49 protein-coding genes (1 of these 49 cut by a window edge) are annotated in these 54,770 nt (G+C 71.8%); 26 read left to right on the top strand and 23 right to left on the bottom strand.

Annotation, left to right across the window (positions count from 1 at the left end; translation table 11 throughout):
- Window positions 1-1,313: MFS transporter (locus ASE56_RS04715; protein ID WP_056225598.1), on the top strand; the 1,313-nt coding region annotated here is incomplete at its 5' end.
- Between the two features lie 15 nt (window positions 1,314-1,328).
- Here ASE56_RS04715 and ASE56_RS04710 read toward each other — a convergent pair.
- From ASE56_RS04710 to ASE56_RS04700, 3 genes are all read right to left on the bottom strand, one after another.
- On the bottom strand, window positions 1,329-2,123 hold the full coding sequence (locus ASE56_RS04710; RefSeq protein ID WP_056225596.1) for an alpha/beta fold hydrolase: 795 nt from the start codon (window positions 2,121-2,123) through the stop codon (window positions 1,329-1,331).
- Between the two features lie 219 nt (window positions 2,124-2,342).
- On the bottom strand, window positions 2,343-3,719 hold the full coding sequence (locus ASE56_RS04705; protein WP_056225592.1) for an amidohydrolase family protein: 1,377 nt from the start codon (window positions 3,717-3,719) through the stop codon (window positions 2,343-2,345).
- Window positions 3,720-4,008: 289 nt separating this feature from the next.
- Window positions 4,009-4,986: an alpha/beta hydrolase gene (locus ASE56_RS04700; RefSeq protein WP_056225589.1), complete on the bottom strand. Its 978-nt coding sequence runs from the start codon at window positions 4,984-4,986 to the stop codon at window positions 4,009-4,011.
- 173 nt (window positions 4,987-5,159) lie between these two features.
- Between ASE56_RS04700 and ASE56_RS04695 the strand changes: the two genes are divergently transcribed.
- Window positions 5,160-5,867 (top strand): SDR family NAD(P)-dependent oxidoreductase, encoded by a 708-nt coding sequence (locus tag ASE56_RS04695; RefSeq protein WP_056225586.1) that lies wholly within the window; start codon window positions 5,160-5,162, stop codon window positions 5,865-5,867.
- A 146-nt stretch (window positions 5,868-6,013) separates the two neighbouring features.
- On the opposite strand, the gene ASE56_RS04690 is transcribed toward ASE56_RS04695, so the two are convergent.
- The gene (locus ASE56_RS04690; RefSeq protein WP_056225584.1) at window positions 6,014-7,036 is read right to left on the bottom strand and encodes a methylenetetrahydrofolate reductase C-terminal domain-containing protein; all 1,023 of its coding nucleotides are present in this window, start codon (window positions 7,034-7,036) and stop codon (window positions 6,014-6,016) included.
- Window positions 7,037-7,145: 109 nt separating this feature from the next.
- Between ASE56_RS04690 and ASE56_RS04685 the strand changes: the two genes are divergently transcribed.
- From ASE56_RS04685 to ASE56_RS04670, 4 genes are read left to right on the top strand one after another with little or no spacing between them, the layout of a single operon-like run.
- The gene (locus tag ASE56_RS04685; protein WP_056225581.1) at window positions 7,146-7,760 is read left to right on the top strand and encodes a pyridoxal 5'-phosphate synthase; all 615 of its coding nucleotides are present in this window, start codon (window positions 7,146-7,148) and stop codon (window positions 7,758-7,760) included.
- A 3-nt stretch (window positions 7,761-7,763) separates the two neighbouring features.
- Complete coding sequence (locus ASE56_RS04680) at window positions 7,764-8,597, top strand: FAD binding domain-containing protein (RefSeq protein ID WP_056225577.1); 834 nt, start codon at window positions 7,764-7,766, stop codon at window positions 8,595-8,597.
- Window positions 8,594-11,473 carry a molybdopterin-dependent oxidoreductase gene (locus ASE56_RS04675; protein WP_056225574.1) on the top strand — a complete coding sequence of 960 codons (2,880 nt, stop codon included), beginning with the start codon at window positions 8,594-8,596 and terminating at the stop codon, window positions 11,471-11,473. The genes ASE56_RS04680 and ASE56_RS04675 overlap by 4 nt, the downstream gene beginning before the upstream one ends.
- 10 nt (window positions 11,474-11,483) lie before the next feature.
- Window positions 11,484-11,840: a DUF6188 family protein gene (locus tag ASE56_RS04670; RefSeq protein ID WP_156371610.1), complete on the top strand. Its 357-nt coding sequence runs from the start codon at window positions 11,484-11,486 to the stop codon at window positions 11,838-11,840.
- A 225-nt stretch (window positions 11,841-12,065) separates the two neighbouring features.
- Here ASE56_RS04670 and ASE56_RS04665 read toward each other — a convergent pair whose 3' ends face one another.
- The 7 genes from ASE56_RS04665 to ASE56_RS04635 all read right to left on the bottom strand — a co-directional run bounded on the left by ASE56_RS04665 (window position 12,066) and on the right by ASE56_RS04635 (window position 21,651).
- Window positions 12,066-13,349 carry an allantoate amidohydrolase gene (locus ASE56_RS04665; RefSeq protein ID WP_056225567.1) on the bottom strand — a complete coding sequence of 428 codons (1,284 nt, stop codon included), beginning with the start codon at window positions 13,347-13,349 and terminating at the stop codon, window positions 12,066-12,068.
- 67 nt (window positions 13,350-13,416) lie between these two features.
- Window positions 13,417-14,649 carry an alanine--glyoxylate aminotransferase family protein gene (locus ASE56_RS04660; protein WP_056225564.1) on the bottom strand — a complete coding sequence of 411 codons (1,233 nt, stop codon included), beginning with the start codon at window positions 14,647-14,649 and terminating at the stop codon, window positions 13,417-13,419.
- Complete coding sequence (locus ASE56_RS04655; protein WP_082450312.1) at window positions 14,649-16,340, bottom strand: AtzH-like domain-containing protein; 1,692 nt, start codon at window positions 16,338-16,340, stop codon at window positions 14,649-14,651. Before ASE56_RS04655 ends, ASE56_RS04660 begins: the two co-directional genes overlap by 1 nt.
- Window positions 16,341-16,551: 211 nt before the next feature.
- Window positions 16,552-17,778 (bottom strand): acetamidase/formamidase family protein, encoded by a 1,227-nt coding sequence (locus ASE56_RS04650; RefSeq protein ID WP_082450311.1) that lies wholly within the window; start codon window positions 17,776-17,778, stop codon window positions 16,552-16,554.
- Between the two features lie 2 nt (window positions 17,779-17,780).
- Complete coding sequence (gene allB, locus ASE56_RS04645) at window positions 17,781-19,115, bottom strand: allantoinase AllB (RefSeq protein ID WP_056225554.1); 1,335 nt, start codon at window positions 19,113-19,115, stop codon at window positions 17,781-17,783.
- Between the two features lie 50 nt (window positions 19,116-19,165).
- Window positions 19,166-19,999: an aspartate/glutamate racemase family protein gene (locus ASE56_RS04640; protein ID WP_082450310.1), complete on the bottom strand. Its 834-nt coding sequence runs from the start codon at window positions 19,997-19,999 to the stop codon at window positions 19,166-19,168.
- Complete coding sequence (locus tag ASE56_RS04635; RefSeq protein WP_056225552.1) at window positions 19,996-21,651, bottom strand: NCS1 family nucleobase:cation symporter-1; 1,656 nt, start codon at window positions 21,649-21,651, stop codon at window positions 19,996-19,998. Before ASE56_RS04635 ends, ASE56_RS04640 begins: the two co-directional genes overlap by 4 nt.
- 159 nt (window positions 21,652-21,810) lie before the next feature.
- Here ASE56_RS04635 and ASE56_RS04630 point away from each other — a divergent pair, with 159 nt between their 5' ends.
- From ASE56_RS04630 to ASE56_RS04570, 13 genes are all read left to right on the top strand, one after another.
- Entirely contained in the window at window positions 21,811-22,422 is a 612-nt protein-coding gene (locus ASE56_RS04630; RefSeq protein WP_056225550.1) for a helix-turn-helix domain-containing protein, read from the top strand.
- 173 nt (window positions 22,423-22,595) lie between these two features.
- Window positions 22,596-23,123, top strand: coding sequence for a 2-oxo-4-hydroxy-4-carboxy-5-ureidoimidazoline decarboxylase (gene uraD / locus ASE56_RS04625; protein ID WP_056225545.1), 528 nt, complete (start codon window positions 22,596-22,598; stop codon window positions 23,121-23,123).
- Entirely contained in the window at window positions 23,120-23,440 is a 321-nt protein-coding gene (uraH, locus tag ASE56_RS04620; protein ID WP_056225542.1) for a hydroxyisourate hydrolase, read from the top strand. The genes uraD and uraH overlap by 4 nt, the downstream gene beginning before the upstream one ends.
- An 8-nt stretch (window positions 23,441-23,448) precedes the next feature.
- Complete coding sequence (hpxO, locus tag ASE56_RS04615; RefSeq protein ID WP_056225539.1) at window positions 23,449-24,633, top strand: FAD-dependent urate hydroxylase HpxO; 1,185 nt, start codon at window positions 23,449-23,451, stop codon at window positions 24,631-24,633.
- Between the two features lie 154 nt (window positions 24,634-24,787).
- Window positions 24,788-25,069, top strand: a complete 282-nt coding sequence (locus ASE56_RS04610) for a hypothetical protein (RefSeq protein ID WP_056225536.1) — start codon at window positions 24,788-24,790, stop codon at window positions 25,067-25,069.
- Window positions 25,066-26,193 (top strand): putative T7SS-secreted protein, encoded by a 1,128-nt coding sequence (locus ASE56_RS04605; RefSeq protein WP_056225534.1) that lies wholly within the window; start codon window positions 25,066-25,068, stop codon window positions 26,191-26,193. The genes ASE56_RS04610 and ASE56_RS04605 overlap by 4 nt, the downstream gene beginning before the upstream one ends.
- A 220-nt stretch (window positions 26,194-26,413) precedes the next feature.
- Window positions 26,414-26,797 carry a hypothetical protein gene (locus ASE56_RS04600; RefSeq protein WP_156371609.1) on the top strand — a complete coding sequence of 128 codons (384 nt, stop codon included), beginning with the start codon at window positions 26,414-26,416 and terminating at the stop codon, window positions 26,795-26,797.
- Window positions 26,794-27,078 (top strand): WXG100 family type VII secretion target, encoded by a 285-nt coding sequence (locus ASE56_RS04595; protein ID WP_056225529.1) that lies wholly within the window; start codon window positions 26,794-26,796, stop codon window positions 27,076-27,078. Before ASE56_RS04600 ends, ASE56_RS04595 begins: the two co-directional genes overlap by 4 nt.
- A gap of 165 nt (window positions 27,079-27,243) precedes the next feature.
- Window positions 27,244-27,594 carry a carboxymuconolactone decarboxylase family protein gene (locus ASE56_RS04590; RefSeq protein WP_056225526.1) on the top strand — a complete coding sequence of 117 codons (351 nt, stop codon included), beginning with the start codon at window positions 27,244-27,246 and terminating at the stop codon, window positions 27,592-27,594.
- 4 nt (window positions 27,595-27,598) lie between these two features.
- Entirely contained in the window at window positions 27,599-28,930 is a 1,332-nt protein-coding gene (locus ASE56_RS04585) for a M20/M25/M40 family metallo-hydrolase (protein WP_235556930.1), read from the top strand.
- A 200-nt stretch (window positions 28,931-29,130) separates the two neighbouring features.
- Window positions 29,131-30,174 (top strand): amino acid ABC transporter permease, encoded by a 1,044-nt coding sequence (locus ASE56_RS04580; protein ID WP_056225523.1) that lies wholly within the window; start codon window positions 29,131-29,133, stop codon window positions 30,172-30,174.
- On the top strand, window positions 30,171-30,953 hold the full coding sequence (locus ASE56_RS04575; protein ID WP_056225520.1) for an amino acid ABC transporter ATP-binding protein: 783 nt from the start codon (window positions 30,171-30,173) through the stop codon (window positions 30,951-30,953). Before ASE56_RS04580 ends, ASE56_RS04575 begins: the two co-directional genes overlap by 4 nt.
- A 157-nt stretch (window positions 30,954-31,110) precedes the next feature.
- On the top strand, window positions 31,111-32,091 hold the full coding sequence (locus ASE56_RS04570) for an ABC transporter substrate-binding protein (RefSeq protein ID WP_056225518.1): 981 nt from the start codon (window positions 31,111-31,113) through the stop codon (window positions 32,089-32,091).
- Window positions 32,092-32,299: 208 nt separating this feature from the next.
- On the opposite strand, the gene ASE56_RS04565 is transcribed toward ASE56_RS04570, so the two are convergent.
- Both ASE56_RS04565 and ASE56_RS04560 read right to left on the bottom strand, forming a co-directional pair.
- A complete protein-coding gene (locus tag ASE56_RS04565) occupies window positions 32,300-32,809 on the bottom strand; it encodes a GNAT family N-acetyltransferase (RefSeq protein WP_056225515.1) in 510 nt (169 codons plus the stop codon).
- Window positions 32,806-33,642 (bottom strand): DUF1684 domain-containing protein, encoded by an 837-nt coding sequence (locus ASE56_RS04560; protein ID WP_056225511.1) that lies wholly within the window; start codon window positions 33,640-33,642, stop codon window positions 32,806-32,808. The genes ASE56_RS04565 and ASE56_RS04560 overlap by 4 nt, the downstream gene beginning before the upstream one ends.
- A gap of 226 nt (window positions 33,643-33,868) precedes the next feature.
- Here ASE56_RS04560 and ASE56_RS04555 point away from each other — a divergent pair, with 226 nt between their 5' ends.
- The gene (locus ASE56_RS04555) at window positions 33,869-34,624 is read left to right on the top strand and encodes a hypothetical protein (protein ID WP_056225508.1); all 756 of its coding nucleotides are present in this window, start codon (window positions 33,869-33,871) and stop codon (window positions 34,622-34,624) included.
- 56 nt (window positions 34,625-34,680) lie between these two features.
- Here the strand turns inward: ASE56_RS04555 and ASE56_RS04550 are convergent, their stop codons facing one another.
- The 6 genes from ASE56_RS04550 to ASE56_RS04525 are packed head-to-tail and all read right to left on the bottom strand — an operon-like array spanning window position 34,681 to window position 42,523.
- A complete protein-coding gene (locus ASE56_RS04550; RefSeq protein WP_056225503.1) occupies window positions 34,681-35,877 on the bottom strand; it encodes a PLP-dependent aminotransferase family protein in 1,197 nt (398 codons plus the stop codon).
- Complete coding sequence (locus tag ASE56_RS04545) at window positions 35,874-37,526, bottom strand: ABC transporter ATP-binding protein (RefSeq protein WP_056225501.1); 1,653 nt, start codon at window positions 37,524-37,526, stop codon at window positions 35,874-35,876. The genes ASE56_RS04550 and ASE56_RS04545 overlap by 4 nt, the downstream gene beginning before the upstream one ends.
- Window positions 37,523-38,371 carry an ABC transporter permease gene (locus tag ASE56_RS04540; RefSeq protein ID WP_056225498.1) on the bottom strand — a complete coding sequence of 283 codons (849 nt, stop codon included), beginning with the start codon at window positions 38,369-38,371 and terminating at the stop codon, window positions 37,523-37,525. Before ASE56_RS04540 ends, ASE56_RS04545 begins: the two co-directional genes overlap by 4 nt.
- The gene (locus ASE56_RS04535) at window positions 38,368-39,384 is read right to left on the bottom strand and encodes an ABC transporter permease (RefSeq protein WP_056225495.1); all 1,017 of its coding nucleotides are present in this window, start codon (window positions 39,382-39,384) and stop codon (window positions 38,368-38,370) included. The genes ASE56_RS04540 and ASE56_RS04535 overlap by 4 nt, the downstream gene beginning before the upstream one ends.
- 43 nt (window positions 39,385-39,427) lie before the next feature.
- Window positions 39,428-41,080 carry an ABC transporter substrate-binding protein gene (locus ASE56_RS04530; protein WP_056225492.1) on the bottom strand — a complete coding sequence of 551 codons (1,653 nt, stop codon included), beginning with the start codon at window positions 41,078-41,080 and terminating at the stop codon, window positions 39,428-39,430.
- Window positions 41,081-41,107: 27 nt separating this feature from the next.
- Window positions 41,108-42,523, bottom strand: a complete 1,416-nt coding sequence (locus ASE56_RS04525; protein ID WP_056225489.1) for an FAD-binding oxidoreductase — start codon at window positions 42,521-42,523, stop codon at window positions 41,108-41,110.
- A gap of 273 nt (window positions 42,524-42,796) precedes the next feature.
- On the opposite strand from ASE56_RS04525, the gene ASE56_RS04520 reads away from it, so the two are divergent.
- The 4 genes from ASE56_RS04520 (at window position 42,797) to ASE56_RS04505 (ending at window position 47,985) form a co-directional block, all read left to right on the top strand.
- A complete protein-coding gene (locus tag ASE56_RS04520; RefSeq protein ID WP_056225487.1) occupies window positions 42,797-43,978 on the top strand; it encodes an LLM class flavin-dependent oxidoreductase in 1,182 nt (393 codons plus the stop codon).
- On the top strand, window positions 43,975-45,327 hold the full coding sequence (locus tag ASE56_RS04515; protein ID WP_056225484.1) for an NtaA/DmoA family FMN-dependent monooxygenase: 1,353 nt from the start codon (window positions 43,975-43,977) through the stop codon (window positions 45,325-45,327). The genes ASE56_RS04520 and ASE56_RS04515 overlap by 4 nt, the downstream gene beginning before the upstream one ends.
- Complete coding sequence (locus tag ASE56_RS04510; protein ID WP_056225482.1) at window positions 45,324-47,201, top strand: FAD/NAD(P)-binding domain-containing protein; 1,878 nt, start codon at window positions 45,324-45,326, stop codon at window positions 47,199-47,201. The genes ASE56_RS04515 and ASE56_RS04510 overlap by 4 nt, the downstream gene beginning before the upstream one ends.
- Before the next feature lie 67 nt (window positions 47,202-47,268).
- Window positions 47,269-47,985, top strand: a complete 717-nt coding sequence (locus ASE56_RS04505) for a GNAT family N-acetyltransferase (RefSeq protein ID WP_156371608.1) — start codon at window positions 47,269-47,271, stop codon at window positions 47,983-47,985.
- A 6-nt stretch (window positions 47,986-47,991) separates the two neighbouring features.
- Here the strand turns inward: ASE56_RS04505 and ASE56_RS04500 are convergent, their stop codons facing one another.
- A complete protein-coding gene (locus tag ASE56_RS04500) occupies window positions 47,992-48,849 on the bottom strand; it encodes a PhzF family phenazine biosynthesis protein (protein ID WP_056225476.1) in 858 nt (285 codons plus the stop codon).
- A gap of 165 nt (window positions 48,850-49,014) precedes the next feature.
- Complete coding sequence (locus ASE56_RS04495) at window positions 49,015-49,539, bottom strand: adenine phosphoribosyltransferase (protein WP_056225473.1); 525 nt, start codon at window positions 49,537-49,539, stop codon at window positions 49,015-49,017.
- 176 nt (window positions 49,540-49,715) lie between these two features.
- On the opposite strand from ASE56_RS04495, the gene ASE56_RS04490 reads away from it, so the two are divergent.
- Both ASE56_RS04490 and ASE56_RS04485 read left to right on the top strand, forming a co-directional pair.
- Window positions 49,716-51,395 (top strand): glycoside hydrolase family 13 protein, encoded by a 1,680-nt coding sequence (locus tag ASE56_RS04490; protein ID WP_056225470.1) that lies wholly within the window; start codon window positions 49,716-49,718, stop codon window positions 51,393-51,395.
- A 26-nt stretch (window positions 51,396-51,421) separates the two neighbouring features.
- Window positions 51,422-52,483 carry a LacI family DNA-binding transcriptional regulator gene (locus ASE56_RS04485; protein ID WP_082450308.1) on the top strand — a complete coding sequence of 354 codons (1,062 nt, stop codon included), beginning with the start codon at window positions 51,422-51,424 and terminating at the stop codon, window positions 52,481-52,483.
- On the opposite strand, the gene ASE56_RS04480 is transcribed toward ASE56_RS04485, so the two are convergent.
- Window positions 52,473-53,060 (bottom strand): hypothetical protein, encoded by a 588-nt coding sequence (locus ASE56_RS04480; RefSeq protein ID WP_056225467.1) that lies wholly within the window; start codon window positions 53,058-53,060, stop codon window positions 52,473-52,475. The genes ASE56_RS04485 and ASE56_RS04480 overlap by 11 nt on opposite strands.
- Window positions 53,061-53,233: 173 nt before the next feature.
- A protein-coding gene (locus ASE56_RS04475; RefSeq protein WP_156371607.1) for a DUF11 domain-containing protein crosses the window boundary here: on the bottom strand, window positions 53,234-54,770 show its 3' portion. Its footprint extends 548 nt past the window's final position; the window shows 1,537 of its 2,085 coding nt (coding positions 549-2,085); the start codon falls outside the window, past its right edge — the gene reads right to left on this strand; its stop codon occupies window positions 53,234-53,236.

Genomic DNA, 54,770 nt, shown 5'->3' with positions numbered 1-54,770 from the left:
TTTCGCGAGCCGTGCGGCTCGATCGGCCCGTTCTGCAGGAGTTGTGCCGCACGCCGGTCGGATCCGATTCCGGATGCCATGGTCTCGGCGGTGCGCGCGTGAGCGTCGCCGCCGAGACGGGCCAGGGCGTCCGCGCCTACGGCCAGGTGCTGCGTCTGCCCGGGGCCCGCAGCTTCGTCGCCGCCGGCATCCTCGCGCGCTTCCCCCGGGCGACGCTGTCGCTCGGCATCATCCTGCTCGTGTCGGCCGCGACCGGCAGCTTCGCCTCGGCCGGGCTCGTCGTCGCACCCCTCGTCGGGGGCATGGCGATCGCGGCGCCCCTGTGGTCGTCGCGCATGGACCGCCACGGCCAGGCCCGCGTGATCCCGGTGTCGCTCGCATGCCTCGTGCTCGCGGCATCCGGGCTGCTCGCCCTCGTGCTCACGGGTGCACCGTTCTGGACGTGGCTCGTGGCCGCGTTCGTCACGGGGGCGGCGACCCCCGACCTCACCTCCGCCGTCCGCGCGCGGTGGACCGTGCTGGCACCGCCGGCTCAGCGCACCCCCGCTCTGGCGCTCGAGACGATCGCCGACCAGATGGTGTTCATCTCGGGGCCGCCCGCCATCACCGCGGTGGCCGCCGCCCTCGACCCCGCGGTGGCGGTCCTCGGCTCGCTCGGGCTCGGAGTGATCGGCGGCGTGTGGCTCGCATCGCAGCGCGCGACGCAGCCCGCACCGACACCGCGCGGGCCGCGCCGAGGGCTCGTCCTGCCGCCCGCCGGGGTGATCCCCATCGCGGTGGCCTGCATCGCCTTCGGCGGAGTCTTCGGCGCCTTCGACGTGAGCCTCGTCGGCTGGGCCGAGCTGAGCGAGCGGCCGTGGCTCGCGGGCCCGGCGTTCAGTGCCTTGGCCGTGGCCATCGCGATCGGGTCGGTCGTCACCGGAGCACGGACGTGGAAACTCTCCCCCGCCGCGCGATACATCCTCTTCGCCGCGCTCGCCTGCGCGGTCGCCCTCGCCCTGCCGTTCGCGCAGGGATCCGCTCCCGCGCTGTTCGGGGTGATCCTCATCCTCGGGCTCGCGCTGTCGCCGGTGATGGTGTCGGGAATCCTCGTGGCATCCGCCCGCGCGCCCGAGGGCCGCGTGACCGAAACCCTCGCCTACCCGACCGCGGCGATGTCGCTCGGCGTGCCGATCGGAGGGGTGATCGCCGGAGCCGCCCTGGATTCGACGGGCCCCGCGGCCGCTCTCGTCACGATCGCCGTCTCGCTGGCGTGCGCGGCGGCGATCGCCGCGGTCGGCGAAGCGCTGCTGCGGATCGCGCAGCGTCGCTGACGTCTCGCGCGTCGGTCAACGGGAGAGCGCGGCACCCAGGTGGCGCAGCACCGAGACGTGGCCGTCGTCGGCGTGCAGGTCGAGCGTCGCGTGCGGGAGGGCGGCCTCGAGCATCCGAGCGTGAGCGGGAGGGATGACGCGATCGCGCTCGCCCTGGACGAGCAGAACGGATGCCGCGACCTCGGCGAGCGCGAACCCCCAGGGCCGGGTGAACGCGAGGTCGTCGTCGATGAGGCCCTCGGGTCCGTCGGCTCCGGCCGCGCCGGCGTCGGCTCCGAGAGACGCCCACTCGCCCTCGAGCGCCGCGAAGTCGGCATCCGTGAACTGCTCCGGATCGAACTCGTCGGTCTCGGCGAAGCGGCGACGTGCGGCTTCGCCGTCGACGGCCGATCGCAGCCCACCCGGCGCCTGCATGCCGGTAAACCACGCGTCATCGCCGGTGAACGGCGCGGGGCTCGCGAAGGTCACGACGCCCCGGACCAGCTTCGGCATCGCGGCCGCGCACGCTATTGCGTGAGGCCCGCCACCGGACGCGCCGACCGAGACGACGGATGCCACGCCGAGGGCGTCGAGCGCCGGAACGAGCCCCGCGGCGACGTCGGCGACGGTGCGACCCGGCTGTCGCGGTGACCCGGCGTAGGCGGGGCGGGCGACGGAGACGACGGCGAGACCGTGGGCGTCGGCCGCCCGCTGCACCGGCGGCAGGATCGCCCCGGTCTGGGGTGACCCGTGGTGCCACAACAGCACGTCGCGCCCCGCGATGTCGGCGACGGAGGTGTGGACGTCGAGCCCCGCGATGCGTCTGCGCATGCCCCCACGCTGTCACGGAGTCCCGTCGCACGCGAGGGCGGGCCGGGATAGCGGGCGCTCTCGAGTCCGTGAGCGTCCAAGAAACCCGGATGATCGCGGCATCCCGTCCGGGCGTTTCGGACACTCGAAAGGGTAGGGGCCAAGGCAGGTTGAGCGTCCGGAACACGCCACCCCGGCGCGCGGGACGCGGAGTGGACGCTCAGCAGGAAAGATGCGGGGTCAGAGGATGACGCCGAACTCCTCGGCCAGCGCCGGGAGCTCCTCGTGCAGCACGCGCGAGGCCTCGACCGCGAGCGGGTTGGTCGAGACGCCCCGGTCGTTGACGAGCTCTCCGCCGACGTAGACCTGCTGCAGGTTGCGCAGGCCGCAGGCGAGGACGTAGCTGCGCACGGGGTTCCACAGCGGTCCGATGTCGGGCGTGCGCGGGTCGACGACCACGAAGTCGGCGAACTTGCCCACCTCGAGGCTGCCGACGCGGTCGTCGACGCCCATGATCTCGGCCCCGCCGAGGGTGTGCAGGCGCAGCACGCGCTCGGGCATCATCGACAGCGGGTCGTGGGTGCGGGCGCGCTGCATGAACATGCCCATGCGCATGTTCTGCCACGGGTCGGCGACGTCGGTGCAGGCCTGGTCGTCGAGGCCCATGCCGACCTTCATGCCCTGCTCGAGCATCTCGGGTACGTGGGCGATGCCCGACGCCAGACGCCCGTTCGACGCGGGCTGCCACGACATGGATGCGCCGCCGGCGGCGGCATCCGCGATGATCTCGGGCGTCGTCTGAATGAAGTGGCCGAACATCATGCCCGGACGCAACGCTCCGGCGTTCTTGTACAGCTGGAACTTCGTCTGCTGGTGCTCGATCGCCTCGTACGTCTCGAGGAAGTGCGCCTGGTTGGTGACGCCGAAGCGGTCCATGACCGCGACCTCGATCTCGGCGGCATCCGGACGCGTCGACCACTGCACCTGGCCCATGATCGAGGCGCCGAGGGCGATGTCGGGATCCATCGCGAGCACGTGGTCGAGCGAGGCCTCGAAGCGCGCGAAGATCTCTTCGTCGGTGCCGACGGTGGCATCGAGGGCGATCGAGTCGACGAAGCGGAGCCCCGCGTCGTGGCATCCGTCGGCCTGCCGGGTGTGCCAGGCGTGGTCGCGGAGCTGGCCGCCACCGTCGGCGCGCTTGCCCTCGACCATCGGCTCCCAGGGCAGCAGCGGGTCGGTGAAGTTGTACGCCGTCGTCACGCCGTTGGCGAGGAAGTCGAGCGAGCCGTGCAGCGTCGCCCAGTAGATCTGGTCGGGCGAGGCGTTGTTGAGCACGCTGAACATCGATGTGCACCAGCCGTAGAGCGTCTGGTCGACGCCGAGTCCGCGCGAGCCGCTCGTGAAGAGGTGACTGTGGGAGGAGACGAATCCGGGGGCGACGAACTTGCCGTCGACGTCGAGGATCTCGTCAGCCGTCATCCCCGGAGCCGGGTCTCCCGCACCGATAGCCGCGATGCGACCGTCGCGGACGAGCATGTATCCGCGCTCGATGTAGCCGGGGTCGTCGGTGCCCGCGGGGACCGTGATGAGACGTGCGTTCGTGACCAGGAGCGACATGTTGATGACGGTAACAATGGCGTGTTTCCGCGGTGTTCCGGGCGTGGGGCGGGTTGTTTGCGGGGCGGCGGGGGCGTACCCATGTCCCGAAAATGGTCACCTGCACGGGTCGCAGGCCGCACAAAGTGGGACAAGATCCCGCCGAAAGTGGGACGAGGTCAGCTACCGCCCGCCACCACCACCGCCACCGCCCGCTACCCGGCCATGTCCCAAAAGTGGCTGCCTGGACGCCCCTCAGACCGCACGAAGTGGGACATGACCCCACCGAAAGGGGGACGAGGTCAGGCCCTCACGCGAACGCCGCGCGCACGGCCGGCGCGATCTGCGCGAACGCCGCGCGCACGGCCGGCGCGATCTGCGCGAGCACCTCGTCGCGCGCGGGCGTCGAGGGGAAGACCAGGAAGAGGTGCGGCACGCCCTCGCGCCGCACGAAGGTCGTCGGAACGTCCGAGGCCGTGAGGCGTTCGGCGTACTCCTCCGCTTCGTCCGACAGCGGATCCACCGCCGCGGCGACGATCACGGCGGGGGCCGACCCGGCCACCTCGGGGGCGCGCAGGGGCGCCGCCTCGACGGGCGCGGCGCCCGCGGCATCCGGAACGTAGAGCCCCCAGTACCACTCCATTCCGCGCGCGGTCAGCGGCAGATCGTCGGTGTGCGCGCGATAGCTGGGGCGTGACGGATCGGGGGCGTCGAGCACCGGGCAGAGCAGAACCTGACACCGGATGCCGGGAGCCCGGCCGTCCCGCGCGCGCAGCGCGAGCGCGGCGGCGAGGTTGCCGCCCGCGCTGTGCCCGGCGACACCGAGCAGCGACGGGTCGATGAGTCCGTCGGCACCCGACGCGGCGAAGCGCAGCGCGCGGTCGAGGTCGTCGAGACCCGCCGGGAAGGGGTGCTCGGGCGCGAGGCGGTAGTCGACGCTGAGCACCTGGGTACCGGTGGCGAGAGCGAGGGTACGGCACAGGGCGTCGTTGTTGTCGAGGTTCCCGGCGACCCACCCGCCGCCGTGGGCGAACACGAGGGTCCCCCGGTGCCCGGCGCGCGGGCGGTAGAGACGCAGGCCCCGGCCCGCGGCATCCAGGTCGATCGACTCGAGGATCTCGTCGTCGGGCATCCGCACCCACGAGGGGTTCGCGCGCAGCTCGGCGATCCGCGCGGTGTCGTCGCCCTCGGCATCCGTCGCCCCCGAGGGGATCGTGCCGGCCCGCGCCGCGAGTCTTTCGAGGTGCGCGCGCACGGCGGGGTCGGTGATGGCGGGGTGAACGGGCACGTCTCTCCTGAGGCTTCGGGCGGGCGATGAGCCGAGCGTACGACCCCGGATGCCGACGACCCGGCGCGACCGCAGAAGCGTTACGCCTCGGAAACACGGGCGTCTCCGGGGGGTGCACCCGCCGGGCGTACGGTGCCGCCGAGGGCGACCCGACGCCCCGCGGAAGGAGCCTCATGTCTCAGCGCGTGATCGTCACGGGCGGGTCCGGCGGCATCGGCGCCGCCATCGTCGAGCGGTTCGTCTCGGACGGCGCCCGGGTCGCGGTGCTCGATCGTCGTGCTCCCGCCGGGGATACGGCATCCCTCTTCTTCTCCGTCGACCTGCGCGACCCCCTCGACACGCGCCGCGCGGTCGGAGAGGCGATCGAGGCACTCGGGGGCGTCGACGTGCTCGTGAATTGCGCGGGGGTGTTCCAGCACGTGTCGCTGCTCGACATCTCGGTCGACGACTGGGATCTCGTGCTCGACATCAACGCGCGCGCGACGCTCGTGACGATGCAGGCTGTCGCCCCGGTCATGCTCGAGGCGCGCGCGGGCTCGATCGTCAACATCGCCAGCATGGCCGCCAAGCAGGGCGGTGGCGGCGAGGGGCACTACGCCGCGTCGAAGGCCGCTGTCGTCGCGCTCACGCGCGCGGGAGCGCAAGAGTGGGGATGCCACGGTGTCCGCGTCAACGCCGTGTGCCCCGGGTACGTGCTCACCGACATGGGCGCCGACACCCGATCCGAGGACGATGTGCGCACGTGGAGCGCGAAGTCGCCGCTCGGGCGACTGGGCGCGCCGGAGGACGTGGCGGGGGTGACACACTTCCTCGCGTCGCCCGCGGGCGGATACCTGACCGGTCAGGCGATCAACGTCACCGGCGGGATGATCATGCACTGAGGCGCGCACGGTGATCCGCCCAGGGTGCGCGAAACTCCTGAGAACCGTCGGCGGCGCCGGCTCGGCCCGCGGGGACTCGGCGTGCCGAGGCACCCGAGCGGCGAAATCTCAGGAGTTCGGCCCGCCCGAGGCCCACGACCGGGCCGTCACCGCAGCCGCCGCGCCACCTCGACGAGCGCCTCGGCGTACGAGTCCTCGGCGCCGTCGCGCCCGCCCGAGAGGTTGACGCCGACGACCCCGGGCAGCGCGAGCATCTCCTCGGCGAGAGCGACGGCGAGGGCGATCCCCTCGGCCCGTGGGTCTCGGGCGCCGCGCACGCGCTCGAGGAACCCCTCGGGCAGCACCAGCGCGGTGAACGACTCCAGCAGGTCGGCCGAGGCGTGGTCGACGACGACGGGGACGCACGGGATGAACCGGAGGCCGCCTCCCACGTCCTCGACGAAACGCCGGACGGGCTCCGCACCCCCGGCGTGGTTCACGAAGCAGACGTCGGCCCCGGCCCGCACCTTTTCGCGCAGGCGCGCGGCGCGGCGGTCGACCGGCGGCGCCGCGGGTGAGGCGGCGACCGAGACGACGTGGCCGGCGGCGCGGGCGAGAGCGGCGGCCTCGGTCGAGTCCAGGTCGAAGACGGGCGCGGCGTCGGGGCGGTGACCGGTGCGCGTGTGGTCACCGGTGACGCAGTGCACGCCCGCCACCCCCTCGACAGCGAGAGCGGCGAGCTCCCCCTCGATCGCGACACGGTTGCGGTCGCGCATGTTCAGGCCGGTCCACACGCGCAGCCCCCGCCGCTGCAGCAGGTGTGCGCGGTACGCGGGAGGGAACTGGACCCGCGCGCTTCCCGCGTCGCCGGCGAGGACGGCATCCACTTCTCCGGCGAGGATCTCCGCGCACGCGTCGATCGACGAGACGCTGAGGGCGCGTGCGGGCAGATCCGCCACCACCCAGGGCCGGGTGTCGAGGGCCGCGAGCGTCTGCGTGGCCGCGGCCGTCCGCGGCGACGGCGCCGGAACCACCGCACGGTCGACCCCCGTCCACGGCACGGTCGGTCGGTGCAGGAACGCGCAGCGGTGCGTCGCATCGATCTCGCACGACCCGTCGAAGCCGACCCCGCCGCAGGGCCCGTACTCCATCCCTTTGGGGCAGGCGTCGATCAGCGGCAGCGAGGTCATAGCCGGAGTGTAGGAAGCGCGTGTTTCGGCGAATGTTCATGGCGGCAACATCGCCGAAACGCGCCGTCCCTACGCTCGGCCCTACCCGCTGCAGCCCCCGGAGGTGGCCATGATCACGGCCGGCACCACGTTCGGTTCCGACGTCGCCGACATCGACGTGCTCGTCGACGACCCGCTTGCGCTGATGCAACGGTGGCTCCCTCCCCACGACGGCGAACTGCGGCCCCTCGCGGCCCTGTCGACCATCGGGCTGGACGGCATCCCCTCGCTCCGTCACGTGCTCATCAGCGACAGGGATGCCGCGGGCCTCACGTTCCACACCGATTCGACCAGCGCGAAGGTCGCCGAGATCGCCGCGAACCCGGTCGCCGCGATGGCGGTGGCGTGGCCCGAGATCGGTCGACAGCTCGTCGTGCGCGGGATCGTCGAGCGGGTCGGCGCGGCGGAGGCCGCCGCGGTGTACCGCCAGCGGTCCCGGTACCTGCAGATGCTCGCGTGGATCAACACGCACGAGAACGCCCACCTGCCCGTCGAGGCGCGGCACCATCTCTGGGCGGAGTTCGGCGACGCCCACCCCGAGCTGGAACCGCCGGAGCGGTGGGCGGGGTTCCGCCTGCGCCCCCTCACCCTGACGTTCTGGCGCGGCGACCCGATCGGGCAGAGCACGCGCCAGCACTACACGCTCGCCGACGGCCGCTGGTCGGGCCGGATCCTGGCGGGCTGAGTCGTGGACATCACCACCGTCACCTCGTACCGCGCCGCGCGGACGCGCTCCGACCTGGCGCTCGCGCCCGGTGAGGTCGTCATCGCCGGCGGCACCTGGATCATGAGCGAGCCGCAGCCCGGCACCACCGGCTTCGTCGACCTGACCACGCTCGGGTGGCCCGACCTCGAGATCACCGACGAGGGCCTGCGGATCGGCGCCACCTGCACGATCGCGCGCCTGCTCGCGTGGGTCGAGACCGAGGCTCCGCCCGCGTGGACCTCGCTCGCTCTCGCCCGCCCCTCGGCCGACGCCCTGCTCGCGTCGTTCAAGATCTGGAACACCGCCACCGTCGGCGGCAACGTCTGCCAGGCCTTCGCGGCCGGCGCGATGATCGCCCTGCTGTCGACCCTGGATGCCAGGGCCCTCGTGTGGACGCCCGATGGCGGCGAACGGCGCATCGCGGTCGCCGAGCTCGTCGTCGACAACGCCGCAACCTCCCTCGCGCCCGGCGAGGTCGTGCGCGCCCTCGACATTCCCGCGCGGGCCCTGGAGGCGCGGGTCGGGCTGCAGAAGATCGCCCTGGCCGAACTCGGCCGTTCCGGCGCCGTGGTCACGGCCCGGGTCGACCCCGACGGCACCGCGGTGTTCGTCGTGACGGCCGCGGTGCGTCGGCCCCGCGTGCTGCGCTTTCCGCACGTGCCGGGGGCGGGAGAGCTGCGGGATGCCGTGGCGGCCGCCAGCGACTTCTACACCGACCCGCTCGGAAGCGCCGACTGGCGTCGGGGTGTGAGTGTCGTGCTCGCGGAGCGCCTGCGGGCGCGCTTCGTCCGGGAACTGCAGGAAGGCGCGGCGTGAGGTTCGAGGTCAACGGAACCGCCGTCGAGGCCGACCCGCGCCCCGGTCAGAGTGCGCGCACGTTGCTGCGCGAGGCGGGCCACGTCGAGGTGAAGAAGGGGTGCGACGCGGGCGACTGCGGCGCGTGTTCGGTGCTGCTCGACGGCACGCCGACGCACTCGTGCATCATCCCCGCGATGCGCCTCGAGGGCCGCGCGATCACGACCGCCGCGGGTCTCGCCCCCGGCGACGACCTGCACCCCGTGCAGGAAGCCCTCGCGACCGGCTTCGGCTTCCAGTGCGGGTTCTGCACGCCCGGCATGAGCGTGACGGCCTCGACCCTGACCCCGGACGACCTGGGCGACCTCGACCGACGCATGAAGGGCAACCTCTGCCGGTGCACGGGGTACCGACCGATCCGCGAGGCGATCCGGGCGTCCGTGCGGGGGCCCGTGCGTGAGACCGGGTCGGCAGCGCCGGCCGCGGCCCCCGCCGGCTGCGGCGGTGCCTGCGCGGGGCACGACACACCTCCTGCAGATCCGTCCCTCACGGCTGCCTCGACGCCCGCGCCCGCCGATCTGCAGGAGGTGTGCACGCCGACCGGGGCAGCGGCATCCGTCACCGGCCGCGTCGGCACCTCGGTCATCCCCGAGGCGGCCCGCCGCATCGTCCAGGGGCGCGAACCGTTCACCTTCGACGAGCCCGTGCCCGGCGGCCCGCCGCTCGTGCTGCGCGTCGTGACCTCGCCGCACGCCCACGCCCGGGTGGTCTCGATCGACACGACGGCCGCGCGGGCAGTCCCGGGCGTCGTGGCCGTGTTCACCCACGACGACGTGCCCGACGTGCGCTATTCGACCGGCCGCCACGAGCACCGCACCGACGACCCCGACGACACGCGAATGCTGGACGACGTCGTGCGTCACGTCGGTCAGCGGGTCGCCGCGGTCGTCGCCGAGACGGCCGAGGCGGCGGATGCCGGATGCCGTGCCGTGCAGGTCGAGTACGACGTGCTGCCCGCGGTGTTCGATCCCGAACAGGCGCGCCGGCCCGGAGCCCCGCTGCTGCACCCCGATCGCACGCCCGACGAACGCGTGATGGACGCCGGCCGCAACGTCGTGGCGGGCTTCCACGTCGGCCACGGCGGCGATATCGACGCGGCCCTCGCCGCGAGCCACACCACGGTGACGGGCGAGTGGCGCTCGTCGCGCGTGACCCACGCGGCGCTCGAGACGCACGGCGCCGTCGGCTGGATCGACGACGGCGGTCGCCTCGTGATCCGCTCGTCGACGCAGGTGCCCTTCCTCGTGCGAAACGAACTCGCGCACGTGTTCGACCTGGAGCGCCATCGCGTGCGCGTGTACGCGGCCCGCGTGGGCGGCGGCTTCGGCGGCAAGCAGGAGCTCTTCACCGAAGACCTCACCGCGCTCGCGGTGCTGCGCCTCGGTCGTCCCGTCGCCTACGAGTTCTCGCGCACCGACCAGTTCGTCCGGGCGTCTCTGCGGCATCCGATGCGCGTCCGCACGACACTGGGGGCGGATGCCGACGGCACCCTCACCGCGATGAAGCTCGACGTGTTGAGCGACACCGGCGCCTACGGCAACCACGCGATCGGCGTGCTGTTCCACTCGTGCGCCGAGTCGACGACGCTGTACCGCGTGCCGACGAAGTGGATCGACGCCGAGGCGGTCTATACGAACAACCCGCCCTCGGGCGCGTTCCGCGGCTACGGGCTCGGGCAGGTCGTGTTCGCCGTCGAGTCGGCCATGGACGCCCTCGCGCAGGAGCTCGACATCGACCCCTTCGACCTGCGCCGCATCAACGCCGTGCGCGAGGGCGATTCCCTGCACCCCGACGACGGTGAGGAGCCCCACGAGGAAGACCTGATCTGGGGCAGTTACGGCCTCGACCAGTGCCTCGACCTCGCGCAGGACGCGCTGCGGCGCGGCAACGGGGTGACGGCGCCCGAGGGCTGGGTGGTCGGCGAAGGGATGGCCGCGGCCATGATCGCGACCATGGCCCCGCGCGGACACATCGCCCACACCAGCGCGACGCTGCGCCCCGACGGCACGTACCTGCTGCGCGTCGGCACCGCCGAGTTCGGCAACGGCACCGCGACCGTGCACCGCCAGATCGCGGCGACGGTCCTCGACGCCACCCCCGACCGTCTCGAGCTGTGGGCCGCCGACACCGACGCGGTGCGCCACGACACCGGTGCGTTCGCCTCCGCGGGGACGGTCGTCGCCGGTAAGGCGCTGTACGGCGCCTGCCTCTCGCTGAAGCGCCGCTTGATCGCCATCGCCGCCGATCTGTCGGGGGCGGATGCCGCGGGGGCCGAGGTCACGGCATCCGGAATCTCGTTCGCGGGCGAGACCGTGACGTGGGCGCGCATCGTCGAGGCCGGGGGCGCCGACGGCCTCACCGCCGACGGGGCGGAGTTCGGCAAGGTCCGCTCACTCGCGTTCAACGTGCACGCGGTGCGCGTGGCCGTCGACCCCGAGACGGGGACGGTGAAGGTGCTGCAGTCGATCCAGTCGGCGGATGCCGGAGTCGTGATCAACCCGGCGCAGTGCCGCGGCCAGATCGAGGGCGGCGCCGCGCAGGCGCTCGGCGGAGCGCTGTACGAAGAGGTGTACCTCGAGGATGGCGTCGTGCAGAACCCGGTGTTCCGCACGTACCGCGTGCCGCAGTTCGCCGACGTGCCCGACACCGAGGTGTACTTCGCCGCGACCGACGACACCCTCGGCCCGTTCGGCGCCAAGTCGATGAGCGAGTCGCCGTACAACCCGGTGGGCGCGGCGATCGGCAACGCCGTCTCGCGCGCCCTCGGCCGCCGCGGGTACGAGCTGCCGTTCTCGCGCGACCGCGTATGGAGGCTCGCCGGCGGGGGTGCCGCGTAGGCTGACCGCCGTGTACGGGATCACCGCGGGCGAGACGTTCGGCTTCTTCGAGGGACGGCGCCTGGATGCCGTGACCTACGGCCGCTACAAGGTGTCGCTGTTCTTCGACGAGGGCGTGGGTCTCGACGTCGAGCGGGTGCTCGCCGTGACCGTCACGGGAGGCGACGAGAGATCGGCCGAAGATGCCCGCGACCTCGCCGCGCCGCTCCTCGACCTGCTCTCGCTGACCGTGACGGCGGTGCGAGTCGACGCGCCCTCGAGCCTCGCGCTGGAGTTCGAGAACGGGACGGTCGTCCGCGCGATCGACGACCTCGGCCCGTACGAGTGCTTCGACGTGCACCACGGCGAGCACATCTGGATCATGTGAGGCACGGCCCGGGCGGCGCCGGTTCGCCGCTGTCACGGTCGCGGTTCAGGCGGTGCGGCAGTCCCTGACCGTTCGTGGCCCCGGGGCCACGAAGCTCGCCCCGGGTCCACGTCCGACGCCCCACCTCCGACCGCGCCCGCGCGCACCGCGCCCCGGGGCCACGACCGGCGCCCCGAAACGCCGCGCACCGGGCGGCGGCGTCAGCGTCAGCTCCGCGCCCGCGCCTCAGCGCGGCTCGGCGCCCAGGTGCAGCACGGCCTCGGCCAGGGCGCGGATGCCCGCGGCCACATCCGCCCCGGCCACGGCCTCGGCGGGGTGGTGGCTGATGCCGTCGGGGTTGCGCAGGAACAGCATGCCCACGTCGGTGATCGCACCGATCGCCATGGCGTCGTGACCGGCGCGACTGAAGAGGGTGGGGGCGTCGCCGCCGATGCCCGCGCGGACGACGTCCTGCAGCAGCGGAGCGCAGAACACGGCGGGCGCGCTGTGCACCTCGCGGGCGCGCCAGCGCAGGCTCCGGCGCCCCATGATCGCGTCGAGTTCGCGCGAGATCTCCCTCCACACGTGGTCACGCGTGGCGTCGAACTCTCCGCGCAGGTCGAGCGAGAGGTGCGCCTCGCCGGGCACGACGTTGACCGCGCCGGGGAAGGCCTCGAGCTGGCCGACGGTGCCCACGATGTGGTGCTCGCCACGGCAGATGCGCTCGACCGCCAGCGCCGCCTCGCTCGCGCCGAGCAGGGCGTCGCGCCGCATGTCGTAGGGCGTGCCGCCCGCGTGCCGCGCCTCACCCTCGACGACGAGCTGGAACCGCCGCGCCGACGCGATCGACGACACCGCGGCGAGAGCCTGTCCGCTGCGGTGCAGCTCGGGCCCTTGCTCGATGTGCGCCTCGAGGTACGCCACGAGCTGGTCGGGCCGGCGGGCGGCCTCGCCCACGCGGCCCGGGTCGAGCCCGAAGTCGCGGAAGGCTTCGCGCAGGGTGAGCCCGTCGGCATCCGTCAGATCCCACCACGCGGGATCCCACTGACCGGCCACGGCCGACGAGCCCAGCAGGGCCTTGCCGAACCGCGTGCCCTCCTCGTCGCTGAAGGCGATGACCTCGAGGGCGAAGGGGAACGGGCTGGATGCCGCGCCCTCATCGTCGACGCGGCGCAGCAGCCGCACGACCTCGAGCGCCATCAGCACCCCGACGATGCCGTCGAAGCGTCCCGCGTCGGGCACCGTGTCGAGGTGCGAGCCGAGCAGCAGGGCGGGAGCATCGGGCATCCCGGCCGGAGCGAGGCGGCCGACCTGGTTGCCCGCGGCGTCCTGCCGGGTGGTCATGCCGAGCTCGCGCATCCATTCGGCCGCCAGGCGGTTCACCCGCGCGTGCTCGGGGGAGAGGTAGACGCGGGTGATCGAGCCGGGCGTCGAGGTGACGCGCGCGAGCTCTTCGCAGCGTCCCATGACGCGGCGCGCCGCCGTGGCGATGCGCTCGGGGACGGCCTGGAGGCGGGTGGATGCCGTCACGCGCGGGCCCCGCGGCCGCCGCAACCCGTCGCGGGATCGCGCACGCCGCGCCCGGCGCCGGTCGCCCTCACGCCCTCGCCCCCGCGTACACGCCCTGCGCGGCCTCGACCCCGCCGCCGGACGCGACCGCGGCACCGTGGCGGCGCAGCACCGCCTCGAGGGCGGCGAGGGTGGTGAGCACGGCATCTTTCCGCGCGTTGTAGCCCATCGTGCCGATCCGCCAGACGCGGCCGTGCAGGGGTCCGAACGACGTGCCGATCTCGATGCCGAAATCGCTCAGCAGCTCGCTGCGCACGGCGTCGCCCACGACGGCATCCGGGATCTCCACCGCCACCACGTTCGTCATCTTGTGCGCGACGTCGCCGAACACGGTCAGGCCGAGGCCCTCGACCCCCGCGAGCATCGCGTCGCCGTGCAGCTGGTGACGCGCGATGACCTCGTCGCGCCCCTCGAGCAGCAGCACTCGGGCGCACTCGCGCGCGCCGTAGAGCATGGTCGTCGCCTCGGTGTGGTGGTTGAGGCGGCGCGGCCCCCAGTAGTCGAGGATCATCGCGAGGTCGAAGTAATTCGAGCGGATGAAGTCGGATGCCGAGGCGTCGCCCTCTTCGCGGATGCCGGCCTCGACGCGGGCGCGCGAGCGCACCACCTCGACGGCGCGGTCCGAGAGGCTCAGCGGCGCGGATCCCGACGGCCCGCCGAGGCATTTCTGCAGGCCGGCGGTCGCGGCATCCAGACCCCAGGCGTCCATCTCGAAGGGGTTGCCGCCGAGCGAGGCGGTGGCGTCGGTGTAGAACAGGGCGCCGTGCGCGCGGCAGATCTCGCCGATCTCCTCCAGCGGCTGGAGCATCGTGGTCGAGGTGTCGCCCTGCACGCACGCGACGAGGTGCGGCTTCACCCGCTCGATCGCCTCGCGGATCGCCGACACCGGGAACACCTGCCCCCACGGCACCTCGATCGTGTGCACCTCGGCGAGCGCGCGCTCGGCGATCTCGGCCAGCAGGTGCCCGAAGCGGCCGAACACGGGGACGAGCACCCGATCGCCCGGGCGGATCAGCGAGACCATCGCGGCCTCGATGCCCGCGCGCGAGGTGCCGTCGATGAGCAGGGTCGCGTCGTTCTCGGTGCCCCAGACCTGCCGGTACAGCTCTTGTGTCTCGGTCATTGTCGCCGTCATGAACGGGTCGTACTGGCCGACCAGCGGGGCGCCCATCGCGCGCAGCACGCTCGGGTAGGCCGAGATGGGGCCGGGGCCCATCAGCAGGCGCGCGGGCGGGTCGATCGGGCCGGGGAGGTGGGACATCAGGACTCCGTGGTGCGGGGGCGGGTGGATGCGAGCGCGGCGAAACGTCGAGCCAGGCGGACGAGGGCGATGTCGGTGCCGGCGCGCGAGACGAGGCAGACGCCGACCGGGGCGCCGCCGACGCGCAGCAGCGGGACCGACACCGCGGGGAGCCCGCCGATCGCCGCGGGTGCCGTCATGCGCAGGGTCGCGGCGCGCACGGCGTCGACGTCTGCCGTGCGCTGGGGAGCGGGACCGGGCACGGTCGGGAAGATAATCACGGCGCCGTCGACGAGTTCGGCGAGATGAGCGGCGATCGGCTCGAGGTGTTCGCGCGCGGCGGCTTCGTCGGTCGCCGTGATGCGCGAGGCGATCTCGAAGCGCTCCGCCACGGCCGGGCCGACGGCGCCGGGGTGCGCCCGCAGCCATTCCCCGTCGTTGCGCCACGCCTCGGCGCCCTGCACCGTCCGAAACGCGGTGAACGCGGCATCCAGGTCTCCGCTCGACACGGCCCGGAAGGGCGGCGGATCATCGGATGCCGCGAGGGCGGCGAGCAGTCGGCTGAACGCATCGCGGGTCGCCGGCTCCACGCAGCCGAGAATCTCCTCGGGGACGACGAAGCGCCAGGGCAGGTCGTCGGCCGAGGCCCCGAGCACGTTCTCGGTGGACGTCGAACCGTCGTAGCTCAGGCACCAATCCGCGACGCGCTGCAGGGTCTCGCCGTCGCGCGTGAGCCAGCCGATCGTGTCGAAGGACTGCGCGAGCGGCAGCATGCCCTGCCGCGGTACGAGGTCGTGGGTCGTGCGCAGGCCCCAGAGACCCTGGTACGACGCCGGCACGCGGATCGATCCCGCGGTGTCGGTGGCGAGGCCGATGTCGGCGTGGCCGAGGGCGACAGCGGAGGCGGGTCCGCTCGATGATCCGCCGGGGAGGGCGCCCACCACCGCACCGTTTGGCGGGGTGCCGTAGTGCACGTTGTCGCCGGCGATCGAGTAGGCGAACTCGTCGGTCCGCGCGATGCCGCGCAGCGACGCTCCCGCTCGCAGGAGGTCGGCGACGGCCGGGGCCGTGGCCTTCTCGGGCCGCGCCTCTTCGAGGTAGGTCGGATTGCCCGCGCCGATGCGGAACCCGGCGATCGCGAAGAGGTCCTTCACGGCGACGGTGAGCCCTGCCAGCGGCCCCTCCCACGATCCCTGCAGGAAGGGGTCGCCGACGCTGCGCCAGATGGTGCGGTCGAGCGGGGGTGTGCGCGGGGCGACGTGGGCGGCGGTGATGAGCCATCGGCCGTCGATCCGCTGCCAGACCTGCGTCTGCAGGCCGCGGCCTCCGCCGTGGAAGCGCGAGACCGACATGAGCAGGGCACTGTCGGGCCCGAGCGGCCGGTAGTGGATGTCGGCGATGTCGCGCGGGGGGACGCCACCGCGCAGCGAGCGGAACCCGCTGATCGCGTCGTGACCGACGAGAAGTCCCGCCGGGTCGCCGCGCAGGGTGTCGGGCCCGGGTGCGAAGAACCCGTCGAGGGCGTCGAGGTCGTTCGCGACGATCGCCCGCTCGTAGGCGTCGAACGCCGCGCGCAGGTCGGCGGGGATCGCCGGGGCGTCCGTCGGCGCCGCGGGGGCGGGCGTGGGCACCGCGGGCGCCGGCATAGCGGGCTCGGGCATTGCGGCCTCGGGCCTGGCGCGCTCGGGCGTCGCCCCCGTGGCATCCGTCATGATCGGCGCCCCTCTCCGCGCTGCGCTGAGTGTCCACGACACCCGGACCATCCGAGAAATCGTCCGAGTGTTGTGGACACTCGACGGGGAGGGGTCCCCTCGGGTGCGAGCCGCGCGCTCGAGGCGTCGGCATCGACGGCCAGACCGAGATCGAAGGCCAGTCCGGCGTCGGCGGCCTCGGCACGGGCCAGCGCGGCGGCGAGGACGGGGCTCATGAGGCGTCTCCTTCATCGTGGGTCGCCGTGTCGACGGGCTCGGGCGCCTCGACGGCGTCGGCTCCGGATGCCAGCGCCACCGGCTCCACGGCTGCGACCCCCGCGAAGTCGGCCTCGCGGATGCGCGCGTGCACCCCCGAGACGATGTCGACGACCTGCGAGATGTCGAAGTCCGTCGCGGCGGATAGATAGGCGTAAGCGAGGTGCTCGTCCATGCCCCAGCGCCCGTTCAGCAGCGCCAGCGACGAGCGCACGCACGCGCGCATCGCGGCGTCGAGGTCGGGGTCCATCCCGGTCGGGACGAGGTGGTCGGGGGTGCGCACGAGCGGCCCGGTCACCTCGCCGAACGCTGCGCGGGCGGCATCCGCGGGGATCACCTCGAAGCGCAGGGTGGCGCGCAGCGAGGCCTCGAGAGCGGTGAGCGCCACCTCGCCGTCGCCCTGTGCGAAGTGCGGGTCGCCGACGTAGGCCAGCGCCCCCTCGACCTGTACGGGGAGGAAGAGCGTCGTCCCCTCGACGAGCAGGTTGATGTCGATGTTGCCGCCGTGCACCCCCGGCGGCACCGAGTGCGGACGCTCCTCCCCCGCGACGGCGACGCCCATCGTGCCGAGGAACGGCGCGAGCGGGAACGACACCACGGGATCACCGCCCTCGACCACGGGCAGAGTGCCGTGCAGGATGCCGTCGCGCTCGACGACGGCCGAGAACACGCTGACGTTGTGCTCGCCCCGCGGCAGTTCGCCGACCAGGGCGCCCTTGCCGTGGCGGTTCGAGATCACGCCGTACGGCACGCGCGGCACGAGGGTCTCGACCGTGATCTTGAGCAGGTCGCCGGGGTGCGCTCCGCGCACGTGCACGGGTCCGACGACCACGTGGGGGCCGTCGGCGAAGGGGTCTCGGGGGGCGGATGCCGCGATCTCGACCGCATCGTCGAGCACCTGCTCGGCGGGCACGCCGTGGCCCGCGAAGAACGCGCGCGGATCCTTGCCCTGGTCGTCGAGGATGCCCTCGTGACTCACGGTGTCGAACGTGACGCTCTCGCCCGAGGAGATCTCGAGCACGGGGGTGTCGGCCGCGCACGGGAGGCGCCCCCACAGGACGGTGTCGAGGGTCGCGGCGACGTAGCGATCCCCGGGGATCGGCCCGGCGTGGGGCTGCAGGATCGGGAACGGGCGGGTGCCGGCTCCTTCGACAGGCTCAGGAACCTCGACGGGCTCGACCACGCTCACGCCTCCACCACCGCTGTCGCGCGCAGCAGCTCTCGGCCCTCGCGCTCGGTGACCGGGGCTCCGCGTCGGTAGACGGATTCTCCGCGGAGCCACGTCTCACGGACGACGCCGGTCAGCGTCTGCCCGTGCCACGGAGATACGGGATTGCGGTACTCGAGCGCCGCGGCATCCACCGTGAACTGCTCGTCGGGGGCGAAGGCCACCAGGTGCGCGGGAGCCCCCACCTCGATCACACCCAGCCCCTCGAGACCCGCGACGCGAGCGGGGCCGGTCGTCATCAGGGGCAGCAGCGACTCGAACGCGAGCCCCCTCCCTCGGGCCGTGGAGTGGATCGCCGAAAGACCGGTCTGCAGCCCCGCGATTCCGCCCCACGCGAGACCGAAGTCGGGGTTGCCCTTCAGCTCGACGGTGGCGGGCGAGTGGTCGCTGACGATCGCATCGATCGTGCCGTCGATGACCCCGGCCCACAGCAGGTCGCGGTTGTCTCCCCCGCGGATCGGCGGGCAGCACTTGAACGCCCCGGCGCCATCGGGCACGGCCGCGGCGTCGAGCGTGAGGTAGTGGGGGCACGTCTCGACCGTGAGGCGCACACCCTCGGCCTTGGCGGTGCGCACCGCATCCAGCGCTCCCCCGTCGGACACGTGGACGATGTGCGCCCGAGCGCCCGTGCGGCGAGCGGCGTCGATGACCCGTTCGATCGCGGCACGCTCGCTCAGCGGCGGACGACTGGCCTCGAAGTCGCGATAGCGCGGGCCGAGCGCGCCGTCGGCGTGCAGATGGGCCGGATCTTCGGCATGGACGATGAGCAGTCCGTCGAACGCCGCGAGCTCGGCGAGGCATCGCTCCAGCTGCTCGGCGTCGAGGTGGCCGAACTCGTCGATCCCGCTCGGCGACAGGAAGCACTTGAACCCCACGACTCCGGCGTCGGCGAGCTCTCGCAGCGATCCGAGGTTCTCGGGAACCGCGCCACCCCAGTAGGCGACGTCGACGGCGAGCTTTCCCACGGCGGCCCGGCGCTTGGCATCCAGAGCCTCGACGCTCGTCGTGACCGGGAGGCTGTTCAGCGGCATGTCGACGACGGTCGTCACGCCCCCCGCGGCCGCCGCGGCCGTGCCCGTGGCGAAGCCCTCCCACTCGGTGCGGCCGGGCTCGTCGAGGTGCACGTGCGAATCCACGAGGCCCGGAAGCAGCACCGCGTCGGCGGGGAGCACCGTGTCGGCCGAGGCGTCGAACGGCTCGAGCGCGGCGATCACCCCCTCCTCGATGACGACCGTGGCGGGAGCGAAGGCCCCGTCGACGAAGACGCGGCGGGCGGCGATCCGGGTGGTCATGGCGTCACGGTAGGACGCTCGCGTTTCGCGAATGTAACCGTCATCAACATTCATGCGAACACCTCGGCGCCGCGAGTTACGTCGTCGCGGTGTGGGGCGGATTCCGTCGTTCGGGGCGCGCGGGTTCCGCCCCGAGTGACGGGATCCGCCCCGAACCCGGGATGACCGGCGGCCGCACCCGCGAACTCGCGCGGAGGCCGCGCGTACTCGTCGCGTTTGCTCGTGCCCAGGCCCATGCGCACCATTCCGGATGCCATGCCCACCGCGGCCGCGACCCCGTCGACGACCGGCACCCCGACGCGTGCCGTGAGCTCGGCGCACAGGTCGGCCATGCCCGCGCAGCCGAGAACGATGACGTCGGCGCCGGACGCTGCGGCATCCGCACTGAGTTCGGCGATGGTGGTGACGGCGGCGGATGCCGTGTCCTCGAGGTCGAGCACCGGAATGCCCGTCGCCGCGAGCGAGACGCACGCACGCTCCATGCCGTACCGCGCGACGAGATCGTGCGCCCGTCCGAGCGTCCGGCTGAGCGTCGTGACGACCCCGAAGTGCCGCCCCGACACCGCCGCCAGGTGCATCGCCGCCTCGGCGATCCCGACCACGGGCACCTCGACCAGCTCGCGGGCCGCATCGAGCCCCGGGTCGCCGAAGCACGCGATCACGTAGGCGTCCGCGGGGTCGGAGCTGTCACGGTCGGCGGCGATCAGCTCGACCACGGCCGCGGCGGCCGCGATCTCGTCGACGTGGCTCTCGATCGCGGCAGCACCGGCGGAAGGGCACGCGGCGTCGATGACGACGTCGGGCCCCGCCACCTCCCGGGCGGCGTCCGCGATCTTCGCGGTCATCGCCCGGGAGGTGTTGGGGTTGATGAGCAGGATCCTCACGCGAGCGCCTCGCGCGGGGGTGCGGCCGCGGTCTCGGCATCCCGAACCTTCTGGGCGAGCACGGGAACCTCTTCGACGACCGGGGCCTCGGCGACCGCGTCGACCGTGCCGTCGGAGATGCCCTCGGTCTCACCGTCGAAGGTCGGGACGCGGGGATCGAGCCGCTCGAAGAGCAGGAAGAGCACGTAGCCCAGACCGCATCCGATGAACCAGCTGTAGTCGCTGACCCACGAGACGTTGAACAGCCCCAGGTCGGCGAAGAGCTTCGGGAACACGGCGATCAGCACGGTGGGAACCCCCGCGGCGATGACGGCCTTGACCGCGTTCGGGTTGAAACCGTTGCGGTACCAGTAAGGCCCGGCGGCATCCATCGTGAACATCGCATCGACCTTCACGCGCTGGCGGGCCGCGATGTAGTAGCCGGCGATCAGGATGCCGAAGAGCGGGCCGATCAGCGCACCCAGCACGCCCAGCGAGTAGTGGATGGCGTCGCTGTTGGAGTACCAGTTCCAGGGCATGAGGAAGGTGGAGCCGACGGCGGCGATCATGCCGCCCGCGCGCCACGAGATCTTCTTCGGGGCGACGTTGGAGAAGTCGAACGCGGGCGAGATGAAGTTCGCGACGATGTTGATGCCGACGGTGGCCGTGACGAAGGTGAGCCCGCCCAGCAGGATCGCGAAGGGCGTGTCGATCTGCTCGACCGTCTTGATGGGGTCGGTGATGAGCGAGCCGAACACCGGGACGGTGGCCGACGCGGTGATGACGGTCAGCAGCGAGAAGAAGACGAAGTTGATCGGCAGGCCCCAGAGGTTGCCCTTCTTCACCGCGGCGAAGCTCTTGCCGTAGCGGGCGAAGTCGCCGAAGTTCAGCATCGGGCCCGAGAAGTACGACACGACCAGGGCGATCGCGGCGAACATCACCGGGATCGAGGCCCAGAAGTCGAGCTGCACCGTCGACAGGGTGAACGAGATGTTCTGGATGCCGGCCTGCGACACGAGGTACACGGCGAGCACGATCATGACGAGGTAGACGGCGGGGCCGGCCCAGTCGATGAAGCGGCGGATGACCTCCATGCCGTTCCAGAAGAGCAGGAACTGCGCGGTCCACAGGATCGCGTACGAGATCCAGCCGAGTGCCGAGAGGCCGGCGAAAGACACGTCGAGGAGAGCTGCGGAACCCGGGATGAACTTGAGGAACACGATGTTCAGCGACTCGGCCGCGAGGAAGGTCTGCACCCCGTACCAGGCGATCGCGATGAGCCCGCGGATGATCGCGGGGATGTTCGCACCCCGGATGCCGAAGACCACGCGGTTGATGACTGGGAAGGGCACGCCCGTCTTCTGGCTCGGCTTGGCGACCATGTTGGCGAAGACCTGCACGATGACGATGCCGGCGATCAGCGCCACGAGCACCTGCCACGACTGCAGGCCCAGGGCGAAGAGCGAGCCGGCCGTGACGTAGCCGCCGACGGAGTGCACGTCGCTCATCCAGAACGCGAAGATGTTGTAGCTCGACCACTTCTGCTTCCGCAGGGGAGCCAGGTCTTCGTTGGCGAGACGGTCGTCGTAGTGGGGCTTCATGTTGCCGCCCCCGTGGGGGTGGCCGGCGGCCTCCACGAGATCGTGGGGACCGGTGAGCGGGGTGGAAGTCATGTCATTCCTCTCAGGACGATGGATGCCACGACGTGGAGTCCGCGGCCGGAGTGGAGCTCTGATGTGAAGTTATGGGTTCACACAACGCCGCTGGTTTCGTTCGTGTAACGAGCGTGTGAAGTCGCTCCTTCACGCTTTCCGCCTCCCTAGACTCGGGACATGTCGCAGCCGCCCGTCGCCGAAGCCACCGCCGTCGAGCCGGGGTCGGTCGGGGTCGGGGCGCGGATCCGCGACCTGCGCCAGGCGCGCGGCATCTCCGCCCGGGCGCTCGCGAAATCGCTCGGCATCTCCCCCAGCGCCGTGTCGCAGATCGAGCGCGGAGTGATGCAGCCGAGCGTCTCGCGCCTGATCGCCATCACCGACGCCCTGGGCGTCCCGCTCGTGGCGGCCTTCGACCCGGCATCCGACCGTCCGATCGAACCCGTCGGGCCCTCGGGCTTCACGCTGCAGCGCGCCGGGCAATCGCCCGACATCGTGCTCGACAGCGGGGTGTCGTTCCGCCGACTGACGCCCGGCACTTCTCCCGGCGTCGACTACTTCGAGTCGATCTACCCGCCCGGGGCCTCGGCCCACGGCGCCGACGGGCTGTTCCACCATGAGGGCTACGAGGTCGGCACGGTCGTCGCGGGCGAGCTCACGATCGACTTCGAGGCCGAGCGGGTGATCCTGCGGGCGGGAGACGCGATCAGCTACCCCTGCTCGGTGCCCCACCGCCTGCACAACACGGGCGAGGCGGATGCCGTCGCGCACTGGCTGATCGTGCACGCCTGACGCGGGCGCCAGAGTTCGGGGCGCCGGACGTGCACCGGGGCGGTCCTCGGACACCCCACTGCTCGCAGCGCGCCCCACTGCGCGTCACCCCTCCCCCCAGAATGTTCCCCACAGCAACACCGCCGACACATCCCGCCACAGCGCCGTAACGCGGTCGGCCTAGCGTGACCTGCATGCACCTGCACGACTTCCATGCCCTCGACGACGCGGATGCCACGGCCGTCGCCCGCGTATGGGCCGACGTCCCCGGCTGGGTCGACGCGGTCGTCGCCGGCCGGCCCTACGCAGACGTCGACGCCCTCGCCGCGTACGCGGGAGACCTCGCCTCGGCCTGGTCTCCGGGCGACCTCGAGGCCGCCCTGCACGCGCACCCGCGCATCGGGGCGAAGGTGGCGGGCGACGGCGCCGAGGCCACGGCATCCCGTCGCGAGCAGGGATCGATGGCCTCCGCCGCGGACGGCGACGTGGCGGCCATCGCCGCCGGCAACGCCGCCTACGAGGAGCGGTTCGGACGCGTCTTCCTCATCCGCGCGGCGGGCCGCACGCCCGGCGAGATGCGCGCCGAGCTCGAACGGCGCCTGTCGAACGACCCCGACAGCGAGACCATCGAGGCCACCCGCCAGCTCGCCGAGATCGCGCTGCTGCGCCTGCGCACGACCTTCGCCGACGACGCTCCCGCCGAACCGGAGGCCGCGGAATGACGCACCTCACCACCCACGTCCTCGATGCCACGGCCGGCACGCCCGCGGCCGGGGTCGCCGTGACGCTCTCGCACCTCGATGGCGCGACCATCGACTCCGCCGCCACCGATGCCGACGGGCGGCTCTCACTCGGACCCGACGTCCTCGCCGACGGCGACTACGCCCTGACGTTCGCGACGGGCGCCTACTTCCGCTCGCGCGGCATCGCGTCGTTCCACCCGGTCGCGACGATCGCCTTCACCGTCTCGGGCGAGGCGCACCTGCACGTGCCGCTGCTGCTGAGCCCCTTCGCCTATTCGACCTACCGCGGCAGCTGAGGAGCGACATGAAGGTCATCGTCATTGGCGCGGGAGTCGGCGGCACCTCCGCCGCCCTGGCCCTGCAGAAGCTCGGGCACGAGGTCGTCGTGTACGACCGGATGCGCGAGAACCGACCGGTCGGTGCGGCCCTGTCGCTGTGGTCGAACGGGGTCAAGGTCCTTAACTGGCTCGGCCTCGGCCCGCAGGTCGCCGCGCTCGGCGGCCGCATGGACGACATGGCCTATTACGACGGCCACACCGGCGACGAGCTCTGCCGCTTCAGCCTCGCCCCCGTCACCGAGCAGACCGGCCAGCGCCCCTACCCCGTCGCGCGGGCCGACCTGCAGCAGCTGATGATGGATGCCGTCGGCGCCCCGAACATCAGACTCGGGATGCCGCTGACCTCGGTATCCGAGACCGACGGGGTGGTCACCGCCACCTTCGCCGACGGATCTACGGACACCGCCGACCTGCTGATCGGAGCCGACGGCGCCCGGTCGCTCGTGCGGGATTACGTCACTGAGCCCACCGGCATCCGTCCCGAACGCTCCTACTCGGGCTACGTCAACTACAACGGCCTGGTGGCTGCCGACGAGCGGATCGGCCCGCTCGATCAGTGGACCACCTACGTCGGCGACGGCAAGCGCTGCGCCGTCATGCCCGTCGCGGGCAACCGTTTCTACTTCTTCGTCGACGTGCCCGGACCATCGGGAGTGGTCGAGGACCGCATGGCGGCTCTCGAGCACGCGTTCGGATCGTGGGGCGCTCCCGGAGTGCGCGCCCTGCTCGACGGCATCGACCCCGACGAGTCGCTCAACCGCGTCGAGATCTGGGACATCGACCCCTTCGACACCTGGGTGCGGGGACGCGTGACGATCCTCGGCGACGCAGCGCACAACACCGCCCCCGACATCGGTCAGGGCGCGTGCTCGGCACTCGAGGACAGCTTCGCGCTCGGCATCGTCTTCGCGACCTCGACCCTCGGCGTCGAGGACTCGTTGAAGCGCTACGAGCGCATCCGCACCGAGCGAGCGGGCGACCTGGTGCTGCGCGCCCGCAAGCGCGCGCACGAGACGCACGCGTTCGACGTCGCCGCGACCCAGGCCTGGTACGACGGCCTGCGCCGCGAGGACGGGACGGGCGTGATCCGCGGCATCGTCGGCAACATCGAGGGCAGCCCGGTCGAGCTGGGCGCGAGCGTGCTGCGCTGACGGCCGCCGGGGCCGCGCTGCCGTTCCGATGGCGGGCCTGGGACGAGGCTGCCCCGGGCGGGAGGGGGGTGCATTTCACCCGGGTGAATTTCGGAACGAAGAGTCGAAGCACGCCCCCTGACGGCGCTACCCTCATCGGCGAGAGGGGGCTCTCGTGTCGAAATTCTCCGTCGATCCCGAGTCGCTGCGAACGACCGCCGCACGCCTCAAGGGCGTGCGCGACTCCGCTGGCGCGTTCATGGAGACGTGTCCGGCAGACGTGGGCCACGCCGACGTGGCACGGTCGGTCTCGAGTCTTGCGGTGGACACGGCGGATTCGTGGAAAAGCGCGGTCGAAGATCTCGCTCATCTCGTCGAGCGGCTCCGACAGAGCGCCGATCTCTACGAAAGGACGGATCGAGATGTCGTCGTGCCCGGCGGGGCGGTCCCGAAGTGAGTGAACTCGGGCAGACGTCCGACCCCGTCGACCTCATCCCCGGATCGGTGAGCGGTCTCGATGAGTTCGTGTGGCAGTGGCGTGGGCGCGCTCGTACTGCCGGCGAGATAGCCGCCCAGCTTACGAAACTCCCCGCGCCGGAAGGCTGGGAAGGGGCTGCCGCGGAGGGCTTTGCAGCCCGCCTCCCCGACGTCAGCAGTCAATGGCAACAACTCGCGGAGTCATTGAACACGGCAGCCGACGCGCTGGATGAATACGCAACCGTACTCGGGTGGGCACAGCAGAAGGCGGGCGATGCCATCGCCATGTGGCAGGCCGCGCAAGCGCAAACGGCCGAGGGAATCGAGAGCTACCGGCAGGCGGAACGCCAGGCGGGCGCGACAGGCATCGTACCCTTCTATACAGACGCAGGCGCAGCGACCCGAAATGACGCGCAGAGCCTGCTCGCCTACGCCCGGTCGGAGGTTCGAGACGCGGGCGAGACCGCGGCGCACGCGCTGACCGCCATCACGCCGCCGGAAGCACTCACCTGGGAAGGGGCCGGCGCGCTCTTCCTGGGAGCGCTCGTCGTTCAAGGCCAGATCCACTGGGACACTCTGGCGAATCTGGTGAACGGTACCGCCTCGGTCGGTAACGCCATCTTGCGGAACCCAGACGCACTCCTGGCGCTCCTGGGGGGCGGGGCGATGATGATCAGCGGCGGCGCGGCGGCTCTCGGTGGTGGAGGGCTGGCCGCGACCGGGGTGGGAAGCGTTCCGGGCGGGGCCGCGGTCGCAGGCGGGATAGCGGTCGCCGGCAGCGGAGGAACACTGGCTGCCGCGGGGGCTTCAAAGCTGGCGGGCGAGGCCATGGGCGGTGCCGGTGTCATGCTGATGGAGAAGCAGCATGGGGTCGACCGTGGCGATGGCCGTGATGACTACGGCCAGTTTGCGCATGGGCAAACGAACAAGCCGTGGGTAGATAAGGAGAAAATCGGTCTCGATGAAGTCGAAGAGGAACTAAAGGTGCCGGTGGAGCGCCAGAGGGCTCGGTCTTCGATCGAGGGCTCCACCCAGCAACGCTACTTCGACGGATATGCGAAAAACGACGACGGCACTTATACCGCCATTACGAGAAATACATGAAGAACGCAGAGAACCAGAAATCGTTCGACGATTCCATCTCCCCCGAGAACCCAGCAACCGTTACGATTAGGGGGCAGAAGATGACAATCACCGACGTGCTGATATCGGTTGTACCATGACGGCAAATAGGCACTATTACACGGTCGATGGTTCTCGTTCGACTGAGCTCAAGCCGCGAGTACGACCGGCCCGAGAGTTGCTGGAAAATTTGCTCACCCTCATGCAACCCGGCAAACGGTCCACCCTGATGCTCGCGCCAATTCCCGAGGCTAAGAACTTCGTCGACTACCTCCGTGAGGGCGGAGGCCCGGTCTTCCTGCAATGCGCCGGCACTTCCGAGGCGATGACGATCGAGTGGCACAAGTACGACGACGACGGCCAGGACCGGCACTACATCGTTGGCCACGGCGGCGACCACTCCGGAGAGCCCTCCGTCGACATCCCCTTCTTCGACGGCACACGCAAGGCCACCGTGTACCCCGACGAGGTCTTCGCACTCGACGAAGCGACCGACATCTTCTTCCACTACTACGAGACCGGTGAGATCCCGTCCGGCTACGAGCTGCGCTGGTACGACCTCACCTGGCCGAAACCACAGCCATGACCATCCGATTCGATGGCGACCGCCATGCCCAACTCGTCGAGGTGCTTCGCGACGCGACCGAGTCCATCGGACGTCACCTCGAGAATCTCGACGCAATTGTCGCGGCGGGAAGAGACGAGTGGACCGGGGACGCGAGGACGGCGTACGACACCGCCCATCGACAATGGTCGCAAGCGCTCGAGCGCATGAATGCGAACCTGGACGATGCCGCGTCGGGTATGGACGCGGCGCGCTCGGCGTTTGCGACCGCGGAAGCCTTAGTTACTCGCCTCTGGGTATGAGCATGACGACCGTGCGGGCTGCCCTCCCCGTCCGTCACCTCGGCGAAACCGCCACCCTGAGCGCGACGGTATGTCACCGTGTGACGCACCCCCGCCTGCCCCGGCGACGCCGCGTGGCACCGTGGAGGCGACGCATCCGCACCGCTCACGCCGCCGGGAGGCACCATGTCCGAGTACTTCGACCGCACCGCCGACAAGACCTTCACGAAGGTCTACAAGGCCGAGACACCCGACATCCTCGCCGCGTTCGCCGCGTTCGACCAGGCCGTGTTCGCCCCCGAAGGGCGCGCGATCCCGCTGAAGTACCGCGAGCTCATCGCCCTGGCCGTCGGCATCACGACCCAGTGCGTCTACTGCATCGACGGGCACTCGCAGAACGCCGTCAAGGCCGGTGCCACCGAAGCCGAGCTCGCCGAGGCCGCCTGGGTCGCGACCGCGATCCGCGCGGGCGGCGGCTACGCGCACGGACGTCTCGCGTTCAAGCTCGCCGACGACGCCCGCCCCCACGAGCACTGACCCCGTGACCGACCTGGCCGACGGGGCTGAGACGCCCCAGCCCGGTCCTCTCGAGATCGAGGCGCTCGAGCACATCCGCGCCCTGATCCGCATCGACAGCGTCAACACGGGTGAGGCGGCGACCATCGGCGACGGCGAGACGCGCGCCGCGCTCTACGTCAAGGAGCACCTCGACGAGGTCGGCTACGAGACGGTTCTGGTCGAGCCCCGCCCGGGGCGCGCGAGCGTGGTCGCCCGGCTGGCCGGTTCGGATCCGGATGCCGGCGCCCTCGTCGCCCACGCGCACCTCGACGTCGTACCGGTCGACGCCGACGACTGGACGCACCCGCCCTTCGGCGCCGAGATCCACGACGGCCTGCTCTACGGTCGCGGGGCCGTCGACATGAAGGACTTCGCCGGCATGCTGCTGGCCATCGCCAGGGCGTTCCGCCGCGACGGGGTCGTTCCGCGGCGCGACCTGATCTTCGCGTTCTTCGCCGACGAAGAGGCCGGGGGCGTCTGGGGCGCGCGATGGCTCGTCGAGAACCGCCCCGAGCTCTTCGCCGGGGCCACCGAGGCGCTCAGCGAGGTCGGCGGCTTCTCGATCCCCCTGCCCGACGACCGCCGCGCGTACCTCGTCGCGACCGCGGAGAAGGGCGTGACGGTCGCCACGCTGACCGCCCGCGGAGCCGCGGCGCACGGCTCCCGCCCCACCGCCGACAACGCGGTCGTGCGCCTCGCGCGGGCCGTGGCCGCGGTCGGCGCGCATCGGTTCCCCGTCGTGCGGACCGCGACGCTCGAGCGCTTCCTCGAGGTCTACGGACGCGCCAGCGGCGAGCCCCTCGACGGCGACGATCTGTCTCGCCTGGGGTTCTCGGCATCCGTCATCGATGCGGGGGCGCGCAACACCGTCTCGCCGACCGTGCTCACGGCAGGGGGCAAGATCAACGTCATCCCCGCCTCGGCGAGCGCGACGCTCGACGTGCGCGTGGTGCCCGGGCAGGCGGACGCGCTGCGCGAAGAGCTCGCAGACGTCGTCGGCGACGGCATCGAGATCGCGTGGTCGCGGTACATCCCGGCGATCGAGGCTCCGGCCGAGGGGCGGCTGATGGACGTGCTGCAGGATGCCGTGACCGCCGAAGACCCCGACGGCACCGTCGTGCCGTATCTGCTGCCCGCCAGCACCGACAACAAGCACCTCAGTCGTCTCGGCATCCGGGGCTACGGCTTCGTGCCGCTGCGCGTGCCGGCAGACTTCGACGTGTTCGGGCAGTTCCACACGGCCGACGAATGCGTGCCGGTGGAAGCCCTGTTCTTCGGGACGCGCGTGACGGCGCGGATCCTGCGCGACGCCTAGGGCCTGCGTCCGCAACCGGCGACCGTACCGCCCCGAGGGCGTCGGCCGCCGACGTGTTACCCCGCGTGGCGGTGGGTTTCGGCGCGTGGCGGGGCGTTTCGACCTGTGAATCGGCGCCTCGCGGGCCGTTCGACCCCGTCATAGCGTTTCGGTCACCCACCGGCACCCCGTGCCGTTTCGGACAGCCCGAGGAGCACGCCATGACCACCACCGCGCCGGCCCCCGCCGACCGCTCGACAGCGCCCGCGACGGCGCCACGGTCGACCGCCAAGGTCGATCTCGGCACCATCGCCGTCGTGCCCACCCGTCACTGGTGGCGCTGGATCCTCAGCGCCCTGCTGCTGTTCGTCGTCGCCCAGTTCGCCTGGAGCCTCGTGACGAACGACCGCTACATGTGGGGGACGTTCGCGCAGTACTTCTTCTCGGAGCCGGTGCTGATCGGCATCGGCTACACGCTCTCGCTCACCGCGATCTCGGCCGTCGTCGGCTTCTCGCTCGGCACGCTGCTCGCCCTCGGTCGACTGTCGGCTTCTCCGCTGCTGAGCTCGGTGGCGTGGGGCTACATCTGGTTCTTCCGCTCGGTGCCCCTCGTCGTGCAGATCATCGTCTGGTACAACCTCGGCTACCTCTACCCGACGCTGGGACTCGGCACCCCCTTCACCACCGATTTCTGGATCGTGGAGTTCCCCACGGTCCAGCTCGTCAGCGCGTTCGCCGCCGCGATCCTCGGACTCGGGCTGCACCAGGCGGCGTACTCGGCCGAGATCATCCGCGGCGGACTCGTCTCGGTCGACCCCGGTCAGCACGAGGCGGCTGCGGCGCTCGGCATCCCGGCATCCCGGCGACTCTTCCGCATCATCCTGCCGCAGGCGATGCGCTCGATCGTGCCCAACGCCACCAACGAGATCATCGGGCTCGTGAAGGGCGCGTCGGTCGTCTTCGTCATCGCGATCCCCGAGCTGTTCTACGCCGCGCAGGTGATCTACAACCGCAACAGCCGCGTGATCCCGCTCCTGCTGGTCGCGGTGGTCTGGTACACGCTCATCACGACGATCCTGAGCATCGCGCAGTACTACATCGAGCGGTACTACGCCCGCGGGTCGGCTCGCGCGCTCCCCCCGACGCCGGCGCAGCGAGCCCGTTCGTGGGTGAGTACGCAGTGGGCGCGGCTCGGCGACTCCCCCGCTCCCCCGAGAGGGCCGGATGCCGAGACCCCCGCCGCCCCGAAGGGAGGCCGGGCATGAGCGCGGTCACCGCCACCCGCGGACTCGTCGAGGTGCATAACGTGCGCAAGAGCTTCCACGGCGTCGAGGTGCTGAAGGGCATCGACCTCACCGTCGAGCCGGGCGAGGTCGTGGCCCTGCTGGGCCCGAGCGGCTCGGGCAAGTCGACGCTGCTGCGCACCATCAACCACCTCGAGACCGTGGATGCCGGCTCGGTCACGGTCGACGGCGAATTCATCGGCTACGAGCTGCGCCACGGAAAGCTGCACGAGCTGCGCGAGCGCGAGATCCTGCAGCGACGGACGCAGGTGGGGATCGTGTTCCAGAACTTCCACCTCTTTCCGCACCTCACCGCCCTCGAGAACATCACCGAGGCGCCGCTCGCGCTCAAGCGTGTGAGCAAGAGCGAAGCGCGCGAGCTCGCCCTCGGTCTGCTCGACCGGGTGGGCCTCGCCGAGAAGGCCGACGCCTACCCTCGCCAACTTTCGGGCGGTCAGCAGCAACGCGTCGCGATCGCCCGCGCCCTCGCGCTGCAGCCGAAGGTGCTGCTGTTCGACGAACCGACGAGCGCCCTCGACCCCGAGCTGGTGGGCGAGGTGCTCGACGTGATCCGCGACCTCGCGAAGCTCGGCACCACGCTGGTCATCGTCACGCACGAGATCGGCTTCGCCCGCGAGGTCGCCGACCGCGTGGTCTTCCTCGACGAGGGCCGCATCGTCGAGGAGGGCACGCCCGACGAGGTGCTCACCCGACCGCGGCACGCGCGCACCCGCGAGTTCGTCGCGAAGGTGCTCGGCTGACGCGTCGGCTCCCCCGGTGGCTTCGGCAGGCTCGGCCACCTCGCCACCCAGGTCCCTGAGCCGTCGAAGGGACCGGAACCCGCAGCACACCGACCCACCCGACCCCGCGGCGCGACACCGACGCCGCGGCATCCACACCCTCACAAGGAGACACAGCATGGCACTCAGCAAGAAGCAGGGCATCGCCCTCGGCGTGATCGCCGCAGCCCTCGTCGCCCTCGTCGGCGTCGGCGTCACCATCGGCCTCAACCGACCGGCCGATGCGGTCGCGGCGCCCGAGCCCTCGGCATCCGCCACGAACACCCCCGCGGAATGGGTGCACACCGACGCCGTGCCCGACGCCGTCGCGGCCCTCAAGGCGAGCGGCTTCACCCCCATCGAGCCGGGCAAGCTGACGGTCGCGGTGGGCGCCTTCACCCCGCCGCTCAGCTACGTGCCCGAGGGCGAGACACTGCCGTCGGGCACCGAGCCCAACATCGGTTCGCTCATCGCCGAGGGCCTCGGCCTCGAGTACAACCCGGTCGTGGTGGCGTGGGCGGACTGGCCCCTCGGCATCCAGTCGGGAAAGTACGACCTGATCACCGCCAACGTCACGGTGACCGAGGAGCGCAAGGAGCTCTACGACTTCGCGAGCTACCGACAGGACCTGCTGGGCTTCGCCGTGCGCGCCGACAGCTCGATCGCGAAGATCGAGACCGCCGACGACATCTCGGGGCTGAAGATCGTCGTCGGCTCGGGCACCAACCAAGAGAAGGTGCTGCTGAGCTGGAACCAGGAGCTCTCCGCCGCAGGCAAGGCCCCCGCCGACCTGCAGTACTACGACGACAACGCCGCAGCGACCCTCGCTCTGCTCTCGGGCCGCGTCGACGCGACGTTCGGGCCGAACGCGACCGCCGCGTGGGCGGCACGCGACACCGGTGAGACGAAGGTCGTCGGCGTGGTCCCGGGCGGGTACCCGCTGCAGGCCGACATCGCCGCGGGCACCAAGAAGGGCAACGGCCTCGTCGAGCCGGTGCAGATCGTGCTGAACGACCTCATCGCGACGGGGAAGTACGCCGAGGTGCTGAAGGCCTGGAACCTCGACTCCGAGGGCATCTCGACCTCGCAGATCAACCCGCCGGGACTCCCGAAGTCCTGACTCCCCGCGCACGGCCCGGTCTTTCCCGACCGGGCCGTGCCGTGGCAGCGGGCCGCTGGATTCCGCGAGCTGTCCAGGCGGGAGGGCGATGCGGCGGGGGCGGGGGCGGGGGCCGCGGGGCGCACAACCTCCGCGAGCCGCACACGCTCAGTCGGCATCCCGCCGATCGGACGGAGGATGCTCGAATCGCTGAGGGGGCGCTCGGGGCTCAGCCCGTCAGCACCTTCTCGAAGCAACGCGAGGCGGGGAACCTCACGTACGGCGGGTAGATGTCGATCGCCCGATAACCGAGCTTCTCGTACAGGGCGATCGCCTCGGGCTGCCGGTTGCCCGTTTGCAGGATGAGCCGAGCTGCGCCGCGCTCCCGGCCGAGGCGTTCGAGCTCGCCCATGAGCGCCTGGCTCGCGCCACGACCGCGCGCGCGGGGATCGACGAACACGCGTTTGACCTCGAGCTCGTCGCCGAGGCGACGCAAGGCGGCGTGACCGACCGCGACGCCTTCGGCATCCCGGACGAGGATCACCTCGACCATCGTGGCCGGGTCGACGGCGAAGTCCTCGGCCAGCACAGCGCGGGTCTCGTCATCGAAGGCCGCGTACACCTCGGCATAGCGCGGGCTGATTTCGTCGTCCATCGCGGCGCGCAGTGCGACGGCCCGCTCGTCGTCCCACGAGACGTTCTCGATCGTCCACGCCTCGGTCGCCGCCCTGCCCGTCATGAGCGGACCGCCTGGATGCCGGCATCCGTCGCCACTCCCTCGGCCCGCGAGAGCGGCGTCTTCTCCCCCGCCTCCACGGCGAACGGCAGACGGTTCCGGGCGGGCGGCAGGGGGCAGGTCGCGAAGTCGGTGTACGCGCAGGGCAGGTTCGTCGCGCGGGTGAAGTCGATGACCGTGCGGCCCTCGGCGTCCGGTGCGGCGACCGTGACCGACCGGTTCGCCGCGTACGTCGTGACGCCGCTCGTCGCGTCGGTGAAGAGGACGAGCAGGTCGCCCGGTCGATGACCGGGAAAGGCGACGAGGCGATGAGGGACGCCGTCGAACTCGAAGGCGAGCTCTCCCGGCGCGTCGTAGACGTGCGTCAGGCCGTCGACGGCCGCTCCGACTTCGTACGCCCGTGGGTGCGCGTACGCCTCGAACCGCACGTCGATACGCCAACGGGGGTCGGCCGGATAGGCGGGAGTCCCCGCGTACCGCGACAGGTAGTCCGCGTCCGGCCGGCGGGGGCGGAGGAGGTCGCGGCCACCCCGGCGGGCCACCTCGATCACCCCGCCGTCGAAGCCGACGGTCACGTCGCCGCGCTCGTCCAGGGGACCGAACGCGAACCGGACGCGGACCGTCCCACCCTCGACCTCGAGGGATTCCCCCTCGGCGAGATCGACGACGGGTCCGTCTTCGCCGGTGTGCCAGATCCCCGGAAGGCCCGGGATGCCGGTGGGCCGCTCGCCCAGCCAGTACAGGCCCGTGATGGCCAGGAATCCGTGGGGGTCGGCACGGCGACGCTCGTGCGCCTCGTGCCAAGCGGTCCACTGCTCGGCGAAGGTCTCGGTCATCGTTCTCCCTCGAGGACGGGTCCCCTCCAGCATGCATCGCGACGCCCGTCTCGGGCGCGCGGGGGGAAACGCGGCGTCACCCGCCGTCACGCTTCGTCGCGGTCGCGCCCGGCGTGGCCGGCGGGTCTCGCGCAGGTTCTGGAAGACATCGCCGAGCGAATGGGCCGCTCTCGGGATGGCGACCGGCAGCCTGACGGTCGACTCCTGTCCGCGTTATCGTCGAGCGATGGAGATCTGGGTACCGCAGTGGACCGTGCGGCAGCCGCAGCATCCCGTGGCGGGGGCGACCTGGTTCGGCGGCTTGCCCGCCGGCCTCGACCCGGCGGCGTGGCCCGTCTGCAGCGAGTGCGGCACCGCACTCTCGCCGCTCCTGCAGCTCTCCGCCGGGCCGTGGCTTCGGCGCATCCCCGCGGGGCACGTCCTGCTCGTCTTCAAGTGCGAGACCGACGACGTATGCGAGTTCTGGGATCCAGATGACGGGGCCAACCGCTGTCTGCTCGTCCCGGTGGCGGAGCTCTCGTCCGACGCGGGCGTGCCCGACGACGTGTCCACGGGCAGGACCCGCATCCTCCCCCGCGTATGGGTGGGCGAGTGGGCGCGAGGCGACGACGGGCTGACCCCCGAACAGGCCGACCAGATCGACCGGGACGAAGTCTGGAATCTCCCCGACGACATCCGTGCGATCGCGGATACCGCCGAGAACTACACGAAGGCCGGTGGCGCACCGGTGTGGACGGGCAACGGACCGGCCTCCGCGCCCGCTCGGCCCCGGCGGCTGCTGTTCCAGATCGACAACTGGATCACCACCGTCGACAGCGCCGCCGAGGTCGCCGCGGCGCTGGCCGAACGGCCGGACCGGTACGTCCTCGTCCGGGACCGCACGATCAGCGCCGCGAACTTCATGAGCGACGGTGTCGCGTACGTCTTCGACGTCGCGCCCGACGCGCCGGCGCCCGACGCCAAGCTCGTCATCTCGCGCTAGGGCCGCGCCCGAGGTCCCCGCCTGCCATCCCCGGCCGGCCCGGGTCGAGCCGCGCGTCAGCGCTGCCGCGCCACCGCCCGCCCCAGCCGCGCTGCGGCCTCGCGCAGCCGCTCCTCGGATGTGTCGCCGTACGCCAGGCGCAGGTGGCGGTCGGCATCGGTGCCGGGGCCGGAGGGGAAGAACGAGCCCCTTTGGTACTCCACGCCCTCAGCGCTCGCGTCGGCGGCCAGGCGGTCGGGGTCGATGCGGTCGTCGCGCAGGCGTGGCCAGAGGAACAGCCCGCCCTCGGGCACGGTGACCTCGAACTCCCCGGGAGCTTCGGCCTCGAGCGCCTCGGCCAATGCGCCGGCGCGGGTCTCGTACAGCGACCGTGCGCGCCCGAGCACACGGTCGAAGAGCCTCGCGTCGCTGGTCAGCGACTCGGCGACGACGGCCTGCACGAACGTCGACGAGTGCGAATCCTGGCGGCTGCGGAGGGCCACGGCATCCGGGATCAATCGCTCGGGAAGCACGACCCAGCCCAACCGCAGGCCGGGGCCGAGGGTCTTGGTGAAGGTGTTGACGTGGATGACGTGATCGGACTCGTGGAACGGCGTGAGTGATTCGGGCTCGCCGGCGAAACGGAGCTCGCGGTACGGGTCATCGGCGAACACGACGAACCCGTACCGCTCGGCGAGGTCGACCAGCTGGCGCCGACGCGCGGTGGGCAGCGACGACTGCGAAGGGTTGTGGAACTCGGGCACCGTGTACACCGCGGCCGGGCGCGCTCCGGCACGGAGTTGCGCGGCCAGCGCATCGACGTCGAGACCCTCGGCACCGACCGGGATGGGCAGCACCCGCGCATCGGCCAACTGCAGACCGCGCAGGAACAGCGGGAACACGGGATTGTCGACCGCGACGAGGTCCCCCCGCTCGAGCACCGCCTGCACGGCGATCGCCAGACCGTGGAAGCCGCCGTTGGTGATGAGCACCCGCTCGACGGCGACCCCTTCGCGCGCGGCGATCCACTCGCGCAGCGCCGGAATGCCCTCGGTCCGCGAGTACTGCAGCGCGGGTGCCCCCGGCTGCGCGAGCACGCGGGCGGTCGCCTCGGCGAGTTCCGCGGTGGGCAGGACGGAAGGATCGGGGATGCCGCCGAGCAGCTCGATCGCGTCGGGTCGGCGATCGCGCAGGGTCTGGTCGCCGAATCCGCTCGGGGCGGTGAACGCCTCGATCAGCGCGGGGCGGGCACGGGGCGAAGAGAGGAGGGTCATCGGGGGCTCCGGGGGTGGGGGGACGGGATGGCGTCGACCAGCGCGCGCGTGTAGTCCTCACGCGGCTGCGAGAGTACGTCGGCGACGCGGCCGGCCTCGACGACACGGCCGTCCTTGAGCACCGAGACGGTGTCGGCGATCTGCCGGACCAGCGCCAGGTCGTGCGAGACGAAGAGGTAGGTGAGGCCGCGCTCCCGCTGCAGGCGGCGGAGCACGTCGAACACCCCGGCCTGCACGGTCACGTCCAGAGCCGAGGTCGGCTCGTCGAGCACGATGACGTCGGGCTCGAGCACCAGGGCGCGCGCGATCGCCACGCGTTGGCGCTGGCCGCCCGACAGAGCGTCCGGGCGGCGGCGGGCGAGGTGGGGCGGCAGGCCCACGGCATCCAGGGCCTCCGCCACCTTCGCCGCCCGTGCGGCGCGCGTGCCGACGCGGTAGCGCTCGAGCGGCTCGCGCACGATGCGTCCGACGCTCCACGTGGGATCGAGCGAGGTGAAGGGGTTCTGATAGACGAGCTGCAGGTGCCGACGGATGCCGCGGAGCTCCGCCGCCGTGCGGCCCGTCACCGCCGCTCCGTCGATGAGCACCTCGCCGGCGTCGAGGTCTTCGAGCCCGAGGAGCAGGCGCACGGTCGTCGTCTTCCCCGAGCCCGATTCCCCCACCAGCGCGTGCGTCGTTCCCGCGGGAATGCGGAACGACACCTCCGACACCGCGGGGCGAGCGGCACGGTCGAAACTCTTCGAGACCGCACGCACGTCGATGCGGGCGGAGGCGGTGTCGGGGATCCACGCGTCGACGCCGCGATCACCGTCGTCGCGGCGATAGCGGTCGGGGTTCAGGGCCGGCGCGTCGGCCTGCAACTGCACCGTGTACCGCGAGGTCGGCGCCGCGAAGACCTCGTGAGTGGGGCCGGCCTCTTGCACGCGCCCGTCCTTGAGCACGACGATCTCGTCGGTGCGCTCGGCGGCGATCGCGAGATCGTGCGTGATCAGCAGCAACCCGATGCCCAGATCGCGGCGCAGCTCGTCGAGCAGATCGAGGATGCGCTTCTGGATCGTGACGTCGAGGGCACTCGTGGGTTCGTCCGCGACCAGCAGCTCGGGCCGCGGCAGCACCGCCAATCCGATGAGCACGCGTTGCAGCATGCCGCCCGACAGCTGGTGCGGGTATGACTCGTACACGCGACGCGGGTCGGGAAGCCCGACGCGGGCGAACACGTCGATCACCGCGCGGCGTTGCTCGCCTGCATCGGCGAGGCCCGAGAGAGCCGCCGCCTCGTGCGCTTGCGAGCCCACGGTGCGAACGGGGTTGAGGGCGTGCGCGGGGTCCTGCGGGACGAAGCCGATACGCCGGCCCCGGAACGGTCGGAATCGCGCCTCGGCGAGCCCCAGCACCTCGGTGCCGTCGAGCTCGACGCGCCCGCTGGCACGCCCCGTACCGCGCGGGAGCAGCCGCAGCACGGAACGGGCGATCGTGGACTTGCCCGAGCCCGACTCTCCGATGAGCGCGAGACTGCCGCCCCGGGGTATCGCGAACGACACGTCGTGCACCACGGGGGTGCGACCGTACGAGACCGACAGGCCGCTGACGTTCAGCAGCGCGGTCGTCGTCAGCGGAACGTCGTCCGCACGGGACAGGGCGAGGGTCATGACGTCCTCCGAAGCCAGCGGCTGATGCGGTTGATCGAGAGCACGGTCGCCACCGTGACCAGCGCCGGCCAGACGACGAGCCAGGGCGCGCGCGGGTAGTCCTTGCCCGCGGAGATGAGCAGACCCCAGTCGGATGCCGGGGGCGGATCGCCGTAGCCCAGGAACGCCAGCCCCGCGATCACGAGGATCGACAGCCCGAACTGCAGCACGGCCAGGGGGACCAGCGATCGCGAGGCGTTCGGCAGCACGTGCCGGAAGAGCACGTGCAGGTTCGACCCGCCCTGGAGCCGCGCGGCCTCGACGAACACCGACGAGCGCACGCGCAGCACCTCGGAGCGCATCACCCGGGCGAACACCGCCACCGCAGAGACGCCCGTGGCGATCGCGGCGTTGATGGTCTGGAACCCGAGCGAGCTGACGATCACGACCGCGAGCAGGAACGCCGGGATGGCGAGCAGCACGTCCACGAACCGCGCGAGCACGACGTCGGTCCACGACCCCAGGAAGCCCGCGAGCAGCCCGATGAGCCCACCCACGACGACGCCGATCGCGACGGCCACGAGGGCGCTGGTGACCGAGGACTGCGCGCCGTAGACGATGCGGGTGAACAGGTCGCGGCCGAGGTGATCGGTGCCGAGTAGGTGCGCGGCGCTCGGCGCCTGAAGCTTGTCTGCGGGCACCCCCTGTGCCGGGTTCTGCGCGGTGAACAGCGCGGGGGCGAGCGAGAACGCCAGTACGACGGCCACGACGACGAAGGACACGAGGACGCCGACGGGGACGGAGAAGCGGATGCCGCGCGCTCGGGCGGTCCCGGAGCGCGGCGCGAGCAGGGGTGCAGCGGTCATACGGTGCTCACTTCTTCGTGAAGGGGCGACGCGGGCTCGTCGCCGGGCGCGACCGAGACGGGCCGGCCGCTGCGGCCGACGGCGACCCGTGGGTCGAGAAGGGGGTAGGCGAGGTCGGCGAGCAGGTTCACCACCACGAAGACGATCGCGGCGAGCGAGACCACGGCCTGCAGCACCGGCAGGTCCTGGCTCGCCACGGCGGATTCGACCAGGGTGCCGATGCCCACGCGCCCGAAAATCGCCTCGGTGATGAGAGCTCCCCCGAGCAGCTCGCCCACGATGAGCGCCAGCACGGTGACCGTCGGCAGCGCCGAGGGCTTGACCAGGTGGCGCAGGAACAGCGCCCCCGACCGCAGTCCCCGCGACCGTGCGACCGCGACGTACTCCTGCCGTGACTCGTGATCGAGCGAGGCGATGAGCACCTCCGCCAGCTGCGCCGAGACCGGGATGCCGAGAGCCACCGCCGCGAAGAAGGTGCCCCACGGCGTCTCGGTGTCGATCATGCTGAACAGCCCGAGTCCGAACGCGAAGACGTGGATCAGCAGCAGTCCGATCACGAAGTTCGGCACCGACAGGAACAGCGACGGCAGCGAGCGGAGCACCCCCTGGCCCCAGCGCGGGGGCAGGAACTGCGTGCCGTACGCGATGGCCACGGCTAGCACCACGGCGACCAGGAGGGCCGCCGCGGCCAGGCTCAGTGTCGACCCGAGTGCGTCGAGCACCAGCCCGCTGACGGGCAGGTTCGAGCGGAGCGAGACGCCCAGGTCTCCGACGACGAACCGCCCGAGCGAAGACCCCAGCTGCACCCACCACGGCTGGTCGAGCCCGTAGTACGCCACGATGCGCGCGATGTCGTCTTCGGTGAAACCGTTGTCGGGATTGCGCAGCGTGCTCGTGACGGGGTCGCCGGGCAGGATGCTGATCACGACGAACGTGAACAGGTACGCCAGCAGCACGACGACGATCGCCTGTCCGGTTCGCCGCACGGCGAAGCGGCCGTAGGTGCGCAGCATGTCCTCCTCCTCTCGTGTCGTTCTCTTCCGGTGACGGGCCGCGTCAGCCGTTGAGCCACGCGTTCAGGTAGGAGGCGTACGCGAGGCCGTTGTAGGTGACACCGCTCACCTCGGGAGCCTGGACGTACACCCGCTGCACGATCTGCGTCAGCGGAACGAAGTACGCCCGATCGAGGACGTATCCCTGCAGCTCGTCGGCGACCTTCGCGCGGGCCTCTCGATCGGTCGCGGTGGCGATGCGGGTGGAGAGGTCGTTCAGCGTCGCGTCCGAGGTGCCGAGTCGGAACCAGTCCTCGTCGCCCTTCTTCTGCGAGGTGAGGATGCCGGCGACTGTTCCGACGTCGACGAAGCTGCGGGTGATCTCGGTCGCGGGCACCGTCGTGTTGCCGATGACCTTCTGGCCGTAGGTGGGGACGTCGTAGGTCTCGAGGTTCACCTCGAAACCCAGGGCGGTGAGCTGCTGGTCGACGAGCTCGTCGACCGACTGCGAGGCCTGCAGGTAAGGATTGGGGTAAAGCGTGAGCGACAGCTTCTTCCCGTCCTTGGTCCGCACGCCGTCGGCGCCCTTCACCCAACCCGCCCCATCGAGGAGGGATGCCGCTTCGTCGGGGTCGTACGCGAAGTCGGCGGTGTGGTCGGTCGCCTCGGGCACGGTGCTCTGGAAGAACGACTCCGCCGCGTGCCAGTCCGAGGTGTAGACGGTCGAGAGGATCTCGTCGCGATCGATGCCGTGCTGCACCGCTTGCCGCACCTTGATGTCGTCGAACGGGGCGACGGAGGTGTTCAGGGCGTAGCCGTTGACGAATCCGAGGTAGCGGGGCGTCTCGACGGTGAGGCCCTCCTGCTTCAGGGCGTCGAGGTCTTGCGGGCTGGCGTTGTAGGCCACCTGCGCCTGTCCGGACTCGACCGAGGCGGTGCGCAGCGTCGGCTCGGCGACCTGCTTGTAGGTGATGGTGTCGAGGTAGGCGGCGCCCTCGTGGCCCACCGCCTGCGGGCCCCAGTCGTAGTCGTCCCGTCGCGTGAGCACGACGCTGTCGCCCTCGGCGACCTTCTCGACGACGAACGGACCGCTGCCGACGTCCTTGGTGAGATCCGCCTGCTGGTCGGCGGGGAGCGCCAGGGTCTCGGGCGAGAGCAGGATCGAGCCGTGGTACGCCAGCGTGGGGATGAAGCTGAGGGTCGGTGCGGAGAACGAGACCGTGACCGTCGTGGCATCCACCGCCTGCGCGCCCTGGTAGTTGGCGGAGGGGAACAGGCCGATGCGGTTGATGCCCTCGTCGGGGCGGCCCTTGGCCCAGATGTCGATGTTCGCCACGACAGCGGCCGCGTCCAGCGGCGTGCCGTCCGAAAAAGTGACGCCCGACTTCAGGTGGAGGGTGAACTGCGTCTTGTCGGCGTCCTCGTCCCAGCTCTCGGCGATCCACGGACTGAGGTTCCCCTCGGCGTCGACGTAGATGAGCTTGTCGGTGACGTTGCCCCAGATCTGGCCCTGGTAGCTCGAGATCGAGCTGTTGTTCGGGATCCAGGTGGCGCCGAGCGAGTCGATGAGGAAGACGAGATCGCCGCCGGTCTTCGGCTCGGCGTCGGCGGGAGCGGCGGTCGACGCGGCACCGCACCCGCTGAGCAGGAGGGCGCCGACGGCGAGGGCGGAGGCGAGGCCGAGAAGGCGTCGGCGGGGACGGCGGGCGAAGGTCATGGGAATCCTCGGGCTGTGGGGACGGGGTTACAGGGCTTTGCCGGGGTTGAACAGACCGGCGGGATCGAGCGCGTTCTTGACGGCGAGCTGCGCCTCGCGCACGCGCACGGAGAGCTCCTCCGCGGCGAGAGAGCGCTTGACGGTGCCGATGCCGTGCTCACCGCTCACGGTGCCGCCGACGGCGAGAGCCGCGCGCACGACCGCGTCGGCGGCGTCGTGGACGGCGGCCGGTACGGCGGCGGGATCGACGCCCGCGGGGATGGGCAGCGAGACGACCGGGTGGAGGTTGCCGTCGCCCGCGTGCGCGACGGCGCTCACGCCGACCCCGAACCGGTCGGCGATCGCGGGGAAATCCGCGAACACCTCCGCGATGCGCGACTTGGGCACGGCGACGTCGCCCCCGGCGAACCACGTGTCCGCGTCGAAGCGTCGGCCCGAGCGTCGCAGTTCCCAGAGGGTCTCGGCATCCGTCTCGCTCTCGACCTCGACCCGTGCGTCCGCCGCGACGAGCGCAGCGGTCAGCTCGGCGGTCTGCTCGTCGATGCCGAAGCCGTCGAGTTCGATCAGCAGGAGGGCGGCGCCCCGGGCGCGCAGGCCCGAGTTCTGCGCGGCGTCGATGCCGTCGAGGGTGATCTCATCGAGGAACTCGATGACGCTCGGACGAACGCGCGAGGCCGTGATCGCCCCGATGGCCGCGGCACCCGCGGCCGTGGAATCGAAGAACGCCGTGAGCGTCCGGCGCGCCACCGGGAGCGGGCGGATGCGCACGGTCGCCCCCACCACGATGCCGAGCACGCCCTCCGACCCGACGAACAGCGAGACGAGATCGAGGCCGGTGACGCCCTTGATCGAACGGTGTCCGACCGAGACGAGGCTTCCGTCGGCGAGCACGACGTCGAGGGCGAGCACCGACTCGCGCGTGACGCCGTACTTGGCGCACCGCAGGCCCCCGGCGTTGGTGGCGATGTTGCCGCCGATGGTCGAGATGCGCCAGCTCGCCGGGTCGGGGGCGTAGAACAGGCCGAGGGGGGCCAGTCGCTCGTTGAGCGAGGCGTTGAGAACGCCGGGTTCGACGACGGCGACCTCGTCGGCGGGCGACACCTCGACGATGCGGTTCAGCCGTTCGGTCGAGACGACGAGCTGCTCGGCACGGGCGGTCGCGCCGCCCGAGAGACCCGTGCCGGCCCCCCGCGGCACGATGCTGACGCCGTGTCGGGCGGCGAGACGCACGAGTTGCCGGACCTCGGTCACCGAGGTGGGAAACGCCACCGCGGGGCCGTCCGTCACGGGGGCGCCCGTTCGCGGAGCGGTGCCGGCGTCGAACGAGAACTCCACCGTCGCCGCGGAGGGCGGGCGCACCTCGATGCCGGGCGCCTCGTCACGCAGATCGTCGAGCAGGGCGACCACGCCCGTGAACGGGGCGATCGCGGTGGAAACGCTCATGGCAGCACCTTTCAGAACGGGACGGGAGTGCAGCCGAAGCTAGGCGGAAGGGGACGCACGCTCACCCCGAGCGACACCGTCCGTCGCGAGACGTCACCGACCGACATCGTGTGTCGCGCGGCGTCACAGTCGAACGATCGGTGAGGCGCGGCCGGTATGTTCCGCCCCCGTCGTCGGTTCATGACGATTCGAGGCGTTTCGTTACGTCACGCATTGAGCCGTGTCGCGGTCCGGGCGACAGTGAGCAGCACTCGCCTGACCGAAGGAGCCCCGATGCCCGACCGCATCCACCTCGCCGTCGCCCTGGACGGGGCCGGCTGGCACCCGGCCGCGTGGCGCGAGCCCACGGCCCGGCCCACCGAGCTGACCTCGGCCGCCTACTGGCGCGCCCTGGCCCGCACGGCCGACGGAGCGGGACTCGTCCTCGCGACGATCGAAGACGCGCTGAGCCTGGGCGGACGATCGTTCGAGCCGGATGCCGAGACCCGCCGCGATCGCGCGCGCGGGCGTCTCGATGCGGTGCTGCTGGCGTCGTTCCTCGCCCCGGCCACACGCCGGATCGGTCTCGTCCCCACCGCGACGACGACCCACCCCGAGCCGTTCCACCTGGCGACGGGCCTGCAGACGCTCGATCACGTGAGCCGGGGCCGCGCGGGTGTCCGACTCGTCGCGGGCTCGACCGCGCAGGAGCGCCGGAACTTCGGGCGCCGCACCGACGGACCGGCCGGGTTGCCGGCATCCGGTCGCGTCGAAGACGACCCCGCGCTTCTCGCCGCCTTGCGCGAGGCGGGGGAGGTCGCCGACGTCATCCGGCGTCTGGCCGACTCGTGGGAGGACGACGCGATCGTCCGCGACCTCGAGTCGGGGAAGTTCCTCGACCGCGAGCGGGTGCACAACGTCGAGTTCGAGGGGGAGTTCTTCTCGATCACGGGCGCGTCGATCGTGCCGCGGTCGCCGCAGGGACAACCCCTCATCACCGCTCTCGCGCACCAGACGGTCCCCTACCGTTTCGCGGCGGAGCACGCCGACCTCGTGTTCGTCACTCCTGCCGATGCGGGCGCGGTCGGTGGCATCCTCGGCGACCTCGACGGGGGCGACGACCTGCGCGTGTTCGCCGACCTGCTCGTGCTCGTCGAGGACTCGCGCACCGAGGCCGAAGCCGTGTGGGCCCGCCTGCAGGAGCGCGCGCCGCTCACGACCGACGCCCGGGTGGTGGTGGGGACCGGCGCCGACGTGGTGGACGAGGTCAGGGCCCTCGCCGCGGCCGGCGTCGACGGGGTCCGCCTACGACCCGCCCGTCTTCCGGCCGACCTCGACGCGATCGCCGACCGGGTCGTCCCCGCGGCGGCGGCCGCCGGCATCCTCCTCCCCGACGATGGGGCGCCCACGCTCCGCGAACGTCTCGGACTCCCCCGTCTCGCCAGTCGCTACGCCCGTCAGGAGGTCGGCGCATGACCCGTCGGCAGATCCACCTCGCCGCCCACTTCCCGGGTGTGAACAACACCACCGTGTGGACCGACCCGAGGGCGGGCAGCCAGATCGACTTCTCGTCGTTCGAGCACTTCGCGCGCACGGCCGAGCGCGGCTTCTTCGACTACCTCTTCCTCGCCGAGGGGTTGCGCCTGCGCGAGCACCGCGGGCAGCTGCACGACCTCGACGTCGCAGGACGCCCGAACACCCTCGCGATCCTCACGGCCCTGGCCGCCGTCACCGAGCACATCGGCCTGGTCGGCACGCTCAACACGACCTTCAACGAGCCGTACGAGCTGGCGCGGCAGCTCGGCACGCTCGACCTCTTGTCTAACGGCCGCGCGGGGTGGAACGCCGTGACCAGTTCGGACGCGTTCCACGGCGCGAACTTCCGCCGCGGCGGCTACCTCGATCACGCCGACCGGTACGTGCGGGCCGCGGAGTTCGCCGCCCTGTCGAAGGCGCTGTGGTCGTCGTGGCGCGACGACGCGATCGAGGCGGATGCCGAGACGGGTGAGTTCCTGCGCGCGGACGCCATCGAGCGCGTCCGGCACGAGTCGCGGTTGTTCGACGTCGACGCGGTGTTCGACGTGCCGCGGTCGCCGCAGGGGCGACCGGTCATCGTGCAGGCGGGCGACTCCCCCGACGGCCGGGACTTCGCCACGCAGCACGCCGACGTGATCTTCTCGCTGCACACCGCGTTCGACGACGCGCAGCAGTTCTACCGCGACGTGAAGGGCCGGCTCGCCGCGAACGGTCGCGACGAGGACTCGCTCAAGATCCTGCCGGCCGCGACCTTTGTGCTCGGCGACACCGCCGACGAGGCCCGCGAGCGCTCGCGGGAGATCGCCCTGGCCCAGGTGCGGCCGCAGACGGCGATCACCTACCTCGAGCAGATCTGGAACCGCGACTTGAGCGGCTACGACCCCGACGGCCCGCTGCCCGACCTCGAGCCCGACACGGGCGTCGAGACGGCGCAGGGCTTCGCCGGCCGTCACGCCGCGATCCGTGCCCGCGTGGGCAAGCTGCGCGAGCAGGCCGCGGCCGAGGGCCTCAGCATCCGCGAGCTCGTCATCCGCCTGACCGCGACGCACACCTTCGTCGGGACACCGGAGCACGTGGCATCCGAGATCGACCGCTACGTGCAGGAACGCGCCACCGACGGGTTCACCGTGGTCGGACACGTGACCCCGCACGGCCTCGACGAGTTCGCCGACAGGGTCGTGCCGCTGCTGCAGGAGCGCGGGTCGTTCCGCCGTTCATACGACGAGGGCGCCACGCTGCACGACCTGCTCGGCCTGCCCCCGGTCCCCGCGAACGCCGGGGTGCGATGACCGAGCTCGTGATCGTCGGGGCGGGACCGCGCGCGGTCATGCTCGTCGAGCGCCTGCTCGCGCGGCGAGCGCCCGCTCCGCTGCGCATCACCCTCGTCGATCCGTTCCCCCCGGGGGCGGGGCGCATCTGGCGGCGCGAGCAGTCGCCCCTGTTGAAGTTGAACTCGATGGCGCGCGACGTGACGGTCTTCACCGACGAGTCCTGCACGATCGCCGGGCCGATCCGTTCGGGGCCGTCGCTCATCGAGTGGGCCGAGCGGGTGCGCGCGGGCACCCTCCCCGACGTCGCGATCGACGATCCGGAGGTGGATGCCGAGCTGCGCAGCCTCCGCTCCGACTCCTTCCCCACGCGACGACTGCAGAGCGCGTACCTCGACTGGTTCTGGCGTCGTACGGTGGCGATCGCCCCGCCCGGGGTCGAGGTGCGGTGGCACGAGGGGACCGTGCAGTGGGTCGACGACACCCTCGACGGGTACGAGGTCGCCCTCGCCGACGGCATCCGCCTGCCCGCCGACGTGCTCGTCTACGCGATGGGCCACAACGCGCGCGAGCCCGAGGACGCGGTGGTCGCTCTGCGGGACGCCGCCGTGGGCGCGGGGCTGGCCTACGTCCCGCCGGCGTTCACCGCCGACGCCGACCTCTCCGTCTTCGCCCCCGGCGACGACGTGATCGTCCGCGGAATGGGATTGGCCGCTGTCGACGCCGTGGTGTTGCTCACCGCCGGCCGGGGCGGGGTCTTCACCCGGCTCGGGGACGGACGGCTGCACTACGAACCGTCGCGACTCGAGCCGCGACTGCACCTCGGATCCCGCCGCGGCGTGCCCTATCTCTCGAAGGCGTCATCGCAGCTGCAGGGCGACCCGCCCGTGCGCGAGGTGCTGACCCCCGCCGCGGTCGCGGACCTGCTCGCCCGCCCGGGCACCATCGACTTCCTCGACGACGTGTGGCCGCTCATCGCCCGCGAGCTCGTGTGGGGCCACTACCGGGAGCTGTTCACCGGTCACCCCGAGCGCGTCACCACGACCTGGGAGGCGTTCCGCGAAACCCTTCGAGAAGTGGATGCCGACACCGCGGCCCTCCGCCGCGCCGCGGCCGCGGTAGTGCCCGATCCCCTCGACCGCTTCGACGTGCGGGCGCTCGACGTGCCGCTCGGCGACGAGAGCTTCGCGGGTCCCGCCGAGGTGCACGAGAGGGTGCTCCGGCACATCGTCGACGATCTGCACTTGCGCACGACCCAGGACCGCAGTGCGGCGCAGGCGCTGTTCCTCACGATCCTCTCGTCGTTCCTGGGGCTCTCGGACATCCCCACCGAACGGTGGAGCGCACGGTCCCGCGCCATCGACCTCCCGGTGACCTGGCACGCCTTCTTCAGCTACGTCGCCTCGGGGCCGCCCGCGCACCGGCTGGAAGAGTTCCTCGCTCTCGCCGAGGCCGGGATCGTGCGCTTCCTCGGGCCCGACATCACCGTGCGCGTCGACGCCGACCGGGGCTTCGTCGCGTCGTCACCGCGGACCGCGGGTGAGGTGAGCGCGCGCGGACTGATCGACGCGTGGCTGCCCGCGGCCACCGCCTCGGCGAGCGAGAACCCCGCGCTCCGCGAACTCGCGAGCCGCCACGGCCGCGAGGTGCACGTGTCGGACGAGACGTTCACCGGCTCGCTGGGGCGCATCGACGTCGACGCCGACGGCCGCGTCGTCGCACGGGACGGGCACGCGCGCGCGGCGATGTTCGCGATCGGGCCCTTCACCTCGTCGATGGAGGCCGGGGCTTTCACCCGCCCGCGTTCCGACTCGCTGTCGCTGCGACAGACCGACCGGATTGCCGGGGCCGTCGCCGCCGCCCTCGCCGCGCGGGCCCCCGCCGGGGTGCGCTGAGGCCCCGTGGAATGCGCAGCGCCTGACGCTGTTGTCTTACGTGCACCTCCCCCCAGAACGGATGCCCATGACCACCACCTCCGCCCTGCCCGTTCCGCACGCCGACGCCACCGTGCTCGACAACGCCGCGTGGCATGCTCTCGCCGGCCCGCACGCGCACTTCGCGATCGGCGGCGACCTCGTCAAGCGCTATCCCGAGGACGTGGCCCCCTTCGTGGCGGTACGCACCTGGGACGATCCGGACGTGTGGGAGGCCTTGCGCGACCTCGTCGGGCCCGGCGCTGACGTGGGCCTCTCGGGCTTCGAGGGCGAGATCCCGACCTCCTGGGAGTGGGTCGGTGGCGGCGAGGGCGTACAGCTCGTCGAGACGGACGCCCTCCGCACCCGTCCGGACGACGAGGCCATCGAGCTGGGAGCCGACGACGCCGCCGAGATGATCGACATCGTCGCGCGGAACCAGCCCGGCCCCTTCCGGCCCCGCACCTACGAGCTCGGCCGCTACATCGGCATCCGCCGCGAGGGTCGTCTCGTCGCGATGGCGGGCGAGCGCCTGCACCCCACCGGCTGGACCGAGATCAGCGCGGTCGCGGTCGACGCCGACCACCGCCGCCAGGGACTCGCCTCGCGGCTCGTCCTCGACGTCGCGTTCCACATCCAGCAACGCGGAGACCGCGCGATGATGCACGCCGCCGCGAGCAACGTCGGTGCGATCGCCGCGTACGAGCGTCTGGGCTTCGCCCTGCGCCGGCGCAACCGCTTCGCGGCGGTGCGCACGCCGGCGTGATCGACGTCAGTGCTCGAGCGGCGTCGCCGTCCCGCTGACGCGCACGCCGCCGCCCGCCGGGACGTCGACGCGCAGTTCGCTCGGCCGCCCCACGTGCCGCCCCTGACGGACGGTGAACGAGAAAGGCGCCGTGCGTCCCACGCGGTCGCGGAGGTACGCCCCGAGCGAGGCAGCCGCCGACCCCGTCGCCGGGTCCTCGGTGATGTCGCCCACGGGGAACAGGTTGCGGGCCTCGAACACCTCGGCATCCTGGCTCTTCGCATGCACGACCATCACGGTGCCCGCCCATCCGCGTTCGTCCATCAGTGCCCGCAGGGTCGCAGGGTCGAAGTCGAACGAGTCGAAGCGCTCGCGCGAGGCCACCGCGACGACCGGGTGCGTGTTGCCCGCGAAAGACTGCGCCAGCGGCAGCCGCACGTCGAGATCGCCCTCGGAGAGATTCAGGATGCCGAGCAGCCGCCGCCCCACCTCGGGATCGAGCTCGCTCTGCACGGGGTCGACGCTCGTGAAGCCGGCCGTCACGCGACCGTCGGCGTCGACGGTGGTCTCGAGGGCGATCTCGCCGGCCGCGGTGTCGAAGACGAAGGGACCGGGGCCCTCCGCCTCGGCCAGGGCCACGGCGGTGGCGATCGTCGCGTGCCCGCAGAACGGCACCTCGGCGCCGGGCGAGAAGTACCGCACCCGCGCGCGCCGATCGTCGCGCGCGGTGACGAAGGCCGTCTCGGGGTAGGCGAGGTCGGTCGCGATCTGCTGCATGCTCGGCTCGTCGAGGCCCGTGGCATCGAGGACGACTCCCGCCGGGTTCCCGCCGCCGGGCTCCGCGGCGAAGGCGAGCAGGTGCAGGATGTCGGGGCGCGAGGTCATGCGTCGATTCTGGTCGACGGCGGAGGCGGCCCGGACGCAGGGCCGTGCCGAACTCCTGAGCAATCGGGCGGCGGGGCTCCGAAACAGCCGGCACGCGCCCGTTCTCGACCGAGAGCTCAGGAGTTTCGCACGCGCCGCGCCGCCAGGGCTCTCGCGGACGCCGCGTCAGACGTGGAAGACGGAGTGCAGGTCGCCGCCGAGCGCCTCGCGGCCACCCAGGCCGTCGATCTCGAGCAGCGTCGCGATGCCCACGACCTCGCTGCCCACGGCCTCGAGCAGCTCGCGACCCGCGCCGAGGGTTCCGCCGGTGGCGAGGACGTCGTCGAGCAGCAGCACGCGGGCGCCGTCCGCGGCGTCGTCGTGCATCTCGATCTGCGCCGAGCCGTACTCGAGGTCGTACGAGACGGTGGCCGCGGGGCGGGGAAGTTTGCCGGCCTTGCGGATCGGCATGAGTCCCACGTTCGCGACGATGGCAGCGGCTCCGGCGAGCAGGAAGCCGCGCGCCTCGACTCCGGCGACGGCGTCGAAACGGCCGGCGAACGGTTCGATCAGCGCCTCGACCACGTCGCGGAGCGCCGCGGCGTCGGCGAGCAGCGGCGTGATGTCGCGGAACACGATCCCGGGCTTGGGGTAGTCGGGGATGCTCGTGATGAGCGATTCAGCGCGGGCGAGGGCGGAGGCGTCGGGCACCGACCCAGCCTAATCGCGGCGCTCGCGAGGCGGGGCGCGCGGCGGATGGCCAGCCGGGACGTCGAGTGTCCGAGGCGCGCGGACCCGTCGAGATCTCGTCCGGGTGTCGTGGACACTCGATGGGTCTCACGGCCCGCATGCTCCACCCTGCAAGCGCTTGCAGTAAGGTCGACGCCATGACTTTCACGCAGGAAGACGCGCGCGCCGATCTCGTCGCCGCTCCCGGCTCGGAGTGGTGGCGCACCGCCGTCATCTACCAGATCTACCCCCGCTCGTTCGCCGACGCCTCGGGCGACGGCCTCGGCGACCTGCCGGGCGTGACCGCCCACCTTGACGACCTGAAGGACCTGGGGGTGGATGCCATCTGGCTGAGCCCCTTCCAGCGGTCGCCGCAGAAGGACGCGGGCTACGACGTCGCCGACTACCGCGACGTCGACCCGATCTTCGGCACCCTGGCCGACTTCGACGCGATGCTCGCGGGGGCCCACGATCGCGGCATCCGGGTCATCGTCGACCTCGTCCCCAACCACTCGAGCGATCAGCACGTGTGGTTCCAGGAGGCGCTGAAGGCCGCGCCGGGCAGCCCCGAGCGCGCGCGTTACATCTTCCGCGACGGCACGGGCGACAACGGCGAGCTGCCCCCGAACAACTGGGAGAGCGTCTTCGGCGGCGGCATGTGGAAGCGCGTGACCGAGGCCGACGGCACCCCGGGGCAGTGGTACCTGCACATCTTCGACGAGACCCAGCCCGACTTCGACTGGACCAACGACGAGGTGCGCGCGGAGTTCCGCGACATCCTGCGCTTCTGGCTCGACCGCGGGGTCGACGGCTTCCGCGTCGACGTGGCGCACGGCCTCATCAAGGCCGAGGGTCTTCCCGACTTCACGCCCGACCCCGAGGGCGGCTCGATGGGCGGCGACGCCGAAGAGGTCCCGTACTGGGGGCAGCCGGGCGTGCACGACGTCTGGCGCGAGTGGCACGAGGTGCTCGCCGCGTACGACGGCGACCGCGCCCTCTGCGCCGAGGCGTGGCTGCCCACCGTCGCGCAGACCGCCCTGTGGGTGCGGCCCGACGAGATGCACCAGGCGTTCAACTTCCACTACCTCGAGACCGCGTGGGATGCCGCTGCCCTCCGCGACGTGATCGGCGAGTCGCTCGCCGAGTACGCCGCCGTCGGCGCCCCGAGCACCTGGGTGCTGTCGAACCACGACGTCGTGCGCCACGCCTCGCGCCTCGCGCTGACGGCCGAGAACCCGCAGGGTGCGGGCATCGGCCCGAAGACGCCCGGCAAGCCCGACCCCGTGAAGGGTCTGCACCGCGCCCGCGCCGCGACCTCGCTCATGCTGGCCCTGCCGGGCTCGTCGTACCTGTACCAGGGCGAGGAGCTGGGCCTGCCCGAGGTCATCGACCTGCCCGACGACGCACGTCAGGACCCGACCTGGTTCCGCACGAACGGCGAGCGCTACGGGCGCGACGGATGCCGCGTGCCCATCCCGTGGACCGCCGACGCCCCCGCGTACGGCTTCAACACGACGGGTGAGTCGTGGCTGCCGCAGCCCGCGGAGTGGGCCGACCTCGCCCGCGACGTGCAGGTCGACGACCCCTCGTCGACGCTGACGCTGTACCGGTCGCTGCTCGCCGAGCGCCGCGCACGCAACCTGGGCGCGGGAGAGCTCGAGTGGCTCGACGGCTTCGGCGACGAGGTCGTGGCGTTCCGCAACGGCTCGCTGCTGGTGATCGCCAACCTTGGCGACGGCGCGGTCGAGCTGCCCGCGGGCGAGGTGCTCATCGCGAGCGGCCCCCTGGACGGCGACCGCCTGCCGACCGACACGACCGTCTGGATCGCGGCGGCCTGAGCCGCGGCATCCGGAATCGCGAGACCGTGGCCGGTATCGACGACGTCGCGCGCGCGGCGGGGGTGTCGACGGCCACGGTCTCGCGCGCGTTGAGCGGGCGCGGACCCGTCTCGACCGTCACGCGCGACCGGGTGCTGGCCGCGGCCGACCGGCTCGGCTACGTCGTGTCGGCGGCGGCATCGAGTCTGGCAACCGGGCGGGCGCGCGCGGTGGGCGTGGTCGTGCCGTTCCTCGACCGGTGGTTCTTCAGCACGGTCCTCGCCGGCATCTCCGACGCCCTCGTCCGCGAGGGCTACGACATCACGCTCTACAGCGTCAGTGCCGACCCGACCGAGCGCCGCCGCGTGTTCGACGACCACCTGCGCCGCCGCCGCATCGACGCCGTCATCACGGTCGCCCTCGAATTGGATGCCGAGGAGTCGACGTCCCTGCGCGGCCTCGACGTTCCCATCGTGGCGATCGCCGGCCCGAACCCGCTGTTGACGACTCTGACGGTCGACGATCTCGCCGTGGGCCGCGCGGCCACCGAGCATCTGCTGGGGCTCGGCCACCGCCGCCTGGCTCACATCGGAGCGGACGCCGCGACCGCTGCGGGCTCGACGGTGCCGGGGCTGCGCCGTCGGGGCTTCCTGGAGCAGCTGGCGGCGGCGGGCATCGCGGATGCCGTGGTGGAACCGGCCGACTTCACGATCGAGGGAGGCTCGGCGGCGGCGACCCGGCTGCTCACGGCACAGCGCCGGCCGACCGCGCTGTTCGCCGCGTCGGACGAGATGGCGATCGGTGCGATCCTCGCCGCCCGGGAGCTGGGCCTGCGGGTTCCCGACGACGTCTCGATCATCGGGGTCGACGGACACGAGCTCGGCCGATGGTTCTCGTTGACCACCATCGACCAGTTCGCGCGGGGTCAGGGGGCGCGTGCAGCCGAGGCCGTTCTCGCCGCTCTCGACGGCGCCGAGCCGGGGCGGGGCCTCGGCACCCTGCCGTTCGAGGTGGTCGACCGCGGTTCGACCGCGGCTCCGGGCCCTCGGGTCCGCAGGCCGTTCGAGGGCACCCCCGCCGCATCGGTCACGGGTCGCTCTAGAGAGTAAGCAGGGCCGCCACGGAGAGAACGAGGCCGAGGCCCAGCGAGACCGCCCACGCGACGGCGGCCGCGGTGTACCAGTTCCGCCGCTCCTGCCAGCGGAGACGCCGCGGGTCCTGACCGTCCAGGCGCCGGAGGGCGTATCCCGTCACGAAGAGCGCGGGAGCGGCCAGGAGCAGGCTCATGAGGGTGAGGACGAGCTGGAGCAGGATGCCGTCCTCTCGCGGGCCCACGGACACCGCGGCCCAGATGCCGGTCACTGCTGCGACGACGTCGCGCGGAGCGCACAGAACCAGGATCCCGACGCTTCCGCAGATCACGATGAGCACTCGCAGAAGGCCGTCTCCGCGCGTCGGCGCCGGTGCCGGAACCAAATTCTCGCGGCGCCACAGCTCGCGCCGGAGCCGGCGGAGAGCGAGGGGCCAGACGATGGTTCCGATGAGGAGGGCGAGAAGCCCTGTGAAGATCTGCTCCGACGACACCGCGAGCCCGAGCCGATCGGCGAGCACGACCCCGCCGATCCACGCGAGCAGCGCGACCGGGACTCCCCCGGCGATCACCAGGACGGCGATGACTGCTCGCAATCGCGCACGGGACACTTCAGACGGATCCCTTCTGAGTCGCAGTGTTCCGACCCCGATGACGCAGGGGGATCTCCTCTGCGTCATCCGCATTCACGCGCGGGGCGCGACACGTCGGGTTCGGTCCGCCCGCACCGAGGGAGGGGACGGACCGAACCGGACGTGATGAGACGACCCTAGAGTCGACGCCGCCGTGCGCGCACCAGGACCCCCGAGCCGGCGACGACGAGCAGAAGCGCAGCGCCGATGAGGACGGGAGCCATCGCGCCGTTGCCGCCGGTGACCGCGAGGTTGGCACGACCCGCTGACGCCGGAGTCGGAGACGTGGAGGGCTGAGGAACGGGGAGCGCCGCGATGCGCGCCACGGCGGTGGAGGGGGCCGAGACCGTCTGGACGTTCCCCGGCGCGGTGCCCGACGCCGTCGCCGTGTTCGAAACAGAACCTCTCGTCGCGTCCTCACTCGTGGCGGTGTACGTGGCGGTGAAGACGGTGCTCTCACCGGGGGCGAGCGTCGTCGTCCCGGACGGAGAGACAGCCCCCATCGTGCCCGTGCCCGTGAACGCGCCCTCGGTCACCCCGACGCCGGTCACCGTCACGTTGCCGGTGTTGGCGACGGTGAAGCGGTACGAGATCTGGTCGCCGACGTGGAACGCGCCGCCGGGTGCGGGGGCGGCGGTCTTGTCGAGAGCGAGGGACGGGGCGGCCGTCCCGGACAGAAGCGCCCGCGACGCCGCCGAGGTCACGGGGATGCCCCGTGCGGTGCCGGTGGCCGTGGCGGTGTTCGACGTGGTGCCCCGATCGATGTCGCCCTGGGTGAGCGTGTAGGTCGCGGTGAACACCGTTGCTTCGCCGGGTGCGAGTGCCGCGACCGTGGCGGGAGTGGGGGCGCTCATGACGCCACTCCCCGTGAACGCGTCCTCGCGGATCGCGACGTCCTTCACGGTGACGTTCCCCGTGTTGCGCACATCGAAGGTGTACGTGATGTTCTGGCCGACCGTGTAGGCGCTCAGTCCGGCGGGAGATGCGCTCTTCTGCAGGGAGAGAGAGCCGGCCGCCTGAATGGGAAGCGCCGCGGTCGATGGCTGAGAGGTGATCGTCGACCGCTGGAAGTATGTCGCGGTCGCTTCCGCGGTGTTCGTGACGACCCCGGCGTCGACGTCCGCCTGAGTGAGGACGTAGCTCGCGGTGAACGTCGTCGATGCCCCGGGCGCGAGCGAGCCGGAGGTGCTCGGGCTGATCGGACCGAGTTGGCCGGTGCCGGTGAACGCCGTTTCGTCGACGGCCACATCACGGACGGGGGTGTTTCCGGAGTTGGTGACGCGGAACGAGAAGGTGACGGCCTGCCCCGCGGCATAAGGGGCCGCCGCCGCGGGCGCCACCGTCTTCTCGAGGGTCAGACCGGCGCACAGACCGCTGTCTTGAGGGGCGGTCGCTCCGAAGAAGACCAGGCCGGTGGATGCGAGGGTGTCGACGGGGATGGGTGCGGCGGACGCGGTGGTGGGCAAGTTCCTGACGGCGGGGATCTCTCCGCCGCCGCTGGGCAGGTAGATGACGTTGCCCGATTGAGCCGCGCCATAGGTGGTGGGGACCGTGCCCACCTCGATGACCGAGTTGTCGGGCTTGATGCGGAACAGCGTGCTGACGTTTGTGCCGGTACCGACGGCGAGGATGTCGCCGTCGTTCAGGCTGAGGAAGTCGCCGGCCGACCCGAAG

The organism is Microbacterium sp. Leaf203 (assembly GCF_001421275.1).
GTDB classification, from domain to species: Bacteria; Actinomycetota; Actinomycetes; order Actinomycetales; family Microbacteriaceae; genus Microbacterium; species Microbacterium testaceum_A.
The sequence above is the reverse complement of the archived record's forward strand: the minus strand, read 5'-3'. Positions and strand labels throughout refer to the sequence as shown.

Bases quoted from the DNA above. Each gene is read 5' to 3' on its own strand.
- ASE56_RS04500 (WP_056225476.1), bottom strand. From the start codon at position 48,849: ATGACCTCGCGCCCCGACATCCTGCACCTGCTCGCCTTCGCCGCGGAG.
- ASE56_RS04595 (WP_056225529.1), top strand. From the start codon at position 26,794: ATGACCATCCGATTCGATGGCGACCGCCATGCCCAACTCGTCGAGGTG.
- ASE56_RS04505 (WP_156371608.1), top strand. From the start codon at position 47,269: ATGACCACCACCTCCGCCCTGCCCGTTCCGCACGCCGACGCCACCGTG.
- ASE56_RS04535 (WP_056225495.1), bottom strand. From the start codon at position 39,384: ATGCTGCGCACCTACGGCCGCTTCGCCGTGCGGCGAACCGGACAGGCG.
- ASE56_RS04545 (WP_056225501.1), bottom strand. From the start codon at position 37,526: ATGACCCTCGCCCTGTCCCGTGCGGACGACGTTCCGCTGACGACGACC.
- ASE56_RS04635 (WP_056225552.1), bottom strand. From the start codon at position 21,651: ATGACTTCCACCCCGCTCACCGGTCCCCACGATCTCGTGGAGGCCGCC.
- ASE56_RS04590 (WP_056225526.1), top strand. From the start codon at position 27,244: ATGTCCGAGTACTTCGACCGCACCGCCGACAAGACCTTCACGAAGGTC.
- ASE56_RS04530 (WP_056225492.1), bottom strand. From the start codon at position 41,080: ATGACCTTCGCCCGCCGTCCCCGCCGACGCCTTCTCGGCCTCGCCTCC.
- allB (WP_056225554.1), bottom strand. From the start codon at position 19,115: ATGACCACCCGGATCGCCGCCCGCCGCGTCTTCGTCGACGGGGCCTTC.
- ASE56_RS04520 (WP_056225487.1), top strand. From the start codon at position 42,797: ATGCCCGACCGCATCCACCTCGCCGTCGCCCTGGACGGGGCCGGCTGG.
- hpxO (WP_056225539.1), top strand. From the start codon at position 23,449: ATGAAGGTCATCGTCATTGGCGCGGGAGTCGGCGGCACCTCCGCCGCC.
- ASE56_RS04600 (WP_156371609.1), top strand. From the start codon at position 26,414: ATGCAACCCGGCAAACGGTCCACCCTGATGCTCGCGCCAATTCCCGAG.
- ASE56_RS04510 (WP_056225482.1), top strand. From the start codon at position 45,324: ATGACCGAGCTCGTGATCGTCGGGGCGGGACCGCGCGCGGTCATGCTC.
- ASE56_RS04565 (WP_056225515.1), bottom strand. From the start codon at position 32,809: ATGACGGGCAGGGCGGCGACCGAGGCGTGGACGATCGAGAACGTCTCG.
- ASE56_RS04540 (WP_056225498.1), bottom strand. From the start codon at position 38,371: ATGACCGCTGCACCCCTGCTCGCGCCGCGCTCCGGGACCGCCCGAGCG.
- ASE56_RS04580 (WP_056225523.1), top strand. From the start codon at position 29,131: ATGACCACCACCGCGCCGGCCCCCGCCGACCGCTCGACAGCGCCCGCG.
- ASE56_RS04560 (WP_056225511.1), bottom strand. From the start codon at position 33,642: ATGACCGAGACCTTCGCCGAGCAGTGGACCGCTTGGCACGAGGCGCAC.
- ASE56_RS04515 (WP_056225484.1), top strand. From the start codon at position 43,975: ATGACCCGTCGGCAGATCCACCTCGCCGCCCACTTCCCGGGTGTGAAC.
- ASE56_RS04655 (WP_082450312.1), bottom strand. From the start codon at position 16,340: ATGACGGATGCCACGGGGGCGACGCCCGAGCGCGCCAGGCCCGAGGCC.
- ASE56_RS04575 (WP_056225520.1), top strand. From the start codon at position 30,171: ATGAGCGCGGTCACCGCCACCCGCGGACTCGTCGAGGTGCATAACGTG.
- ASE56_RS04525 (WP_056225489.1), bottom strand. From the start codon at position 42,523: ATGAGCGTTTCCACCGCGATCGCCCCGTTCACGGGCGTGGTCGCCCTG.
- ASE56_RS04555 (WP_056225508.1), top strand. From the start codon at position 33,869: ATGGAGATCTGGGTACCGCAGTGGACCGTGCGGCAGCCGCAGCATCCC.
- uraD (WP_056225545.1), top strand. From the start codon at position 22,596: ATGCACCTGCACGACTTCCATGCCCTCGACGACGCGGATGCCACGGCC.
- ASE56_RS04705 (WP_056225592.1), bottom strand. From the start codon at position 3,719: ATGTCGCTCCTGGTCACGAACGCACGTCTCATCACGGTCCCCGCGGGC.
- ASE56_RS04685 (WP_056225581.1), top strand. From the start codon at position 7,146: ATGATCACGGCCGGCACCACGTTCGGTTCCGACGTCGCCGACATCGAC.
- ASE56_RS04490 (WP_056225470.1), top strand. From the start codon at position 49,716: ATGACTTTCACGCAGGAAGACGCGCGCGCCGATCTCGTCGCCGCTCCC.
- ASE56_RS04570 (WP_056225518.1), top strand. From the start codon at position 31,111: ATGGCACTCAGCAAGAAGCAGGGCATCGCCCTCGGCGTGATCGCCGCA.
- ASE56_RS04690 (WP_056225584.1), bottom strand. From the start codon at position 7,036: ATGACCTCGCTGCCGCTGATCGACGCCTGCCCCAAAGGGATGGAGTAC.
- ASE56_RS04550 (WP_056225503.1), bottom strand. From the start codon at position 35,877: ATGACCCTCCTCTCTTCGCCCCGTGCCCGCCCCGCGCTGATCGAGGCG.
- ASE56_RS04710 (WP_056225596.1), bottom strand. From the start codon at position 2,123: ATGCGCAGACGCATCGCGGGGCTCGACGTCCACACCTCCGTCGCCGAC.
- ASE56_RS04660 (WP_056225564.1), bottom strand. From the start codon at position 14,649: ATGTCCCACCTCCCCGGCCCGATCGACCCGCCCGCGCGCCTGCTGATG.
- ASE56_RS04630 (WP_056225550.1), top strand. From the start codon at position 21,811: ATGTCGCAGCCGCCCGTCGCCGAAGCCACCGCCGTCGAGCCGGGGTCG.
- ASE56_RS04695 (WP_056225586.1), top strand. From the start codon at position 5,160: ATGTCTCAGCGCGTGATCGTCACGGGCGGGTCCGGCGGCATCGGCGCC.
- uraH (WP_056225542.1), top strand. From the start codon at position 23,120: ATGACGCACCTCACCACCCACGTCCTCGATGCCACGGCCGGCACGCCC.